Source organism: Paenibacillus sp. R14(2021) (assembly GCF_019431355.1).
Taxonomy (GTDB): Bacteria; Bacillota; Bacilli; order Paenibacillales; family Paenibacillaceae; genus Paenibacillus_Z.
The window spans coordinates 5,602,549-5,659,864 of record NZ_CP080269.1 but is presented as its reverse complement, the minus strand read 5'-3'; the positions used below and the strand labels follow the sequence as shown (position 1 = coordinate 5,659,864).

At 53.8% G+C, this 57,316-nt stretch carries 56 protein-coding genes (2 of these 56 running past the window's edge); 19 read left to right on the top strand and 37 right to left on the bottom strand.

Going from position 1 to position 57,316, the window contains the following annotated elements; translation table 11 throughout:
* The 6 genes from KXU80_RS26245 to citZ form a co-directional block, all read right to left on the bottom strand.
* Positions 1-435 carry the 5' portion of a sugar kinase gene (locus KXU80_RS26245; protein WP_219836024.1) on the bottom strand. 525 nt of this gene lie to the left of the window's left edge, so the window shows 435 of its 960 coding nt (coding positions 1-435); its start codon is at positions 433-435; the stop codon falls past the left edge of the window.
* Between the two features lie 36 nt (positions 436-471).
* Entirely contained in the window at positions 472-897 is a 426-nt protein-coding gene (locus KXU80_RS26240; RefSeq protein WP_219836023.1) for a hypothetical protein, read from the bottom strand.
* A 72-nt stretch (positions 898-969) separates the two neighbouring features.
* Positions 970-3,210, bottom strand: coding sequence for a DNA helicase RecQ (recQ, locus tag KXU80_RS26235; protein ID WP_219836022.1), 2,241 nt, complete (start codon positions 3,208-3,210; stop codon positions 970-972).
* A gap of 91 nt (positions 3,211-3,301) precedes the next feature.
* Positions 3,302-4,243 carry a malate dehydrogenase gene (gene mdh / locus KXU80_RS26230; RefSeq protein WP_219836021.1) on the bottom strand — a complete coding sequence of 314 codons (942 nt, stop codon included), beginning with the start codon at positions 4,241-4,243 and terminating at the stop codon, positions 3,302-3,304.
* Positions 4,244-4,369: 126 nt separating this feature from the next.
* Complete coding sequence (gene icd / locus KXU80_RS26225) at positions 4,370-5,662, bottom strand: NADP-dependent isocitrate dehydrogenase (protein ID WP_219836020.1); 1,293 nt, start codon at positions 5,660-5,662, stop codon at positions 4,370-4,372.
* Positions 5,663-5,826: 164 nt separating this feature from the next.
* Complete coding sequence (citZ, locus tag KXU80_RS26220; protein WP_219836019.1) at positions 5,827-6,939, bottom strand: citrate synthase; 1,113 nt, start codon at positions 6,937-6,939, stop codon at positions 5,827-5,829.
* A gap of 327 nt (positions 6,940-7,266) precedes the next feature.
* Between citZ and KXU80_RS26215 the strand changes: the two genes are divergently transcribed.
* Positions 7,267-8,796 (top strand): Ppx/GppA phosphatase family protein, encoded by a 1,530-nt coding sequence (locus tag KXU80_RS26215; protein ID WP_219836018.1) that lies wholly within the window; start codon positions 7,267-7,269, stop codon positions 8,794-8,796.
* An 11-nt stretch (positions 8,797-8,807) separates the two neighbouring features.
* Here the strand turns inward: KXU80_RS26215 and ppk1 are convergent, their stop codons facing one another.
* Entirely contained in the window at positions 8,808-10,868 is a 2,061-nt protein-coding gene (ppk1, locus tag KXU80_RS26210; RefSeq protein ID WP_219836017.1) for a polyphosphate kinase 1, read from the bottom strand.
* A gap of 197 nt (positions 10,869-11,065) precedes the next feature.
* On the opposite strand from ppk1, the gene ytvI reads away from it, so the two are divergent.
* The gene (gene ytvI, locus KXU80_RS26205; protein WP_219836016.1) at positions 11,066-12,181 is read left to right on the top strand and encodes a sporulation integral membrane protein YtvI; all 1,116 of its coding nucleotides are present in this window, start codon (positions 11,066-11,068) and stop codon (positions 12,179-12,181) included.
* A gap of 68 nt (positions 12,182-12,249) precedes the next feature.
* Here ytvI and KXU80_RS26200 read toward each other — a convergent pair whose 3' ends face one another.
* The 9 genes from KXU80_RS26200 to KXU80_RS26160 form a co-directional block, all read right to left on the bottom strand.
* Positions 12,250-12,642, bottom strand: a complete 393-nt coding sequence (locus KXU80_RS26200) for an FxsA family protein (RefSeq protein WP_219836015.1) — start codon at positions 12,640-12,642, stop codon at positions 12,250-12,252.
* Positions 12,643-13,155, bottom strand: coding sequence for an acyl-CoA thioesterase (locus KXU80_RS26195; RefSeq protein WP_219836014.1), 513 nt, complete (start codon positions 13,153-13,155; stop codon positions 12,643-12,645).
* Between the two features lie 80 nt (positions 13,156-13,235).
* Entirely contained in the window at positions 13,236-14,990 is a 1,755-nt protein-coding gene (pyk, locus tag KXU80_RS26190) for a pyruvate kinase (RefSeq protein ID WP_219836013.1), read from the bottom strand.
* Between the two features lie 41 nt (positions 14,991-15,031).
* Positions 15,032-16,036, bottom strand: coding sequence for an acetyl-CoA carboxylase carboxyltransferase subunit alpha (locus KXU80_RS26185; RefSeq protein ID WP_219836012.1), 1,005 nt, complete (start codon positions 16,034-16,036; stop codon positions 15,032-15,034).
* Positions 16,026-16,898, bottom strand: coding sequence for an acetyl-CoA carboxylase, carboxyltransferase subunit beta (gene accD, locus KXU80_RS26180; RefSeq protein WP_219836011.1), 873 nt, complete (start codon positions 16,896-16,898; stop codon positions 16,026-16,028). Before accD ends, KXU80_RS26185 begins: the two co-directional genes overlap by 11 nt.
* A gap of 123 nt (positions 16,899-17,021) precedes the next feature.
* Positions 17,022-17,216: a glutamate decarboxylase gene (locus tag KXU80_RS26175; protein WP_219836010.1), complete on the bottom strand. Its 195-nt coding sequence runs from the start codon at positions 17,214-17,216 to the stop codon at positions 17,022-17,024.
* Between the two features lie 161 nt (positions 17,217-17,377).
* On the bottom strand, positions 17,378-17,887 hold the full coding sequence (locus KXU80_RS26170; RefSeq protein ID WP_219836009.1) for a phosphatidylglycerophosphatase A family protein: 510 nt from the start codon (positions 17,885-17,887) through the stop codon (positions 17,378-17,380).
* Between the two features lie 3 nt (positions 17,888-17,890).
* Positions 17,891-18,070, bottom strand: a complete 180-nt coding sequence (locus KXU80_RS26165) for a hypothetical protein (protein WP_219836008.1) — start codon at positions 18,068-18,070, stop codon at positions 17,891-17,893.
* Positions 18,071-18,178: 108 nt separating this feature from the next.
* On the bottom strand, positions 18,179-21,961 hold the full coding sequence (locus KXU80_RS26160; protein WP_219836007.1) for a DNA polymerase III subunit alpha: 3,783 nt from the start codon (positions 21,959-21,961) through the stop codon (positions 18,179-18,181).
* A 141-nt stretch (positions 21,962-22,102) separates the two neighbouring features.
* Between KXU80_RS26160 and KXU80_RS26155 the strand changes: the two genes are divergently transcribed.
* From KXU80_RS26155 to KXU80_RS26145, 3 genes are all read left to right on the top strand, one after another.
* Positions 22,103-22,429 (top strand): YtrH family sporulation protein, encoded by a 327-nt coding sequence (locus KXU80_RS26155; protein ID WP_219836006.1) that lies wholly within the window; start codon positions 22,103-22,105, stop codon positions 22,427-22,429.
* 3 nt (positions 22,430-22,432) lie between these two features.
* Complete coding sequence (locus tag KXU80_RS26150; RefSeq protein ID WP_219836005.1) at positions 22,433-22,945, top strand: sporulation membrane protein YtrI; 513 nt, start codon at positions 22,433-22,435, stop codon at positions 22,943-22,945.
* A 91-nt stretch (positions 22,946-23,036) separates the two neighbouring features.
* On the top strand, positions 23,037-23,333 hold the full coding sequence (locus KXU80_RS26145) for a YtpI family protein (RefSeq protein ID WP_219836004.1): 297 nt from the start codon (positions 23,037-23,039) through the stop codon (positions 23,331-23,333).
* On the opposite strand, the gene KXU80_RS26140 is transcribed toward KXU80_RS26145, so the two are convergent.
* Entirely contained in the window at positions 23,330-24,676 is a 1,347-nt protein-coding gene (locus KXU80_RS26140) for a DRTGG domain-containing protein (RefSeq protein ID WP_219836003.1), read from the bottom strand. The genes KXU80_RS26145 and KXU80_RS26140 overlap by 4 nt on opposite strands.
* Positions 24,677-24,926: 250 nt before the next feature.
* Here KXU80_RS26140 and KXU80_RS26135 point away from each other — a divergent pair, with 250 nt between their 5' ends.
* The 6 genes from KXU80_RS26135 (at position 24,927) to KXU80_RS26110 (ending at position 31,810) form a co-directional block, all read left to right on the top strand.
* On the top strand, positions 24,927-26,294 hold the full coding sequence (locus KXU80_RS26135; protein WP_219836002.1) for a YheC/YheD family endospore coat-associated protein: 1,368 nt from the start codon (positions 24,927-24,929) through the stop codon (positions 26,292-26,294).
* 20 nt (positions 26,295-26,314) lie between these two features.
* On the top strand, positions 26,315-27,499 hold the full coding sequence (locus tag KXU80_RS26130) for a YheC/YheD family endospore coat-associated protein (RefSeq protein WP_219836001.1): 1,185 nt from the start codon (positions 26,315-26,317) through the stop codon (positions 27,497-27,499).
* Positions 27,496-28,872 (top strand): YheC/YheD family endospore coat-associated protein, encoded by a 1,377-nt coding sequence (locus KXU80_RS26125; RefSeq protein ID WP_219836000.1) that lies wholly within the window; start codon positions 27,496-27,498, stop codon positions 28,870-28,872. Before KXU80_RS26130 ends, KXU80_RS26125 begins: the two co-directional genes overlap by 4 nt.
* Positions 28,872-30,017, top strand: coding sequence for a YheC/YheD family endospore coat-associated protein (locus KXU80_RS26120; RefSeq protein ID WP_219835999.1), 1,146 nt, complete (start codon positions 28,872-28,874; stop codon positions 30,015-30,017). The genes KXU80_RS26125 and KXU80_RS26120 overlap by 1 nt, the downstream gene beginning before the upstream one ends.
* A 16-nt stretch (positions 30,018-30,033) precedes the next feature.
* Positions 30,034-30,483 carry a GNAT family N-acetyltransferase gene (locus tag KXU80_RS26115; protein WP_219835998.1) on the top strand — a complete coding sequence of 150 codons (450 nt, stop codon included), beginning with the start codon at positions 30,034-30,036 and terminating at the stop codon, positions 30,481-30,483.
* A gap of 157 nt (positions 30,484-30,640) precedes the next feature.
* Entirely contained in the window at positions 30,641-31,810 is a 1,170-nt protein-coding gene (locus KXU80_RS26110) for a YheC/YheD family endospore coat-associated protein (RefSeq protein ID WP_219835997.1), read from the top strand.
* Between the two features lie 36 nt (positions 31,811-31,846).
* On the opposite strand, the gene KXU80_RS26105 is transcribed toward KXU80_RS26110, so the two are convergent.
* The 12 genes from KXU80_RS26105 to moaA all read right to left on the bottom strand — a co-directional run bounded on the left by KXU80_RS26105 (position 31,847) and on the right by moaA (position 43,126).
* The gene (locus tag KXU80_RS26105; protein WP_219835996.1) at positions 31,847-32,530 is read right to left on the bottom strand and encodes an HAD family hydrolase; all 684 of its coding nucleotides are present in this window, start codon (positions 32,528-32,530) and stop codon (positions 31,847-31,849) included.
* A 73-nt stretch (positions 32,531-32,603) separates the two neighbouring features.
* The gene (locus KXU80_RS26100) at positions 32,604-33,689 is read right to left on the bottom strand and encodes a phosphodiester glycosidase family protein (protein ID WP_219839258.1); all 1,086 of its coding nucleotides are present in this window, start codon (positions 33,687-33,689) and stop codon (positions 32,604-32,606) included.
* A gap of 322 nt (positions 33,690-34,011) precedes the next feature.
* Positions 34,012-34,581: a manganese catalase family protein gene (locus KXU80_RS26095; protein WP_219835995.1), complete on the bottom strand. Its 570-nt coding sequence runs from the start codon at positions 34,579-34,581 to the stop codon at positions 34,012-34,014.
* A 27-nt stretch (positions 34,582-34,608) separates the two neighbouring features.
* Complete coding sequence (locus tag KXU80_RS26090) at positions 34,609-34,872, bottom strand: spore coat protein CotJB (protein WP_219835994.1); 264 nt, start codon at positions 34,870-34,872, stop codon at positions 34,609-34,611.
* Positions 34,865-35,101, bottom strand: coding sequence for a spore coat associated protein CotJA (locus KXU80_RS26085; RefSeq protein ID WP_219835993.1), 237 nt, complete (start codon positions 35,099-35,101; stop codon positions 34,865-34,867). The genes KXU80_RS26090 and KXU80_RS26085 overlap by 8 nt, the downstream gene beginning before the upstream one ends.
* 179 nt (positions 35,102-35,280) lie before the next feature.
* A complete protein-coding gene (locus KXU80_RS26080; protein WP_219835992.1) occupies positions 35,281-36,627 on the bottom strand; it encodes a hemolysin family protein in 1,347 nt (448 codons plus the stop codon).
* A gap of 45 nt (positions 36,628-36,672) precedes the next feature.
* Positions 36,673-37,788 (bottom strand): radical SAM/CxCxxxxC motif protein YfkAB, encoded by a 1,116-nt coding sequence (gene yfkAB, locus KXU80_RS26075; protein ID WP_258171159.1) that lies wholly within the window; start codon positions 37,786-37,788, stop codon positions 36,673-36,675.
* A gap of 166 nt (positions 37,789-37,954) precedes the next feature.
* The gene (locus KXU80_RS26070; protein WP_219835990.1) at positions 37,955-39,070 is read right to left on the bottom strand and encodes an HD-GYP domain-containing protein; all 1,116 of its coding nucleotides are present in this window, start codon (positions 39,068-39,070) and stop codon (positions 37,955-37,957) included.
* Between the two features lie 135 nt (positions 39,071-39,205).
* Positions 39,206-40,060: an undecaprenyl-diphosphate phosphatase gene (locus KXU80_RS26065; protein ID WP_219835989.1), complete on the bottom strand. Its 855-nt coding sequence runs from the start codon at positions 40,058-40,060 to the stop codon at positions 39,206-39,208.
* A 72-nt stretch (positions 40,061-40,132) separates the two neighbouring features.
* Positions 40,133-41,578, bottom strand: coding sequence for a bifunctional metallophosphatase/5'-nucleotidase (locus tag KXU80_RS26060; RefSeq protein WP_219835988.1), 1,446 nt, complete (start codon positions 41,576-41,578; stop codon positions 40,133-40,135).
* A gap of 23 nt (positions 41,579-41,601) precedes the next feature.
* Positions 41,602-42,078: a molybdopterin-binding protein gene (locus KXU80_RS26055; RefSeq protein WP_219835987.1), complete on the bottom strand. Its 477-nt coding sequence runs from the start codon at positions 42,076-42,078 to the stop codon at positions 41,602-41,604.
* 46 nt (positions 42,079-42,124) lie between these two features.
* Positions 42,125-43,126, bottom strand: coding sequence for a GTP 3',8-cyclase MoaA (moaA, locus tag KXU80_RS26050; protein ID WP_219835986.1), 1,002 nt, complete (start codon positions 43,124-43,126; stop codon positions 42,125-42,127).
* 111 nt (positions 43,127-43,237) lie between these two features.
* Between moaA and KXU80_RS26045 the strand changes: the two genes are divergently transcribed.
* A complete protein-coding gene (locus tag KXU80_RS26045) occupies positions 43,238-43,975 on the top strand; it encodes a molybdenum cofactor biosynthesis protein (RefSeq protein WP_219835985.1) in 738 nt (245 codons plus the stop codon).
* Between the two features lie 143 nt (positions 43,976-44,118).
* Positions 44,119-45,174 (top strand): HD-GYP domain-containing protein, encoded by a 1,056-nt coding sequence (locus KXU80_RS26040; protein ID WP_219835984.1) that lies wholly within the window; start codon positions 44,119-44,121, stop codon positions 45,172-45,174.
* Between the two features lie 104 nt (positions 45,175-45,278).
* On the opposite strand, the gene sufB is transcribed toward KXU80_RS26040, so the two are convergent.
* From sufB to KXU80_RS26010, 6 genes are all read right to left on the bottom strand, one after another.
* Positions 45,279-46,676, bottom strand: coding sequence for a Fe-S cluster assembly protein SufB (gene sufB, locus KXU80_RS26035; RefSeq protein ID WP_219835983.1), 1,398 nt, complete (start codon positions 46,674-46,676; stop codon positions 45,279-45,281).
* Positions 46,677-46,710: 34 nt separating this feature from the next.
* Positions 46,711-47,139, bottom strand: a complete 429-nt coding sequence (sufU, locus tag KXU80_RS26030) for a Fe-S cluster assembly sulfur transfer protein SufU (RefSeq protein WP_219835982.1) — start codon at positions 47,137-47,139, stop codon at positions 46,711-46,713.
* On the bottom strand, positions 47,126-48,352 hold the full coding sequence (locus tag KXU80_RS26025) for a cysteine desulfurase (protein ID WP_219835981.1): 1,227 nt from the start codon (positions 48,350-48,352) through the stop codon (positions 47,126-47,128). The genes sufU and KXU80_RS26025 overlap by 14 nt, the downstream gene beginning before the upstream one ends.
* Positions 48,349-49,656: a Fe-S cluster assembly protein SufD gene (sufD, locus tag KXU80_RS26020; protein WP_219835980.1), complete on the bottom strand. Its 1,308-nt coding sequence runs from the start codon at positions 49,654-49,656 to the stop codon at positions 48,349-48,351. The genes KXU80_RS26025 and sufD overlap by 4 nt, the downstream gene beginning before the upstream one ends.
* A gap of 20 nt (positions 49,657-49,676) precedes the next feature.
* Entirely contained in the window at positions 49,677-50,456 is a 780-nt protein-coding gene (gene sufC, locus KXU80_RS26015) for a Fe-S cluster assembly ATPase SufC (RefSeq protein ID WP_219835979.1), read from the bottom strand.
* A 156-nt stretch (positions 50,457-50,612) separates the two neighbouring features.
* Positions 50,613-51,200, bottom strand: a complete 588-nt coding sequence (locus KXU80_RS26010; protein WP_219835978.1) for a DUF1802 family protein — start codon at positions 51,198-51,200, stop codon at positions 50,613-50,615.
* Positions 51,201-51,356: 156 nt separating this feature from the next.
* On the opposite strand from KXU80_RS26010, the gene mtnK reads away from it, so the two are divergent.
* The gene (gene mtnK, locus KXU80_RS26005) at positions 51,357-52,577 is read left to right on the top strand and encodes an S-methyl-5-thioribose kinase (RefSeq protein WP_219839257.1); all 1,221 of its coding nucleotides are present in this window, start codon (positions 51,357-51,359) and stop codon (positions 52,575-52,577) included.
* Between the two features lie 21 nt (positions 52,578-52,598).
* The gene (gene mtnA / locus KXU80_RS26000; protein WP_219835977.1) at positions 52,599-53,654 is read left to right on the top strand and encodes an S-methyl-5-thioribose-1-phosphate isomerase; all 1,056 of its coding nucleotides are present in this window, start codon (positions 52,599-52,601) and stop codon (positions 53,652-53,654) included.
* A gap of 75 nt (positions 53,655-53,729) precedes the next feature.
* Here the strand turns inward: mtnA and KXU80_RS25995 are convergent, their stop codons facing one another.
* A complete protein-coding gene (locus KXU80_RS25995) occupies positions 53,730-54,035 on the bottom strand; it encodes a YunC family protein (RefSeq protein WP_219835976.1) in 306 nt (101 codons plus the stop codon).
* Positions 54,036-54,226: 191 nt separating this feature from the next.
* On the opposite strand from KXU80_RS25995, the gene KXU80_RS25990 reads away from it, so the two are divergent.
* Positions 54,227-54,733, top strand: a complete 507-nt coding sequence (locus KXU80_RS25990; RefSeq protein WP_219835975.1) for a hypothetical protein — start codon at positions 54,227-54,229, stop codon at positions 54,731-54,733.
* An 84-nt stretch (positions 54,734-54,817) separates the two neighbouring features.
* Here KXU80_RS25990 and KXU80_RS25985 read toward each other — a convergent pair whose 3' ends face one another.
* Positions 54,818-55,201: a DUF423 domain-containing protein gene (locus KXU80_RS25985; protein ID WP_219835974.1), complete on the bottom strand. Its 384-nt coding sequence runs from the start codon at positions 55,199-55,201 to the stop codon at positions 54,818-54,820.
* 81 nt (positions 55,202-55,282) lie between these two features.
* Here KXU80_RS25985 and KXU80_RS25980 point away from each other — a divergent pair, with 81 nt between their 5' ends.
* The 3 genes from KXU80_RS25980 to KXU80_RS25970 all read left to right on the top strand — a co-directional run.
* Positions 55,283-55,747, top strand: coding sequence for a hypothetical protein (locus KXU80_RS25980; protein WP_219835973.1), 465 nt, complete (start codon positions 55,283-55,285; stop codon positions 55,745-55,747).
* 190 nt (positions 55,748-55,937) lie between these two features.
* Positions 55,938-57,170, top strand: coding sequence for a DUF2157 domain-containing protein (locus KXU80_RS25975; protein ID WP_219835972.1), 1,233 nt, complete (start codon positions 55,938-55,940; stop codon positions 57,168-57,170).
* A protein-coding gene (locus KXU80_RS25970; RefSeq protein WP_219835971.1) for a GDYXXLXY domain-containing protein crosses the window boundary here: on the top strand, positions 57,163-57,316 show its beginning. Its footprint extends 377 nt past the window's final position; only the first 154 of its 531 coding nucleotides appear in the window; it begins with the start codon at positions 57,163-57,165; its stop codon lies off the right edge, out of view. Before KXU80_RS25975 ends, KXU80_RS25970 begins: the two co-directional genes overlap by 8 nt.

Genomic DNA, 57,316 nt, shown 5'->3' with positions numbered 1-57,316 from the left:
CTCACTAAGAGCCGGCGTGATGCCCGTAATGTGCAGTATTTTGCAGCCGCGTATGTAGTCCAGATCGAGATCCGCAGGCGTCATTCGGCTCGCGGCCGAATGCTTGCGGTAATAATGAACGGCCAGCTTGCCGGCAATCCGCTCCCGGAACATCATGCCCGTCGCCGCTTCTGGGACTAGTCTCGCACGCGATACATCCACGCCTTCGCCGCGGACCCGCTTCAGAATGAAGCGGCCGAACGGATCGTCTCCCAGCGCGCCGAACCAGCCAACCGAGCAGCCGAGCCTTGCCGCGCCAATGGCTACATTGCTCTCTGCGCCGCCGAAGCTTTGCTCCAGCGTCGAGGCATTTTCAATACTCCGATATTCCTCCTGCGGCATAAACAATGCCATCGTTTCCCCGAAGGTAAGCAATTCCGGTGATTGCGTCGTCAACCGTTACCCCTCCAAACCATCTTGATCGGCAAGCACTTATTTATACATCGGATATTTCATGAAGTAGATAACGACCAGATACACGATTAGAAGAATAATGCTGAACATGCGTACTTTGGCAATTTGCGACGATGCGCTCTGTCCGCTTTGAATCGACACCGCGATTTGTTTAAGCGGCTTCGTAATGATACCGCCAAGCGCAGCGATGATAAGGAACAAAATAACGACAATGATCATCCAAGCGACTTTATAATCGCTTTGCGACATCATGTAGCCGCCTGTAATCAGCTGCAGGACCAGGAAATATTGCGCAATCCGATTCGCCGAGACCAAGCCTTCCGCAAGCCCGGCCTGTCCGCCGCCGTCAAGCTTGGACGCACGTCTGACCAGCACGGGCAGAACGAGATAAAACCCGACGCCGGCTGCGCCGATTACGTGCAGAAACACCATAAATTGAGACATTAAACTTCCTCCTCAGGTAACTATCATCCTTATAAGTATACTAAAATCAACGTTGCAATACAAAGTAAACGCCTATTCACCCGCAGGCGACAATCCGTGCTTGACCATGACCGCTTTAATGGCAAAATAATCAACCTCGGCCGGAAGCGCTTCTTTGATCGGCTTCAGCTTCCCAGCGCCAAGCTCCTTGATCGTATCCACGATACGCCCTTCAAGCGCTGCGGGGATAAACGCATCCCATGGCAGCTCTTCCCCTTCTTCGCCGCAGCGCAGCAGATGGTTCTCAATCGTAACGCGGCTCATTCCGCGAAGCGCCGCAATGTCGGAGATGGACTGTCCTTCGCTGAATAAGGTCAGCGTCTGCATATGGCTGGACAAGCCTTCAAGCGGGGAAAGCGCGCTGGCAGCCGCAGCAGCAGCGGCCGCTTCCAGTTCGTTCGTTTGCTCGGAGCCGCTGAAGCCTGCTCCAGATGGTAGAGCCGCAGCTGATGATGCATCGCCTCCAGACACGCTTCCAGCCTGACCCTTGAATTGCCGCACGATCGCGATAACGTCATGGCCGTACTTGCTGATTTTGGCTGCGCCTATCCCCTTGACGTTTAAGAGCTGATCCGGGCTGACGGGCTGCCTGTCAGCAATCTCGCGAAGCGCTGCATCGAAGAACAGCATGAACGGCGGCACCTTCTCCCGTGCAGCCGCCTCCCGGCGCCATTCGCGAAGCGCTTCGAACAAGGGCGAATTAACGGCCGATACCGCCGCCCCTGCCGTCTCTCTGCGCTTGGCCGATGCGCTCTGCCTGCGCAGCACGGTCACGCTGCCTTCCAATACAGGCAGCGCATCCGCCGTAAGCGATACGGTCGGGTACTCGCCTTCGCTTATGCGCAGATAGCCTTCCGCAACGAGCCAGTAGAGCAGATCCGTTATATCGCGTTCCGTCCATTGCCGCAGCAGCCCATGCGTCGATAACCGGTCAAAGCCGAATTCGACAATGCGTTTCTCCCGCGACCCCTTTAACACCTTCGCAGCCATGGAGATGCCGAATCTGCCCTTCAGTCGACCCACGCAGGATAACGCTTTGCGCGCATCCTCCGTCGTGTCTACCAATGCGCTTACATCAAGACAATTGCTGCATTTGCCGCATTCCGGCACATCTGCTTCGCCGAAATATTTGACGATGTACTGCAGTAGGCATTTCTCCGTTCGGCTATAATGCATCATCGTGTAGAGCTTGTTCAATTGGACCGTCTTGCGTTCTGGATCTCCCGTGCTCCTGTCGATGAGAAAACGCTGCACCTGCACATCCTGCGGTTCGAACAGCAGGACGCATTCGCTTTCCTCGCCATCGCGCCCCGCGCGCCCGGCTTCCTGATAATACGACTCTACGTCGCCTGGCATCTGCCAATGAATGACATAGCGGACGTTGGGCTTGTCGATGCCCATGCCGAAGGCGTTTGTCGCCACCATCACGCGGTTCTCGTCGAACCGAAACCGCTCCTGCGCATCTGCTCGTTCCTCGTCGTTCAGGCCGCCATGGTATTTGCCTACCGAAACGCCAAGTCGGGACAAGTCCTCGCAAACCTCTTCCGCTTCCTTACGCGTAGCGGTGTAGACGATACCCGATTGATCCGGCCGCTGCTGGACAAAATCGCGGAGGAATTTGCGCTTGTCCGTACCTGTAACGACGGACAGCGTCAAATTCGTTCGCGCGAAGCCTGTTACGAAAATATTCGGCACGCGCAGCCCCAGCATATGCGCGATGTCCTCGGAAACCTCTGGCGTTGCCGTAGCCGTAAAGGCCGCGACGGGCGGCCGGTTGTCAAGACGGCCGATCCAGCCTGCCAGCTGGCGGTAGCTTGGCCTGAAATCATGGCCCCACTGGGAAACACAGTGCGCTTCGTCGATTGCGATAAGCGGGATATGCATCTGCGCGGACAACGATTCAAACATGCCGCTGTCCAGCCGCTCCGGCGCGACGTACAGCAGCTTGTAGGCGCCTTGGGACGTTTGTCTGACGACGTCCCGGTAAGCTGCCGCATCCAGCGAGCTGTTCAAATATGCGGCTGACACGCCCAGCCGGTTCAGCGCATCCACCTGATCCTTCATGAGGGAAATCAGCGGCGAAACGACGATCGTCGTGCCGGGCAGCAGCATCGCAGGGAGCTGGTAACAAATTGATTTGCCCCCGCCAGTCGGCAGAATCGCGAGCGTGTCCTTACCGGACAGCAGGCCATCTATAATATCGCTCTGCCCTTTACGGAAGCTGTCGTAGCCGTATACCTGCTTTAACGTTTGCAGCGCTTCATTGTGGTGCATGCAGCACACTCCTTTATTTGAAAACATGAAGACCCTGACGGATATTCTGTCAGGGTCTCATGTGCTTCATGAGCTAAGTTAGGCTTATGAATCAGCCGTTTACGACTGCGATCACGCCACGAACGGAGTTCGCGGATTTCTCTAGCGCCGCCTTCTCATCGTCCGTCAGCTCAAGCTCGAATACCTTCTCGATGCCGTCACCGCCGAGAATAGCAGGCACGCCCATGAACAAATTATTGTAGCCGTATTCGCCCTGTAAGAGCGCGATTACCGGCGTAATGCGTTTTTTGTCTTTCAGAATCGCTTCGGTCATTTGAACAAGCGACGCAGCAGGCGCATAATACGCACTGCCATTGCCGAGCAGGTTCACGATTTCCCCGCCGCCGACGCGCGTGCGTTGAACGATCGCTTCGATTCGCTCCGCCGATATGAGCTTCTCGATGGGAATGCCGCCGACATTCGAGTACCGGACGAGCGGAACCATGTCGTCGCCGTGACCGCCGAGCACGAAGCCGCGAACGTCTTCTACGGATACGTTAAGCTCCTCGGCGATGAACGTACAGTACCGGGCCGTGTCGAGCACGCCGGATTGGCCGATGACGCGGTTCTTCGGAAAGCCAAGCGCGTTGTAGGCAACATACGTCATCGCATCAACCGGATTCGATAATATGATGACATACGCGTCCGGGCTTGTTGCTTTGATATTTTCGCATACGGATCTTACAATGCCTGCGTTGGTGTTGACCAAATCGTCACGGCTCATGCCCGGTTTGCGGGCAATGCCCGCCGTGATGATAACGACTTGGGAGTCTTTCGTTTCCGCATAGTCGGAAGTACCGGTAATCTTGGCGTCGATGCCTTGCACGGGCGTCGATTCCATCATATCGAGCGCTTTGCCTTTAGTCGGGTTCTCTAATTGGGGGATATCAACTAATACTACATTGCCAAGCTCTTTTTGCGCAAGCATTAAAGCCGTAGTAGCGCCTGTAAAGCCAGCGCCGACAACCGTAATTTTATTCCGTTTAATCGCCATCTCAGAAAGCCTCCTAAAGGTTGTTGACCGCTTAGCGGCCGCGAATCATTGGCATCGAACGCAGGGATAACAAAGGGCAAAGCCCCCTAAAAATCCGCTTCGGAGGGATTTAGGGGGGCTTATGGGCTACAGATTATTGATGATTTCGTCAGCAAATGCCGAACATTTCACTTCAGTAGCGCCTTCCATCAGACGTGCGAAGTCATACGTAACGGTTTTGTTATTGATTGCCGTTTCCAGACCTTTATAGATGGAATCAGCAGCTTCCTGCCAGCCCAGGTGCTCAAGCAGCATGACGCCGGAGAGAATAACCGAGCCCGGATTAACGACGTCCAGATCCGCGTATTTCGGAGCTGTACCGTGCGTTGCTTCGAAAATTGCATGTCCAGTCAAGTAGTTAATGTTCGCTCCTGGAGCGATACCAATACCGCCGACTTGCGCAGCCAGTGCATCAGACAGGTAATCACCGTTCAGGTTAAGTGTTGCGATCACGTCGAAATCCGTTGGACGTGTAAGTACTTGCTGCAGCGCGATATCCGCGATTGCGTCTTTCACGATCAGCTTGCCAGCAGCTTCAGCTTCTTTTTGCGCTTTGTTAGCAGCGTCCGTGCCTTCTGCTTCTTTAATGCGGTCGTATTGACCCCATGTGAAGGTTTGATCCGCGAACTCTTGCTCAGCGACTTCATAGCCCCAGTTCTTGAATGCACCTTCTGTGAATTTCATGATGTTGCCCTTATGAACGAGCGTCAGCGATTTACGGCCGTGTTTCAGTGCGTATTCAATTGCAGCGCGCGCAAGACGTTTCGAGCCTTCTGCTGAAACCGGCTTGATGCCGATACCCGAAGTTTCTGGGAAACGAATTTTGTTAACGCCCATTTCGTTCTGCAGGAAGGAGATTACTTTTTTAACGGCTTCAGAGCCTTCTTGGTACTCGATGCCCGCATAGATATCTTCTGTATTTTCACGGAAAATAACCATGTTTACGAGCTCTGGACGTTTAACCGGGGAAGGCACACCGTCGAAATAACGAACAGGACGCAGGCAGACATACAGATCTAGCTCTTGGCGAAGCGCAACGTTCAGGGAACGGATACCGCCGCCGATCGGCGTAGTCAATGGTCCTTTGATCGCAACGATATATTCGCGGATTGCTGTCAGCGTATCAGCTGGCAGCCATTCACCGTAATTGTTGAATGCTTTCTCGCCGGCGAAAACTTCGTACCAAGCGATTTTCTTCTCGCCGCCGTATGCTTTCTCTACAGCTGCGTCAAGCACGCGTTTGGACGCTTTCCAGATGTCGCGGCCTGTGCCGTCGCCTTCGATGAACGGAATGATTGGATTATTCGGCACTTGAAGGACGCCGTTGTCGATTGTGATTTTGTCGCCTTCAGTAGGCAGAGCGAATTTTTCGAGTTGCATGGTATAAATTCCTCCTAAAATGGTTGTGGGGTCAATAATATTGTTTATCGGTATACATGACTTGACGGGAGCCGAGCGTGCAGCTTAGATGACAGCCGCGCGTCAACACCCCGTCAGAGGCAAGTAGAACCTAGAAGCCTAATTGTATGTTTCGTTCGCTCTTCTTAACGCTGAGCGATCGGCGTTACCTTCTGATCGACTGGTCCTGTGTACTCGGCACGCGGACGGATCAGGCGGTTGTTTTCATATTGCTCCAGGATATGCGCGGTCCATCCCGATGCACGGCTGATCGCGAAGATCGGCGTGAACAGATCGCGGGGAATGCCAAGCGTTGTATACACGGAAGCGGAATAGAAATCGACATTCGGCTTCAGCCCTTTTTGGCCGGTTACCAGCTCTTCGATTTTGACGGACATTTCGTAAAGCTCCATGCTGCCAGTCAGCTTGCCAAGCTCGCGGGACATTTTTTGCAGGTGCTTCGCTCGCGGGTCGCCGTTTTTGTAAACGCGGTGGCCAAAGCCCATGATTTTGTCCTTGTTCGCAAGCTTCGCGTTGATGTAGGACTCCACGTTGGCAAACGAGCCGATTTCTTCGAGCATAACCATAACGGCTTCGTTCGCACCGCCGTGAAGAGGACCTTTCAACGCACCGATCGCAGATGTGATGCCGGAGTAAATATCCGACAGCGTTGCTACCGTGACGCGGGCTGCGAAGGTCGATGCGTTCAATTCGTGGTCGGCATGCAGCACGAGTGCTTGATCCAATGCTTTAACCGCAACTTGCTCAGGCTCTTGTCCTGTCAGCATGTACAAGAAATTGTAGGCGATGGAGACGCCGCTCTTCGGGGCGACCGGCTCTTTGCCTTCGCGGATTCGTGCAAACGCCGCAACCAGTGTCGGGATTTGCGCTTGAATTTTGATGGCCTTCGTAATGTTGGCCTCATGCGACATGTCATTCGCTTGCGCATCGTAGAGCGCAAGGCTGGAAACAGCCGTACGCAGCGCAGCCATCGAATTTGTATTCTTAGGGAAAAGCTTCAGCGCATCCAGTACCCCTGCAGGTACAGCAGCGTATTCGCCCAGTTTATTAAGCAATTCGTTCAGTTCGGATTGGTTCGGAAGCTTGCCGTACCAGAGCAGGTAGGCCACTTCTTCAAAAGAAGCGTTCTCTGCCAAATCGTCAATATCGATGCCGCGATACGTCAGAACGCCGTCGATGATGGAGCTGATCGAGGATGTCGTTGCGACAATACCTTCTAGACCTTTGGTTGCTGTCATGTTTCTCTCTCCTTTTGACACCTTTGTTTTTATAGCTTTATGGAGCAGCAGATAACAATAATTGGATTCGAGTTCCGTATCGTCGCTTTAATCATATCGGATTTCAATCCGGAAGTGAACAAAATAAGACATAAAAATGCTTTATCGGCACCATAAAGGTTTTTTCTGCTTTTGAAAACCGGCCGTTTCCGGGTTATCCTTCAAAGATTTTTCCCAATTTCCCGTCATAATACCCCTGAGAAACAATGCTTTGTTGCCAGGCCATTCAAATGGTAAAATGTGCGGTAGCATGTGAAATCTGCATTATTCCCGTAAGGAGGCTCACCCATGACGGAACAGCGCATCGGCATTATCGATATCGGCTCGAACTCCATCCGCCTCGTCGTGTACGAACGGACCGCCGCCGGCGCCAACCGCGTCATCGACGGCAGCAAACGGGCCGCCCGATTAAGCGAACATTTGGACGACGTTGGCGCCTTAAAAGACGAAACCATAAAAGAATTAGTTGAAATGATTAATCATTTCCGCCTTATCTGCGCGCATCACCGTGCAGGTCAGATCAGAGCCGTCGCTACGGCGGCTGTCCGCAATGCAGCTAACCGCACGTATGTGCTGCAGTGCATCGAATCGGAAACCGGCTTGCCGATCGAGCTCATCAGCGGCGAAGAAGAAGCCAGCTACGGATTTCTCGGCATGATCAACACGATGGCCGTCGAGAACGGCTTCCTCATCGATATCGGTGGCGGCAGCACCGAGGTGTCGTTATTTAAAAACCGCATGCTCGTCCAGTCGGTCTCCTTCCCGTTCGGCTGCGTCAGCCTCACCCGTCAGTTTGCCCGCGGCGGAATGCTGCCGGATCAGCATCTGAAAGAGCTGGAGCAGCATATCGCGGATGCCGTTCAGAAGGAACCGTGGCTCAAATGGTCACCCGGGCTGCCGCTCGTCGGCGTAGGCGGCACGATCCGCGCGATGGGCAAGATCCATCAATCGCTCGTCAAGTATCCGTTCGAAAGCACCCACAACTACCCTATTTCCGGAGAAACCGCGGACGAGCTGTTCGAACAGCTCCGGAAGCTGCCGGTCGAGAAGCGCAAAAACTTCCCGGGCCTTTCCAAGGACCGTGTCGACATCATTGTGCCCGGCATAGCCGTTCTTCGGGCCATCTACCGCGTACTCCATGCAACCCATTATATCATTTGCGGCGCCGGACTTCGAGACGGTCTGTTCTTCTCCACCCGTTTCCCCGATAAGCCAAGGCTGGATAACGTGGTCATGTACAGCGTCAACAATTTAGCCGCGCTCCATCCCGAGGCACCTATGCATCATACTTCGCAGGTCAATCGGGTCGTTCTTCAGCTGTCCGATCTGCTGCTGCCTAAGCTGCAGTCCAGAGACCGAGCCCTGCTCTTCATGGATATCGCCTCGACGCTTCACCGGATCGGTGCCAGCATCGATTATTACGACTACAAGAAGCACACGTTCTATCTCATGATCAATTCGCGTATCAACGGCCTGTCCCATCGTGAGCTGCTCATTTGTTCTGCGGTCGCTTCGTATAAAAGCAAAAACCGCAGCAAACAGGTCGTATCTGCCTTCAAGCCGCTGCTGAATGACGATGACATTGTCATGATCAGCAAGCTCGGTACGCTGCTTCAGCTGGCCATTGCCCTTGACCGCAGCGAAACGCAGGCCATCGGCAGGCTGGATGCCGAGCTAGCGGAAGGCAAGCTCCACCTGCGGGCCGCAAGAGCAGACGGCATGCTGGCGGTGGAGCGCAAGGAAGTCGACGCGCTGGCCAGTGATTTCAAGAAGCTTTGGGGATTCGAGCCGATCTTGCATTCACCGGATCATCATTAAGAAAGCCGCCGTCAACTCTTCCATTTCCGGATATTCGTCGCTTGAAATTGGCTTCGCAGCGGCTGCAGCTCATTGTGAACCGGTTCATAGTTTCCGCTGGACTGCAGCTCGCGCGCCTTCTCGTTATCGTTCAAGTTAAGCTTCAGCACATTCATGAGCGTTCCGCGCAGGCGCGCATCGAATACCGGACACATCAGCTCGATCCGACGGGTCAAATTCCGCGTCATCCAGTCCGCGCTGGACAGGTACACTTCCTCTTCTCCCCCGTTATGGAAATAAATAATCCGGGAATGTTCTAAGAAACGGTCCACGATGCTGATGACTCTAATATTCTCGCTTAAGCCCGGAACGCCCGGGCGCAAGCAGCAGACGCCGCGCACGATCAGCTCAATCCGAACGCCCGCCTTCGAAGCCTCGTACAGCTTGTCGATCATCTCCTGATTTGACAGGCTGTTCATTTTGGCGATGATATGCGCCGGCTTCCCTTCCGCAGCATGTGCTTTCTCCCGCTCAATCAACCCGAACAGCTTCTGTCTTAGGTCCGTCGGCGCAACGCCGAATGCTTTCCATTCGTAAGGAGACGAGTACCCTGTCACCTCGTTGAATAATGCCGACGCGTCGGCACCGATGACAGGATGCGACGTAAACAATCCGATGTCGGTATACAGCTTAGCCGTACTGTCGTTGTAATTGCCAGTGCCCACATGCACATACCGGCGCAGCATGCCCTGTTCCCGGCGAACCACAAGCGTAATTTTGGCATGGGTTTTAAGACCTACAAGCCCGTACACGACATGGCAGCCCGCCTTCTCGAGCTGGCGTGCCCAAGCAATGTTGCGCTCTTCGTCAAACCGCGCTTTCAGCTCTACGACGACCGTCACTTGTTTGCCTGCTTCCGCTGCCATGGCAAGCGCTTGAACGAGGGCCGATTGACCACTGACCCGATACAGCGTCATTTTGATTGCGAGCACATTAGGATCATTTGCTGCATCCATAACGAAATCAGTTACTGCCTCGAAGGATTCATAGGGATGATACAAGAGCACATCCTCCTGTCGGAGGACCGCGAACATGTCTTCTTCCCGCTCGAACTCAAGCGGATAGACAGGCTCGATACGCTCGTAGCGCAAATTTTCGTAACCGTCGAGAGAACCTGCGAAACGCATGAGGAAGCTGAGATCAAGGGGGCCGTCGATTTCGAACAAGTTCTCCCCCTGCTCCAGCTCTTCCTTCAGCATTTGCAACGAATAGGGGTGCATGCCCTTACCGTATTCAAGACGAACAGGAAGCCCCCAGCGCCGGCGGCGCAGCTCCTTCTCAATCTCCTCGAGCAAGTCCTCGGCGCCCTCTTCATTGAGCGTCAAGTCGGCATTTCGCGTTAAACGAAACGGATCCACCGATATCGTCGTATAGCCATTAAATAACGTATTGATATGCCGCTCGATCAGATCCTCAAGAAGCACGAACTCATGCTTCTTGCTATTGACCCGCCCCGGCACCGGAACGAACCGCTGCAGGATGGAAGGCACCTGCACGATGGCGAAGAACGGCTCTTCCTCTATCTCGTGCTGCTCGCCCCGTCCCAGAAGTACCGACAAATAAAGCTCTTTCGTATGCAGCAGCGGAAACGGCCGGCTCTGGTCGACCGCCATCGGGGTCAAAACTGAGAAAACAATCGTATGGAAATATTCATCAACCGCTTTAAGCTGCTGCGGATTCAATTCATCGATACTCCGGAAGCAAATCCCTTCCCGGGACAAGCCCCGCAATACTTCGCGGTAGGTCCGGTATTGGTCGGAGACCATTTGAACGGTTCGCTTCATCAGCCGCTTCCATAGACCAGCAGGCGTGTAGCCCGTAAAATCCTTCTTGGTGTAGCCCGCCTTCATCTGATCCTGAATGCCCGCAACGCGAACACTCATGAATTCATCCAGATTGCTGGACACGATGGCAAGAAACTTCGCGCGCTCCAGCAGCGGATTACCGGGATCCTGTGCTTCTTCCAGCACTCTGCGATTGAACTCGACCCAGCTCAAGTCGCGGTTTACGTATGGGGACAGTAATTTATTCATCGGTCTGGGATCCTCCTGATTGTCGTATATGCCAATTATGTAGGTATAATGTTTGTTTCATATTAAAGGTTTGTAAACACATCGTAAACGGCGTCGACTCAATACTTATTTTTTGGTAAAAGCCATACTCCCTATGCTACAATTATACAATAAGTATGAGGAGTAATCGGCCGCTTAGAACATGGAGGAGTGACTGTATGGATCGTGTCATTTGGAAACGAGTTTGGCGTGCCTTGCTCGTGCTCGCTCTGCTGGCAGCGTTCGTGCTGGCCGTCATTTTCGTTACCCCGCTCGTATACCCTTTTCTGCTCGGCTGGCTGCTGGCCTATGCGATTAATCCTATTGTCAATCTTCTTCACCATAAATTAAAAATCCCACGCTGGATTAGTGTATCTTTCAGTTTGCTTCTATTCGTCGCTGCGATGCTTACGATTGTATCCGCGCTCGTGACGCGCATCGTGGTGGAGATCATCACGCTGTCCAAATCGCTCACCAGCAATATCGATTGGTGGCGTGATCAGTTCGAACTGATCGTCGCGAAACCCGAAATTCAGGATCTCATCGTGAAGCTGACTTCCTTCTATCAGGATAATCCCAATTATCAGGAGACGATCAACTCTCGGATTTCTGATACCGCTGACTTGGTCACGACGACGAGTACCAATATTATAACCTATTTTCTCAACGGGATCGTCAGCATCATCACATCCTTGCCGAACGTTGCTACTATTTCGGTCGTCGTGCTGCTCGCTGCGTTCTTCATCGGTAAAGACTGGAACCTGCACCTGAGGCGATTGACGAATTGGTTCCCGACTCAAATCAGGCAGTCCGTCTCGGCCGTTTGGCTCGATCTTAAGAAAGCGCTGTTCGGTTATTTACGCGCGCAGTTCATCATGATTTCGATTACGGCTGTCGTCGTAACTGTCGGGCTTTTAATCATTGGTGTACATTATGCCGTGACGATCGGAATGCTGATCGGTCTGGTGGATTTGCTCCCTTATCTGGGAGTTGGCGCAGCCATGATCCCATGGATTCTATACACGTTCATCTACGGCAATGTCACGCTCGGCATCGAGCTCTCCATTCTGTACGGCGTCATTCTTGTCGCCCGCCAAACGCTGGAGCCTAAAGTGCTGGCAAGCAGCGTCGGCTTGGATCCGCTCCCTACGCTGATCGCCATGTTCGTAGGCTTGAAGCTGTTTGGCGTTCTAGGCCTCATTATCGGTCCGGTGTCGCTCGTCATTCTATCAGCCATTCAAAAGGCCAACGTCTTCAAGGATCTATACTGGTTCATTGTCCGAGGAACGAAGTGAACGGAAGGATATCGCATCATCTACATAACAAAGACCTGCTGATCGTCCACGGTCAGCAGGTCTTCGCTTTATCTTCTGCGCATTACAAACGATCCATTGCGCAGCTTCTTCTCCAGCCACCTCAGCATCACTACTCTGTAGAAGGGCCGTGTAATCGGCAAAAGGAGCGTAACGCCGACGATGTCGGAGAAGAATCCCGGCATAAGCAGGAGCAGCCCGCCTGCAAGAACGCAAATGCCGTTCAGCATGGCATGCCCTGGGGGTCTACCGCTTTGCAGCTGCGTTTGGACATCAATGTACGCTTTGCGTCCTTCCGACTTGGCCAGCTGAGCGCCAGCAAATCCCGTTAGCAAAATCAATCCGAATGTTGGCCATCCCCCAATGAGATGCCCCATCCGAATAATGCCCCACATTTCCACCGCCGGAATGATAATGATTGCCGCAACCAGCCATTTCAGCATTTAGAATCTCTCCTTCGGGACCGGCAACGCGCCTGTCGCTGCAGATTGTAACAGCTCATACAGCTCCGGAATGGCTTTGTCCAGCCTCGACGGCTTCCAATCCCGGTTGACCCACACATGCCGGGTACCTCCTTTAACAAGCAGCTTCCCTGGCGGCTCCGCACGCTGCCAGAACGTCGGGAAGACTTCTCCTTCTTCGATTAACCGAACCTCAGACCGGAATGACATCCGAATCGGAGAGAAATCTTCTATTGTTGTGCATACAAGCACGCAGTCATCGTAACGCGCAGGCGATACATACTTGCAGTCCAAATCAATAACCGGGAGCAGCATGCCTTGCTTCTCGATCGATGCATACGACATTCCCAGTGCCCGTACAATCTCTGTTCGGCCAATTTCAAACCAATTCACATAATTGCCGTAGAAGACGACGCCCATGCCATCGTTCTCCTGGTATCTCACCCGCAGCGGGTGCAAGTGCCACAGGGTCTTCGAGCCTGCTTCTTCCGTCATTGGTACATCCCCCTTATTTGAACGAAAAGCGACAGCGCCGCAGCGCCATCGCTTCTCTATACGTTGCTCCATGTCAGGAGTTACATCACTTTAGCTTGTCCGGAGTAAATGACGCCCACTTCTGCATAAACCGTTACTTCCGTGCCGTCCTGCAGCAGTTCAAGCGCATTCTGAACGCCAAGAATGACCGGAATGCCAAGGTTCAGCGCAACGATTGCCGCATGGCTTGTGATACCGCCCTGCTCCGTAATGACTGCCGCCGCTTTCTGAATGGCCGGCATATATTCGCGGTCTGTGGAATACGTCACGAGAATGGAGCCTTCCGTCGTTTTGGCAATCGCTTCTTGCGGCGAGCGTGCTACGACGACTTTGCCTGTCGCGCTTTGGCTGCCAATGCCTTGACCTTTAGCGATCATTTCGCCGAGCGTATGAATCTTGATCAGGTTCGTGGAGCCGGAACGGCCAACCGGGACACCAGCCGTAATAATGACCGTATCGCCGAGCTTCACAAGCCCGGAATTGATGCCGCCCTGAACGGCGATATCGAACATTTCATCCGTCGTCTCGGCTGGCGTGCCAAGCACCGGAATAACGCCCCAGATGAGAGCCAGACGGCGCATAACCTGCTCAACCGGCGTAACAGCGATAACCGGCGATTTAGGACGATATTTGGAAACCATCCGTGCGGTATAGCCGCTCTCCGTGGAAGTAATGATCGCACGCGTATTCAACTCAAGCGCCGAATTCGCAACGGCCTGGCTGATCGCTTCCGTGACTGTCGATTGCTGCGCGCTGGCTTGCTTCGTAAAAATCTCGCGGTAGTCCAGCGCGGATTCTGCGCGAACCGCGATGCGGGACATCGTTTGCACCGATTCTACCGGGTATTTACCCGCCGCAGTCTCGCCGGAGAGCATGATCGCATCCGTACCGTCGAAGATCGCGTTCGCAACGTCGCTTGCTTCTGCGCGTGTCGGGCGCGGGTTGCGCTGCATGGAATCCAGCATTTGCGTTGCCGTAATGACGGGCTTGCCCACGCGGTTACATTTTTGAATCATTTGCTTCTGAACGAGCGGTACTTCTTCTGCCGGGATTTCAACACCCAAGTCGCCCCGCGCAACCATGAGGCCGTCGGAAACTTCAAGAATTTCGTCGAGGTTATCTACACCCTGCTGGTTCTCGATCTTCGAAATAATTTGAATATGGCTGGCGTTATGTTTCTCCAGCAGTTCGCGAATTTCAAGCACGTCCGTTGCTTTACGAACGAACGAAGCAGCGATGAAGTCGACGCCTTGCTGGATACCGAATACGATATCGCCGGCGTCTTTCTCGGTAATGCCTGGAAGCGAAATATGCACGCCGGGAACGTTAACGCCTTTCTTGCTCTTAATGGGGCCGCTGTTGACGATACGGCATTTGATTTCCGTGCCGCTTACTTCTTCAACTGTCAGTCCGATCAGACCGTCATCAATGAGAATCGTAGAGCCCACTTGTACGTCTGCAGGCAGGTTGGAGTAAGTAACCGGAATGCGGTCGCGATCACCCAAAATTTCTTCCGTCGTCAGCGTGATCGTTTCGCCTTGGTTCAGCTCGATCGGCTCTTCTTTCAGCTTGCCGAGGCGGATCTCAGGACCTTTCGTATCCAGCAGGATTGCAACGGTTTTACCCAGCTCCCGACACGCTTGACGAATGTTCTTGATGCGGTTGCCGTGCTCTTCAAAATCACCGTGCGAGAAGTTAAGGCGAGCTACGTTCATGCCCGCGTTGATCAACTTCTTCGTGTTTTCCAGCGACTCGCTGGACGGTCCAATCGTACATACAATTTTAGTTTTGCGCATGAGTAATTTCCCAACCTCCGTGGTTACGTTCACATTTATAGTTATACTTGTGCAGATTCAGTTTCTTGAATCGGTTCGTTTACAGCCGGCTCAGGAGAGCGGTACGCGCCGACCTTGCGGAATTTATTGTAGCGGTCCACGACGAGCTCGTCTGCGGACATGCCGGACAATTCGTCCAGATGGCGCAGCAGCGCTTCCTTGATCAGCTCGGACTGCACCGCCAAATCACGGTGCGCGCCTCCCTGAGGCTCCTCGATGATTTCCTCAATAATACCGAAGCCGAGCAAATCGTTTGCCGTAATTTTCATCACTGCGGCTGCTTCGTCCGCGCGGCCTGCATCTTTCCACAGTATGGAAGCTGCACCGTTCGGAGAAATAGCCGAATATATCGCATTTTCCAGCATAAGAACGCGGTTGCCTACACCTAGTGCAAGTGCGCCGCCGCTGCCGCCTTCGCCAATGACCACACAAATAATGGGCACGCCGAGCAGTGCCATTTCGCGCAAATTACGCGCAATCGCCTCCGATTGACCGCGTTCCTCCGCCGTATTGCCGGGATATGCGCCCTTCGTATCAATAAACGTCACGATCGGACGACCAAACTTGTTTGCCTGCTGCATCAATCGAAGCGCCTTGCGGAATCCTTCCGGATGAGGGCTCCCGAAGAAACGGGCAATGTTATCCTTCGTGTCTTTCCCCCGCTGATGGCCGATAACCGTCACCGGTACACCATTTAACTTCGCCAAACCGCCTACGATCGCCAGATCGTCCGCGAACAGACGATCACCGTGAAGCTCGATGAAATCAGTAAAGATCGTCCCTATGTAATCCAGAGACGTAGGGCGGCCATGATGGCGCGCCAAATGCATTTTCTGTGCAGGCGTCAGCTCATTGTATAGATCTTCCTGCAGCTGTTTACAGCGTTCCTCCAAAAGGGAAATTTCATCGCTGAAATCGATGCCCGATTCTTGGCCGAACTTCTTCAATTCTTCGATCTTCTTTTGCAGCTCGTTCAGCGGCTTCTCAAACGGCAGCTCACCCGCCATTGATAATTTCCCCCTTTACCGAATGCATATCAAGCAATTTCGTGAGCATGGACTTCATCTCTTTGCGATGCACGACTTTATCCAGCTGGCCGTGCTGCAGGTTGAATTCTGCCGTTTGGAAATTGTCCGGCAGCTTCTGGCGAATCGTCTGCTCGATAACGACGCGGCCGGCAAAACCGACAAGCGCGCCGGGCTCGGCCAAATTGAAGTCGCCGAGCATTGCAAAGCTGGCGGATACGCCGCCTGTCGTTGGATCAGTCATAACGGAAATATAAAGCCCGCCGCCGCCTTGGAATCTTGCAAGGGCAGCGCTTGTTTTCGCCATCTGCATCAAGCTTAGAATACTCTCTTGCATCCGAGCGCCGCTTGAGGTCGAGAAAATAATAAGCGGCAGCTTCTTCTCATGGGCTTGTTCGATCGCGCGCGTAATTTTCTCGCCGACGACAGATCCCATGCTGCCCGCAAAGAAATCAAAGCTCATGAAAGCGGCAACGACCGGCAGGCCGCCGATCGTCCCCTCTCCCGTAATAACCGCATCTGTCAAGCCGGAGCTCTTCTTCTGCGCTTCCACTTTGCCGGCGTAACCTGGAAATCCAAGCGGATCTTCCGAGGAAAGCTCGGCGTCGAATTCCGTCAAACGGCCTTCATCGAGCGTAATCGCGATCCGTTCCCAGGCGCTGAGACGGAAATGATGTCCGCAGCTCGGGCAAACCTTGAGATTCTTTTCGACTTCTTTGCTAAATTGGATATTGCCGCACTTCGGGCATTTGGACATCAAGCCTTCCGGAATCTCCGGCTTCGTACGCGGCTGGCCCGAAGGAATCGTGGCATATTTTTTTTTATGGAATAAGTCCTTGAACACGAGTGACACCTCTTTGGGGGCGCATATAGTTGGGAACGCATTTCGTTTATTCGTTTCTTTTTTGCGCATGGGAACGCATACCGTTTATTCGTTACTTTATTTGCGCTTGGAAACGCAGTTGAATCAACGTTGCGAATGTAAAATGTTGTTTAACACTTCCTGCACTTCCTCCAGTTCGCCTGATGGGACCAATATTTCGTATTGCTGCTTCGAAACGTTTATCGGTCGAATCTTCACGAGAAACCCTTCTTGGGTTAGCCGGTTTTTAATGCTCTCCGCAATTTTTGCCGTAGGCGCGATATAGATAACCGTCCACATGAAGGAACCTCCTGAGCGTTGGTAAAAAAGATCATCTTATCGCATGGTTGACCATGGCCGCACTATAAACTCACGTTATCTGGGCATATGATGTCATAATGATACCATATCTTTAGATTCCCTCGCAACGCCGCACACCATGGCGCTCTACTGGAAGCATCCTATTCCTGGAATTCGCTAGCAATATCCGCCGCCTCATAGCGATTCGCTTTCGGATCCTGATGGGCAATCCGAGCAGATGCAGCCGCTGCCAGCCCAGCGACTAGATCATCGAGAAAGACATGAACATGCTTGCCCTTCTCGTTCAGCTTGCGAATAATGCCCGGCTTAACTTTATCGAGATAGCCGAAGCTGGTAAGTCCGATCATCCCGTATACGTTCGTGATCCCTAGCGCGAGCGTCTCATCCACGCCGTAAAGTGATTCATCCGCTTCCATAATGGACTGCAGCGGATCCGGGAGCAGCTTCTGCTCCGCGAGCTCATCCAGCGCAATGCCAGTAAATAGCACATACTGCACCTCGCGCTTGCTGAGCACATGCAGGACGCTCTCTTCACATTCTTGGTAAGTGAGGTCCGGATTATAGGGGCGTTGCAGCGAAAAAACGATATCCGCCACATCGCTTATCGAAACCCCGCGTCTATTCAGCCAATTCTCCATCTTCGACGACATTATTCATCCCCCCGCATCAGCTTGTACGAATCGGACGGTCCTCGCGGACAGCCATCTCCGGTAACCAGCCTCCCGCACAAGCGGCGAAAATACGAAACTGTCAGGATGAAACTTGCGCTTTCCATAGGAAGCCGCATAGGTTTCATCCGCTAGAAATAGAAGAAAAGCACGAATCAGCTCCATGCCTTCCCATACTTCTTGTTAGATTAGCTCCGTGTCTCCTAAATGTATGCGGAGGTTTCCAAACATGTGCATCCTGGCCGAACTGCAGGTCATTTTCATAAAAGGTTATTATTTGACGATCGCCGAGCCCCTGCCGAAGATCGCTTCAATCTGCAGCAGCAGCGGCTGCGAAGGCTTCACCCGGAAGGCTTCGCTCAGCACGACCGTCCGGCCTTCGCGTTCGTAGAACAGCACGGTTTCTAACGGACCCGTGCTCCCCGTCAGCAGTGCCTTCAGTTTCTCCAAGGCTGCGGAATCCTCGCGGCCTGCGGCGATCTTAACGTAGAGCCGCTGGATGCGCTTGGCCGGCGAAGCGGCAGGCTTCGCTGCCGCCATGGCACCCGGCGCGGCTTGGCCAGCGGCACGGCTCCGCTGCGCGGCGGACTGGCCGCTCGCTGCAGAGGCTCTGCCCGCGCGGCCCTCCGGCGGCGTGCTGGCCGCAGCGCCGGTAGGCTTCGGCGCACCACCGGCCGCCGAAGCCTCGGCCTTGCCGCCGCCAGCTGCGGGCGCTGCGCCACCGGCAGCCCTGCTCGCCGCAGCCGGCGGCGCAGACCTGCCGCCTCCGGCGCTGTCACGCGCGGCGCGCGTATGTGCCTGCCATAGCAGCCGCTGCACCTTCGCCGCCAAATCCTTCGGCACGGCGCCGCCCGTCATGCCGCCGCTGCCGAGGGCAATCACATCCTCGATCAGCAGCTTGTAATCTTCGTCCTGATGCTGCACGTTCACAAGCATAATGATCAGCTGCCCAGGCTCCAGCAGCTGTTCGTGCCGCTTCCAAATCGTTGGAAAAGCGACCGCTTCTACGCGCATGATCCGGTCCTCGATTTCGAGAAAAGCCATTGCCTGGCCTTTGCGCGTCGTAAAGGGCTTCTGCGAAACCACCATCGCCGCCGTGACGGCAAACGAGCCCTCAGGCACTTCCGCAAGATCAACAAGCCGGTCCAGCGCCAAGCCCTCGAGCTCAGCCTCGTAATCGTCCAGCGGGTGACCGGACAAATACATGCCGAGCAGCTCCCGCTCCAGCGCAAGCAGCTGGCCCGTTGTAAATGGACGGACCTCCGGCAGCTCCACGTCCCAGTTCTGCACCTCATCGAAACCGAACAGCTCGATCTGCAGCTCCTCCCGTTCCTTGCGCCATTTCAACGCCGCTTCCACCGTTTCGTCAAGCACGGCAATGAGCTGCGCCCGGTGCGCGCCGAGCGAATCGCAGGCGCCTGCTTGAATGAGCGATTCCAGCACCCGCTTGTTCACGACACGCAGATCGACGCGGCGGCACAAATCGAGCAGGCTCTCGAATGGACGAACCGCCCGTTCCTTGAGCAGCGAATCGATAGCCTGCGTGCCGACGTTCTTGATGGAAGCAAGTCCGAAGCGGACCGCGCCGTTTACCGGCGTGAACGTTACGCTGCTCTCGTTCACATCCGGAGCCAGCACCTCAATGCCCATGCGGCGGCATTCATCCACGTATTCGGCCGTCTTCCGCTGATTGCCCGTAACGGAAGCCAGCATGGACGCCATGAACGGCACGGGATGATTGGCCTTCAGCCAGGCCGTCTGAAAAGCCAGCACGCCGTAGGCAGCGGCATGCGCGCGCGGAAAGCCATAATCCGCGAACCGAACGATCATATCATAGACCGTATTGGCGTCCGCCTCTACATACCCCTGCGCCAAGCTGCCGCTGACGAAATGTGCGCGCTGTTCGTCCAGCACCTCGCGCTTCTTCTTCGATACCGCGCGGCGCAGCAGATCGGCCTCTCCGAGCGAGAAGCCCGCCATGGACGAAGCGATCTGCATGATTTGTTCCTGGTAGACGATAATCCCGTACGTATCCGCCAGAATCGGCTCAAGCGACGCATGCGGATACTCCACTTCAACGACGCCGTGCTTGCCCGCGATATACTTCGGAATGAATTCCATTGGACCTGGACGATACAGCGCGAGTACCGACACGATGTCCTCGAACTGCGTCGGCTTCAAATCTCGCAGCACGCGCCGAACGCCTGCGGACTCCAGCTGGAAGATCCCCGTCGTTTCGCCGCGCGTCAGCATCGCGTACGTCGCCGGATCATTATCTGGAATATATCGAAAATCTACCGTAATGCCGTATTGGCGCTTCACCCAGTCGAGCGCCCGCTCCAGAATGGACAGCGTTCGCAAGCCGAGAAAATCCATCTTCAGCAGGCCGACCGCTTCCAGATTCTCCATGGAATACTGCGTCAACGCCGTTCCTTCGCCGCCTGCCTGCAGCGGCACGTAATTCGTCAAAGGCTCGCCGGAAATGACTACGCCGGCCGCATGAGTCGAAGCGTGCCGCGGCATGCCTTCTACCTTCAGCGCCATGCGCAGCAGATCGGCCGTCTTCGGCTGCCGCTCCGACGCTTCGCGCAGATCGGAGCTGATCCGCAGCGCCTCCTCGAGCGAAATGCCAAGCTGGTTCGGGATGAGCTTCGCCGCGCGGTCCACCTCAGCGAACGGAACCGCCATGGCTCGGCCGACGTCGCGAACGGCGGCTTTCGCTGCCATCGTGCCGAACGTGATGATTTGGGCGACATGCTCATCGCCGTATTTCGCTGAGACATAGCTGATAACCTCGTCCCGGCGCTCATCGTTGAAGTCAATATCGATATCGGGCATCGTAATCCGCTCAGGGTTCAGAAACCGCTCGAACAGCAGCTTGTATTTGAGCGGATCGACGTCCGTAATGTTCAGCGTGTAGGCAACGAGGCTGCCTGCCGAGGAGCCCCGCCCCGGCCCCGTTCGAATGCCCTGCTCATGCGCAAACCGGATGAAATCCCATACGATCAGGAAATAATCGCTGAAGCCCATATTTTCGATGACGGACAGCTCGTAACGAAGACGGTCCACCGCGCGCTGCCGCACCGCTTCATCCGTCGTCCACGCCGGATCTCCGGCATAGCGGGATTCAAGGCCTTCCGTGCAGAGCGCCTCCAAATAGACCGATGAAGTCATGCCGGCCGGAATGGGATGGAACGACGGCAGCAGCGCGCGCCCGAACGTAAGCTCAAGCGCGCATTTGCCGGCGATTTCACCGCTGCGGCGCACGGCGTCCGGCGCTTGCCGGAACTGCAGCGCCATCTCCTCTGCGCTCTTCAAATACATCTGATCCGTCAGCATTTGGAGGCGGTCGTCGTCCTCCACCGTCTTACCCGTGCCGATGCAGATCAGCACGTCCTGCACCGCCGCGTCGGAAGGCTGCAAATAATGCACGTCATTCGTAGCGACAGTCGGAATGCCGGTTGCTTCCGCCAGCGCGAGCGTCGCCTGCAGCACTTTTTTCTGCTCCAGCATGCCGTGATCCTGAAGCTCCAAGTAGAAATCCTCGCCGAAGATCGATTCATAACGCCTTGCGGATCGAAGCGCCTCATCATGCCGGTCGTGCAGCAAATGCTGCGCAATCTCGCTGCCGAGGCAAGAGCTGAGACAGATCAGTCCTTCCGCATGCTGCCTAAGCACCTCGAAATCGATTCGCGGTTTATAGTGAAAGCCCTCTAAGTGGCCGATTGAGCTCAATTTCATTAAATTGCGATACCCCGTCTCGTTCTTCGCGAGCAGGATCAGGTGATAGATCGGATTATCCTTGCGCGCGCCCTTGTCGAAGCGCGAGCCTGTCGTCAAATAAACCTCGCAGCCGATAATCGGCTTGATTCCGCGCGCCAGGCAGGCTTTATAAAAGGGAACCGTGCCGTACATGACGCCGTGGTCCGTCAGAGCTAGCGCCTTCATGCCCTGCGATGCCGCAGCTTCCACCAAATCCTTAATTCGGGCAGCCCCGTCCAAGAGGCTGAATTCGCTATGAACGTGTAAATGGACAAACTCGTGTTCGCCGCTCATCGCTATTCCTTCTTTCTATCGTAACGCGCATCATTTCTATCATTTTATCATATTGCCGCCCTGCCCGCCCATAGAATGGATTATGGGGCGGACGAGCATGGGCTCGATTCCTCCCTAAACAAGCGAAGGGAGCAAGCAATCATGGAATCCTTCTTGTCTAAAGCAACCATCGATTTCTTCATTGCCTTCGGCGTCGTATTCGGCGGCTCCATGCTGGCCGGCATGGGGGCCGTCTTCGTGCTGACTGCGCCCGCAGCGGTTATGGTGGATACCGCATTGCGATTAAAAATATGGGCGCTCGTCGCGGCGGTCGGCGGTACGATCGATCCCATGCGAGCCATTGAGAGCAATATGATGGAAGGTCATTTATCGCTTGTCGTGGTGCAAATCGCCTATATTCTCTGCGCATTCCTCGGGGCGCATATGGGAACGGAGCTTATTCGCTGGCTGTGCAGAGGGGCGGTCTAGCCCATGCGCGTACCTCCTTTTGAGCGCTATGCCCGGTTCACGCAGGCCGTCGCCTTCTTGGTGCTTGGGAGCATTCTCGGCGCGATGGCCTACCATGCCGTCTTCTTCATGAATTTCGATGCGCTGCGCAACACCAATACAGAGCTGGAGGATAAATTGATTGATTACGAGGACCGGATCGAGAAGCTGAATCAGTTCAAGAACCAGCACACGGTCGTGAAGAGCATTTTGCCGATCATGCTGGATAAGAGCGAAAGCAGCAGCGTGAACATCCTGGACGAACAGACCAAACTGCTGCTGAAGACGCAGCTCAAGAAGGATCTCTCCGTGTTTCTCGGCACGAGCATTTATAAAATCAATTCAAACGCCGAGCTTGCCAGATTGCTGCTGGATCGTAAAATTTATACCGTTGAGGGCAATAAGGAGTATACCGTGGAAATTCATACGATGCTGGTTGTGGATAACGTGCTTCAGGTGTGGTTTGTTGCCACGCCCCATGTAAGGCAGACTAATTGACGGAGCCCCTTCCATTTCGCTTACAGCCCCGATTCGTGGTACAATAAGGCAAAATTTGAAGCTTGTCGCTTAAAGGAGCTGCACGTACGTCATGGTTAACGCTTTGCACTGGGCTATCGTCATTATCATTTGCTTCACTTCGCTGCTGTCGGTTTATTTCAGCTTCCAATCCCGCCGCACGTCGGACAACCGCAGACGCGGCATTCTGGGTGCGCGCATGAACATGAGCATGGGCGTCATGCTGATTTTCATCGCCTTGTTCATGATGCTCGCCTACACCGGATCCACGGTCAAAGTAATCATCGGCGCGCTCATTATCGTCATCGGCTTGTTCAACCTGTTCGCCGGTCTTCGCAACCACAGCATTTACCGCTCGATGAGAGGTTAATACGGATCAATCAGCTGCGCCGTAAGCAGCGCCTTGGCTGCCGTGCCGCCAGGGTCCTTCAGTTCGATTTCGAGCTTGGCGCTCTTGCGGCTCATTTCCAATAGGCTCGGCATAATGACAACCTCGCTCTCCAGCTGAATCGGGCGTACGAAATAGGTCGTCATGCTTTCGATGACATAATCCCGCTTCCCAAGCTCCCGGATCAATCCCCTGGCCGCCTGCGTCATCAAGGTGATGAGCACCCCTTCGGATATCGTGCCGAATGTCCCCGACATCTGCGGCGTTATCCTTCCTTCGTACAGAAAACTCTCGCCATACCCTGCATCCTTCTTCGCAAAGCCCGCGCTGATCAAATCGTCGAACGTCTCCCCGGATTCCTTCTGTTTGCCGGCATAACGCATTGCTTCCAGCGCTTCGCTTCGGCTGACCGCCGCAAGCAGCTTCCGGTTCTTATCGACGATGGGCAGCAAATCGATGCCTTCTGCGGCCATCGTATGCGCGGCGGATGCAATCGGAATATTAGGCGCTGCCGTAATCGGGCTTCGCGTCATCAGCTTATCGACAAGCTGCGAATCCGCGGCGCCTTCGGCGTCCTTCGCCGTCATCATGCCGACGACGCGCCCGCGCTCGTCCAGCACCGGGAACCGCGTCCCGCCTACCCTGGCGGCCAGCTGCACGTAATTGCCTTTCGTCTCGCCGAGCCGCATCGTCTCTACGGGCCGGCTGTAGGTGACGATATCCTCGACGAGCATGATTTTCTGCCGAATCAGGCGGTCGAACATCGCGCGGTTGATCATGGACGCGACGGTGTACGTATCATGCTTGGAGGAGATAATGGGCAGCCCGAGCTCGTCCGCCAAGTGTTTGATGTCCTCGCTGGTTCCGAATCCCCCGGTAATCAGAACGCCTGCTCCCTGCTCCAACGCGCAGCGGTGCGCGCCCTGCCTATTACCAACGATGAGCAGGCTCCCCGCATCGATATAACGGACCATCGCGTCCAGCTCCATCGCGCCGATAACGAACTTGTGCAGTGTCTTCTCAAGGCCAGCCGCCCCTCCGAACAGCTCGCCCTGCACGATGTCGACCACCTCGCCGAACGTCAGCCGGTCAAGCGATTCCCGGTTTCGCCGCTGAATCCGGACCGTGCCGATGCGCTCCTTCGTGCTGACAAGACCGGTCGACTCCGCTTCCTTGATCGCTTTGTATGCCGTGCCTTCGCTCACTTCCAGCTCCTCCGCCATGGTGCGGACGGACAGCTTCGTCCCGATCTCGAGCTGCTGAATGTACGCCATCAGACGCTCGTGTTTCGTTTGCGCTTCAAGTCCTTTTCCTTCGGATGCCATGGCGGTTCCCCCCTTGTCCTCATTCGCATGCTTGCCTCATTCTTGTTCTATTCTAGCAGAAAGCCGCCCTCCAAGCATGCTTTCTTAGCGCGCCCAACTTAAGCAGGAAAGCGTTTTTTTCATCAAAAGGGGCTCTGTCCGCTAATCACCAAGGGATAGATGTCCTCATATGATGAACTAATTCGTGTGAAATTCCTATGGACCCCTAGCCAACACGTCATCATCCTCCAGTTTGGAAGGAGATCCGTCGATGCTGAAATCGAAAGTCGCCGTTCAAGTGATCAGCCCGGGCATCCTGCCGGATGATGCTATCATGCTCGGTGACGCTTACTTGAGACAATGGAAGATCCCGCAAGGCCAGCCGGTGACGCTTAAATTCGGGGCGCTGCGCCAATACGTGAAGGTCGTTCCGGTTGAACGGTTTGACGGCATGCGCATCGGACAGAGCTTAGCCAGAAAAATGGGACTTCTCGCAAGCACAAGTCTTCGGATTCGTTACCGGTCCGAATCGGCCACCCTGTCGCTCGGACCGCTGATTGGCGTGCTGATCAGCCGGGATGATCCCGAACAGCGCGACCGCCCGTTCGGCTCGATTACGATGTTTTGCAAAGAGCTCGTGGACGCCTGCGCAGCGCAAGGCGCGCATGTCTACTTCTTCACGCCCGAGCATCTGAAGGGCAATCACAATGTTATCGAAGGCTGGGTATACGCGGAAGGCTGGCGTAAAATTCCCGTTCCCTCCCCGGATGTCGTCAACAATCGGCTGACTTCGCGTAAACTGGAGAATCGCCCGAATGTGCAGCAGTACATCCACGAAGTGAAGGTACAGTATAAAAGCGCCGTCTTCAACGAGAAGTTTCTCGATAAAGCGGAAGTGTTCGAAGCACTGGCGAAGGACCCTTCGCTGGTGAGGTATTTGCCGGAGTCGCATGTGCTGCGGAGCTTCCCGATGCTGAAGAATATGTGCAATAAATACCACACGGTCTTCCTGAAGCCCGTCCGCGGAAGTCTTGGCAAAGGCATCATCCGGATCACGCGGCATGACAGCGATTCCTATTCCGCGCAGTACGCGACTGTCGGCGGCACGCGAAGGCAGCATTTCAGCAGCATGCTGAAGCTGTACGGCGCGATTTCCGGCAAGATGAAAACCGTTCGCTACCAAATTCAGCAAGGGCTGCAGCTCATCGACATTGTTGGCCGGCCCGTCGACTTCAGGGCGCTGGTGCAGAAGAACGAAACCGGCAAATGGGTCTTGACCTCCATCGTCGCGCGTACGGCCGGCAGCCACCATTTCGTCTCCAACTTAGCTCGCGGCGGGACGCTCAGCACTGTTCGCGAAGCCGTAGGCAAGTCGAATCTCACCGGCGCGAACAGCCATGACGCCCCAGGTAAGCTGCAGCGCGCCGCGCTCGACATCGCTCAAGGCATCGATACGTTTATTCCCGCTCATTTTGGCGAGCTGGGCATTGATTTGGCGCTGGATACGCATGGCCGCGTCTGGTTATTAGAAGTAAATTCCAAACCGTCCAAGAACGATAATACACCGTTACAAGATGGCAAAATCCGACCGTCCGTCCGCAACATGATTCGCTATGCTCGGCATTTAGCCGAATTTTAACGCTAAAGGAGAAAACGGTGATGGCTGAACACGCACAATCCGGTATCCTCGGCATTATGATCAGCGAACGGCCGGCGAATCATGAAGACGGAAGCAGCCAGCTCCCCCTCCTCATGCCGGAAGATGAGTTTTGCCGCCGATTATCCGCTTACGGAGAGACGATCGGCTTATTCGTGTATTTGTTTTGCGCCTCCCGCATCGCCACCGCCTCTGAACGCGCATTGAGCGGATACCGGCTGGAGGACGGTGAATGGCGGCTTGGCAGCTATCCCCTCCCGGATCTTGTCTACGACCGCTGTCTGCCTGTATCCGCCGAACAGTCTCGGCACGTCGGCGAAGCGCTGCAGCGGCTCAAGCAGCGCAAGCGATATCTGCTGCTGAACGGCTCGCTTCCCGGCAAGCTGCATGTGTACAGAGCGCTTCGTAACGAATCGTCGCTCCACAGGTGGCTGCCCGCGACTTGGCTGTACGAAGGTCCCGATCAGCTCTCGAAGCTGCTGCGGCAGCACCCCGAAGGATTGTTTCTGAAGCCCTCCGCCGGCATGCACGGTAAGGGAGCGCTTCGCTTGCTGAAAACCGGCGACGGCTGGCAGATCGACGGCAGAGACCGGCGCAATCAGAAGCTGTCGTATCGCGCTCCGGATTGGGCCGCACTCTGCCGGTGGCTGCGCACCTTCACATCCGATGCGCCTTATATCGTGCAGCCTTGCCTGAAGCTGATTGACGACGAGGGGAGATCCTTCGACGTGCGGGCGCTCATTCAGAAGAACCGGCGCGGACTATGGACGTATACCGGCGCAGCTGTCCGCCGCGGCGAGCCAGGCAGTATTACGGCCAATTTGCACGGCGGCGGCACCGCCATCCCAGCCATGGAAGCACTGGAAGCACGTTTCGGCGAAGCAGCCGCGGAGAAGCTGCTGGAACGGATTCGCCTCATCAGCGAGCGTTCCGCTATTTGTTTAGAGCATCATTTCGGCCGGTTGGCTGAACTCGGCATTGATTTCGGCATTGAACCCCGCGGCCGGATCTGGCTGCTGGAAGCAAACGCGAAGCCCGGTCGTCAGTCGTTCCGCTGCAACGAGCAGCTAGCGCATACAGCCGCTGCCCGCCCGCTCGATTATGCGCTGCTGCTGGCGTTGCGCGGGCAGCCGATTTTCCCATTCAACCGAATTCAAAGGAGATACATCCAGGAGGTTCATCCATGAGTTTGACATCTTGTCATGTACACTTCTCACCCTCAAGTGAACGCATCGTCCATCTGTCGGGCTCACTCCTTCGTTCCCTTAAGCTGTCCGGCAAGAAGACGCTGCAGCTGAAATTTGGTCAAGAAACGATCACCGCCGCCGTGAAGCCCATCGATCGGCAGGGCCATCACCTCTACCTCTCCGCTGGCATTCGCCAATCCATTCGGATTCCGAAAGCAGGCAGCATTTCGTTTGTGCAAGGATCGGATAACGAAGTCCAGCTCGGACCGCTCATCGGCATTCTAACGGACGGCAGCAGCAAGACCGACTCGCCCTTCGGTTCCCGTTCCGGCTATATCCGCCAGCTCATCCGCATGGGGGAGCGCAAAGCCTACATGTTCGCCTTTACGCCCCGGGATGTGAACTGGACGAAAGAGACGATCAACGGTTATTTCATCAATAGCGCAGGCAGCTGGTATCGCAAGGTCGTCCCGCTTCCCGATGTCGTCTACAATCGCCTGCCGAGCCGCTACGCGGAGACAACGTCTTCGATTATCGGCATGCGGGAGCGGTTCATCCGTAAGGGCGTTCCGTTCTTCAACTGGAGCTTCTTCAACAAATCCGATGTTTACAAACTGCTGGATCAAGACATCGAGGCGCTGGAGCATCTACCGGAATCCGTCAACAATCCGCGGCCGGAGAAAATCAAGGAAATGCTGGAGAAGCATCAATTCATCTATTACAAGCCGACGGCCGGCAGCCTCGGCATCGGCATCTATCGCCTGACGTACCATCCAAAACGCGGTTATTTCGCCAGATACCGACGCGGGAACACAAACGTATTGCTGCGCTTCACGAATTTCAACAGCCTAATGCGCATGCTGGAGACGCGCCACGGCAACGGTTTGGGGCGCTATGTCAGCCAGCAGGGCGTACGCTTGATCGAAATCGATGGATGTCCCATCGACTTCCGCTTTCATATGCACAAGAACGGAAGCAATCAATGGGTGCCGGTCGGCATCGGTGCAAAGAAAGCGGGACGCGGCAGCGTAACGACGCATATCAAGAACGGCGGTTCGCTGCTGACGCCAGAACAGGCGCTCAGCCGGACCTTCGGCGACAAAGCGGATGAGATGCTCGCCAAAGCAAAGGCCGTCTCGATCAAGCTCTCGCAGGCGATCGAACGAAACTTTCCGCATACGCTTGGCGAGCTTGGCCTTGATATCGGCATAGATAAAGACGGGGAAGTCTGGATGTTCGAGGCTAATGCTAAACCAGGCCGCTCCATCTTCAGCCATCCTTCGCTGCGGGCGCAGGGACGCGATTCCATGACGCATATTCTGGAGCACTGCCTGTATCTGAGTAAGTTCAAGGAGCAGGGAGGCGACGACTGATGGCGCTCGTCATTCATGAGGACACAGCGGCCGATGCCGCTCAGATCGGGGGCAAACAGCCGGTTCTGGCCATTCTTACGGTCGATGACGATACCCAGCTGTTCCGCGGCAACCGCAGCAATTTTGCCGATATCATCTCCACGGGCAGGGAAAGCGGCTTTATTGTCTATGTCTTAACGGTCAAAAAGCTGAAGCTTAACCGCAAGACGCTGGACGGCTTCACCTTCGAGGCCGCCTCGGAAAATTGGGTGCAGCGGAAATTCCCGTTCCCCGATCTCATCTACAACCGCATTCCGCTTCGCGAGGATGAGCTGCAGCCGGAAGTCAGGCGCAAAATCGCCGCGTGCATGAAGCATCCCGGCGTGCAGATCTTCAATCCGAAGTTCTTTAATAAATGGAGTTTATTCAAGTGGCTCCGCCAGTCCAAGACGACGAAGCCCTATATTCCGGAAACGCGTCGAATGCTTACGGTGAGCGGTCTCGGCAAAATGATGCTGCAGCATAAATTTCTCTACCTCAAGCCGGTGAGCGGCAAAGCCGGCAAAGGAATCATGACGATTCAGCTCCAGCCCGAGAAGCCGCTCCCTTACCGGCTCAAGATTCAAGGCAACAAAGGCAGTACGACGTACAACTGCGGCTCGATCGGCAAGCTCTGGACCCGGATCAAGAAGGAAAGCAGCGGCGAGCGTTACATTGCACAGCAGGGCATTCAGCTGGCCGCCTTGAACGAACGGTCCTTCGACCTGCGGACGCTCGTGCAGAAGAACAGGCGCGGCCAGTGGGATATTTCCGGCATCGGCGCACGGCTGGCAGGTTCGATGAGCATTACGACCCATGTACCGCGCGGTGGAAGCGTTGAAGATCCCGAGAAACTGCTTGTCAGCGTATTTGGCCAAGACGAAGCTAATAAACTGCTTAATAAGACCCGAACGACCGCACTTATCATCGCACGGCAAATCGAACGCGGCTCCGGGCGCAGCCTGGCTGAAATGTCGCTGGATCTCGGCATCGATCAAGATGGAAACATCTGGTTTTTCGAAGCAAACGCCAAGCCGATGAAGTTCGACGAGCCGGATATTCGCCAGCGCTCGCTGGAGCGGATATTTCAATACAGCAGCTATTTGATAAAGATGAAGGGTCATTAGCGAGGAGTGAATGTCCATGCAGGTAAAGCTGCTGTCGCCGTCTGATTGGACGGCTGCCAAAGATAAAATCACCCGGTTTCTGTACCGATATGGTGACAGCCGCCTTACCCATGCGGGACTGGTCGCGCTGCGGGAGCTGCCCCCTGCCAAGCTGGCCGGCGGCAGCCGCTCCGGCGATGCCTCCGCAGCCGTCGCCGTTGCGATTCAAGGCGGCAAGCTTGCCGCAGTCGCATTCGGGGATGAAGGCGGCGAACGCGCCTGCTTCGTCGTCGTCTCACCGGACTTCCGCGGCCAAGGCTTCGGCAGCATCCTGCTTAAAGCGCTGCATAAGCGCATGGGCAAGCTGACCTGTTCCGTCGCTTCCGACAATACTTCCAGCATGAACATGTGCTTCCGAGCGGGCATGAAAGCCGTCAGTCTGCATACCGGCCCTACCGGCAAGCCGACCCTTCGATTCGAAAGTTAGAGCTTACGATGCGAGTTTTGCTAATCTTGCCGGAATTTCCGGCTGCGAGATATATTCGCAAAACTTTTGGAGCATATGCTTACGATGCGAGTTTTGCTAATCTTGCCGGAATTTCCGGCTGCGAGATATATTCGCAAAACTTTTAGGAGGAGACACTATGGGACAGCCGGTTCTCGGCATCCTAACCCTGTATCTCAATGATAACGGTCTGTTGGAGGAGAAACCGATTTATGCGAGCATGACAGCCGCAGGAAAAAATCTCGGTTTGGAGGTCTTCGTCTTCACCCCGGCGGACGTGAATTATTCGCTAAATCGCATTCATGCCCATATGTACGATCTTGCTTCGAAAACCTGGAGCCGCAAATGGCGTTCCTTCCCGCATATGATCTACGATCGCTGCCGGATTCAGCGCAGTCACCGTTTTGTTCAGCTGAGTCATTTTCGCAAGAAATACGGCCATTTGACCTTCTTGAACCGAGTGCTGCGCAATAAATGGACGGTCTACAACACGATGCGCAAGGAGGAGAAGTTCCGCGCCCATCTGCCTTTGACGCGCATGTACGAGGGACAGGGCGACTTGACAGCGCTCATCCGCAAATTCCCACTCGTGTACTTGAAACCGATCAACGGCACAGGCGGGAGAGGCATTCTCCGCATCGAGAAGGAACAAAGCGGCACCTACCTTATTCAAGGTCGCGATCAGTCGAGGCGCATCGTCAAGCCGCAGCGCGTGGCGATCGCAGGTATTCACGGCCGGCTGGCCAAATGGAATTTGAAAGGCAATCGGTACTTGGTGCAGCAGGGCATTCAGCTGAAGCTGCCGAACGGACGCGTGCACGATTATCGGATGCTCGTTCAGAAGAACGGCAGCGGCGAATGGGAAGTGACTGGCTGTGCTGGCCGTATCGGGGCAAACGGCAGCATTACGTCGAATTTGCATGGCGGCGGCCAGGCGATTAAGATGAAAGCCCTGATGGAAGAGTGGATTAGAAACGAGGACGCGACCCAGTCCGTCAAACAAAAGGCGGAAGAGCTCGGCGTTGAAATCGCAGCCTTTCTGGAACGTTCTTACGGCCGGCTCTGCGAGCTGGCGCTGGATCTAGCGATCGATCGCAAAGGGAATATATGGCTGCTGGAGGTTAATCCGAAGCCATCGCGAGAGGTCTTCATTCAAGCTGGTGAGCGGGAAACGTACAGGCGCGCCATTGTGAAGCCGCTGGAATATGCGGTATGGCTGTATGAACAGAAGTCCAAACGGAGAGAGAAGGCGAAGGCAGCCACAGTAGAACGGCAGACGATGGATAACTGGGTGATTCCCGACATGTGAACGACTACATGCCGGGATTTCTTCTATTACGCGTGTTTACGCGCGCTGCGGAAGCTCCTGCAGCTCGCGGAAATCCGAGATGAGCGCATCAGCGCCATTCAGCTCTTCCTTGCGCCCATAGACGGCGTAAGCGCAGCCGACCACCTGAAGGCCGTTCTTCTTGCCTGCTTCCACATCGGAAGACCGATCTCCGATCATCCAAGCCGAAGTTATGCCGTGGTCCTTGAGCAGGCGCTCCACAAGGTGAACCTTGGACAACGTACCGTACTCCCCTGCGCTGTACAAGCCTTCGAACAGCGGCGCGATACCGCGGTACCTGGCGACTTCTTTCACGTAGCTTTCCAATCCATTGCTTGCCACGAAGAGCTTGAACCCCTCGGTCTTAAGCGCTTGGAGCGTTTCCGCAACATGCGGATACAGTGTTCCTTCGCCGTTCTCTAAGCCTTCCAGTTCATATTGAAGCATGAGCTCGTCCGCCCGTTTGCGAGCCGCCTCTGAGGCGTCCGGCATGACCTTGCGCCAAATATCCTCAAGCACCATGCCTAAACAGGCCAGCAGCTTTTCCACCGGCGGCGTCGGCTCGACATACAGACCCTCTTGCTTCAACGTTTCGAAAATCCGTGCATGCACGCCGATCAACAGCGTATCCGTCTCGAACAATGTGCCGTCCATATCGAAAATCATGGCCTCCGGCCGCGGCAATGTGCCTTTGCTGCTCATGCTGCAAACCCCTTTTCTACACGTAATGCCCTTAATCATACTGGAAAAGAAGTCTGACACGCAACATAAGGCGCTACCATTTGCCGGGATCGATATCGCCGGGCTTCAAGCCCGCCCAGACGTTCTGAATCTCCGCAAGCTCCGGATGCTCGAAGACGAGGAACGCCGACGGCAGGTAACGTCCTTCGCTGCTCTTGGTCGACGGTTTATTCAGCACTTGGCCGTCTTTCACGAGCACTGTCGACGAGCCGCCGTCCAAATTCGCCGCGATGACCGCGCCATGCTCCAGCATGATTTGCTGCACGTCATATAAGTTCGCTCCGATGCTGTGTCCCGGCTGCCTTCCGTCGATGACGACAAACAAAATAGCGCCGTCCTCCCGCTGTCCCATCGCCGTTCGCGGAGCAATCCCCCAACCGTCCGCAGCATCCTTGATCAGTCCTTTGCCGTTGACGATGATCCGCGGCTGAAACGTGACCGCTTCCTTCACGCCGAGCGCCTTCAACTCATCCAGCGAATAGCGGCCGGCGACCATTTTGCCGTTGTCGTCCAGGCCCACCACCTGCGTCGATTTTGACTTGCCAAGGTCATCGTAGAACAATTCCCCCCCGGACATGACGATGCCAATGGGTTGAAACCCGTTGCCCTGCCAATTGGGGTCGGCAAAACCGCCGCCGTTCACGCCGGCAATGGCGCCTGTACGCTCCGCCATGCTGAGCACCCGTTCGCCCCGCCCCTTCTTCTCCGGCACGCCGATGCGGATTTTGGTCGGATCATTGACGGTCATGACATACCCGCTGTAGCCGTGCCCGGAAATCTCCTCGATCTCGACAAGTGGTTTCTTCTCGGTAAGCGCGGTCTCGGCTTCATGGTTCGTTCCTGCAGCCGGGGCTTGTGCGGGAACCGAGTCCGGATGAATCTCGTGCGTATCGCGCTCTTCACCCATTTCGTTGAACTGCTGCTGATAAGCTTGCACGCGCGTCTCCATCGCATGCTGGCCGATAATATATTTAGCCCAGCTTCTATGCTGTGTCGTTATGAGCGTGTCCGCCATCAAATAGCGGAGATTCGTTCCTGAAGGCGTCAAGAACAGCCAGACTGTTCCGACCCCGCCGAGCAGCAGCGTGACGGTAATCAACCCCGTAAAGAAACGCATCATGCGCCTTTTTTTGCCCGGACGCTCCGGACCGATTCCTTGCTTCACTTGGGAGCGAATCGTAACCCCCGCGATATCCGTAGTCACCTTTGATGGCATACTTCACCTTCGCCTTCCTTTCCTCATGAAAAGCCGAATACCTAGTAAACGCGAGGTGTTTCCCGAAAGTTTCACTCTCTCCCATAATCCGACAAAACTAGTGCGGGTTCGGCAGTTACTGACTGCCATGACAGCCATGCGGCTGCTATGCAAGCGCAAAAATAAGCGTAAAAAAGCCGGTGCCGCTGAATCCGGCTGCCGGCTTGGCATGCATCAACTTACTCCATTAATAGACCTTCTTCGTGTCGCGGTCCGCTTTCACCATTTCAACAGCTTCCTTGAAGCGCATGGCATGGACAATTTCCCGCTCACGGAGAAATTTAAGACCGTCCTGCAAATCCACGTCATCCGTCATATCGATAATCCATTGATACGTCGTGCGGGCTTTCTCCTCCGCTGCGATATCCTCGTAGAGATCCGCCAGCGGATCTCCCTTCGTCGCAATGTAGGCCGCTGTCCACGGCACACCCGCGGCATTCTGATAGAACATGCCGTTATCATGATTCACGAAGTTCGGCCCAAGTCCCGCTTCCTCTAACTGCCTTGGCGTAGCATCCTTCGTCAGCTTGTAAATCATCGTGGCGATCATCTCGAGATGCGCGAACTCTTCGGTTCCGATGTCCGTCAGCAGACCGATCACTTTGTCCGGAATGCTGTAGCGCTGATTTAAGTATCGTAACGCGGCCGATAGCTCGCCGTCGGCACCGCCGTACTGCTCCACCAGGTAGCGCGCTACCCTTGGATCGCATTTGCTCACCCGCACGGGATATTGCAATTTTTTCTCATAAATCCACATTTGGCCTACCGCCTCCCCGTCAGTCGTTTATACCTGCCACGGCCAAGGGGTTTCGACCCACTGCCACGGGTATTTGGAATAACTGTGTCCAAATTGAAGAAGCGGCCCGTACTGCATCTCAAACTGATGCGCGCACTGCTTACGCTGCTGGGCAAGCTGGTTGAACTGCTGCAGTGCCTGCAGATCATTCGGATGCGTATCCAAATAAAGGGTTAATTCCACCAGGGCAAAATCCAGCTGTTGCAGCTCCAGCAATTGACGGTAATACTGTTCATCCAGCTTCTTATTCATTTTGCTCCGGCCCCCTCATGTTACATCTCGACTCATAGGGTCCGTACAGCGCCGGCCACAGCGTTCCGAGCTTCAGCGCATCGGCCAGTGGAAATTGGGGCAAATTCATCGGTTGATAGGGGATAAATTGATTCGGCGGCACATAATAAGTTTTCACGTACTTAGGCGGGCATGGGTCAAACGGACCTACAAAAGGATACCAATCACGCGTCGGCTTGGTAACGTTCAACGGTCTTCCCCCTCCTGGTTAAGAATGGTTACACACAACTCCCTCCTATACCTATGAATTCCCTTGCGGAATTTTGCTTGGACCAAGAAGAAATAAATATGATTTCCCGGGGAATAGAACGGAGCTTGTATGCCGTATCCCACACAAAAGGCCTGCGTCGATCGACGCAGGCCTTTCGTTTAAACCTCTTGCTCCATGACTGCTTCTTCCTCATCTTCCTGCTTCGCTTTGTAAATAAATACACGCAGCACACGAAGACGTTCGCTCTCTGCCACTTCAAACACGTAGCCTTCGATTTCGACTTTCTTGCCTTTAACCGGATTGCCCTCCAGCTTCGTAAAAAGCCAGCCGCCGATCGTATCGACGTCATCATCTTCAATGTCGAGGTTGAACATGTCATTGATTTCTTCAATCAGCATGCGGCCCTCCACAGACGTAACGTCCCCTTTGACGATAATTTCCGGCTGATCGTTATCGAATTCATCATGGATCTCACCAACGATCTCCTCAAGAATCAGCTCTGTCGTCAGCATCCCTGCCGTTCCGCCGTATTCATCCACGACAATGGCAAGCTGTGAGTGCTTACGCTGCATCATCTTCAGGACATGGCTGATTTCCATCGATTCCGGCACGTTCAGAATCGGACGGAGAAACTTGATTATGGAATGATCCTCATCCGGATCTGCCGTCAGCAGGTCCGTAATATGTACGAAACCGATTAGTTGGTCTTTATCATCTACACAGACCGGATAACGCGTATGTTTGGAAGCGTAAACGATTTTCATGTTTTCTTCATACGTTAGATTGGCGTACAAACAGTCCATATCCGTTCGCGGCAGCATGACTTCTCTTGCAAGGCGGTCGGAGAATTCAAAGATGTTATCGAACAGCTTCAGCTCGTCTTTATCGATAATACCGCTCTTGGCGCTCTGATCCATCAGAATTCGAATTTCTTCCTCCGTATGCGCGGAATCATGCTCACTGGCCGGCTCGACGCCGAATATGCGAAGCAATCGGTTTGCCGAACCGTTGAGGAGCCAGATCGCCGGGAAAAAAATCCGGTAGAAATAAAGCAGCGGCATGGACAGCCATAAGGAAGTGCCTTCTGATTTCTGTATCGCAAGCGATTTCGGAGCAAGTTCCCCAAGCACGATATGCAGAAACGTTATGACCAGAAAGCCGATGGCTACGGAAATGGTCTCCACGAATGGGCCGTCTCCGATGCCGAACTGATGGAAAATCGGTTCCACGATCAATTCCGATATGGCCGGCTCCCCCACCCAGCCTAAGCCCAGCGAAGCTAACGTAATTCCAAACTGAGTTGCAGATAAATAAGCATCCAGCCGATCATTCACTTTAATGGCGTATTTCGCTCGCTTATGGCCTTCGTTGGCAAGCTGCGTCAAGCGAGATTGCCTTACTTTAACAAGCGAGAATTCTGCGGCGACGAACACGCCGTTTAGCAGCACGAGGATAAGGACTAAACAAAGATTCCAAAAAATGCGACCAGCTTCGAATTCATGCAAAAGGTTATTCCGCTCCTCCCGGCGGCATGGTACGCCGCTTATCACTTACAGGATTGCCTTGCGCTTACTGAAATCCGCATCTTGATAATACATATCCTTCACCAGCAGATTAGGTCCGCAGCACCCCGCGGCTGGACAGTGGCAGTCTACGCTGCGCGCAAGCGGATGCTTGAGCCAGCTGTCGAACAGTTCATCCAGTCGGTTATCCCGGATATTGCCGAAAGCCGGCACATCGGAAAAATCGGTAACGAATACATCGCCTGTGAATACATTCACATTGAGCCGGTTGCGTCCGTCCGGATCGTTGCGCACGGTTACGAGCGGCTCGTTCGCAAGCCGCGCCAATAAATGGCGGTCTTCTTCATTGGTGTTACAGCTGTAGAAAGGGAGCGTACCGAACAGCATCCATATGGACGGATCGCGGTGATCCAGTAAATCGGTTACCGCGCTGCGCATATCCGCAATCGTTATCGCCGGTAAGTCAGCTGCGAACGCACTTGGATACATCGGGTGAACTTCGTGACGCCTGCATCCCATCTCAACAATCAGCTGGTGAATTTCCGGCATTTTGCGATGCGTGCGATAGTTGATCATGGACTCCGCGGATACGAACAAACCGCCTGCGCTCAGCCTCCTGGCATTATCCAGCATCCGCTCGTACATGCGTGCAGCCGTTTCCATGGGAACGGGGTGTCCGCTCTTAGCGAAGCCGATGTCATGAAAGTCATTGGCATTGCTGTAGTTAAACGAGATATGCATAACGTCCAGATAAGGCGCTATCTCCTCGTAACGGGTGTAATCCAGCGTAATATTGGAATTTATTTGCGAAGATATCCCCCGGCTGCGGGCATACTTCAGCAGCGGAATCATATACGATTTGACCGTACGGGCGGAGAAAGTTGGTTCTCCTCCGGTGATGCTGATGGTCTTTAAATGCTCCACCTCATCCAGCTTGCGCAGCAGCAAATCCAGCGGAAGCTTCTCCGGCTCGAGCATCACCAGCGTATCTCCGACAGCGCAGTGCTCACAGCGCATATTGCATAAATTGGACAGCGTCATCTCTACACTTGTCAATCGATGACGGCCATGTTCACGTAAGGAATGAATGGGATCCCACGGGTCCGTGGATGGTGAAAATAATAACGGTAATGCTTTTTGCATGGTCTTCAACACCTGACTTTTCATAATTACCCGGCACTCCAGAACGGTTTTCTCTTATTGTAATGTTCAAGGACGCTTGATGCAAACCACCTGCGTAAACCGTAAAAAGGAGCCTGTTCGGCTCCTGGAATCTAGGTATAGTTACGGTATGTGTAAATATAGGAGCTTATGATCCTGAAGCCTCTGGAAATGACGATTCCTCGTTAACACTGATGATCATGGCGGTTAACTGCGTAGACAGATCGATTTCATACGGCACCTTGAGATCTTCGCCGTATTCATTCGTCAGCACCCGTACAACCGGACGATGCGGGCAGGAAGAATTGATATCAACCACGACGCCGCTGACGCCGGATTGCAGCTTCACGGTAATCCCGAGCGGATAAATGGCGACTTTATCGCGGAACAGCTGCAGCATCCGCTGCTCATACTGCGTGCCGGTCCCTGTGTAGAGCGACTCTACGGCTTCGTGGGGCAGCATTGGATTACGGTAAATGCGCGTAGTCGTCATTGCATCGTAAGAATCCACAAGCCCGATCCATTTGGCATACTCATGAATTTCATCGCCCTTAATGCCGCGCGGATAGCCGCTTCCATCCAGCCTCTCATGATGCTGGTAAGCGCAGTGCGCAGCCAGAAGCGGAATATTCGGCTCGTCCTTGAGCAAATAGTAGCCGCGTTCAGCGTGACGTTTCATCTCTTCGTATTCTTCACGCGTTAAAGAATCCGATTTTTTAAGAATATTGGAACTGATTTGAGTTTTCCCGATATCATGCAGCACAGCGCCTAGGCCTAAAGTCATTAGTTCATCTCGAGAATAGCCGTTAGCAATTCCGAGCACGGTCGTATACACCGATACATTCAGGGAATGTGAGAACAAGTAGTCATCTACGATCCCCATGTTCATCAGCATAACCATCGCGTCCTTCTGATCCGTTAGATCATCGATGACCATACTCATGATTTGTCGAAATGATTTGCCGATATAAGGATACGTTACGCCAGTCTTCCTTTTCGGCTTGTCCATTAAGCTTCGGAAATTCGAACGGATCTCCACGAGCGCGCGATGCCGAGTCTCTTCGCTTATCAAGTCTGGGACTTTTAGATCAGCCGTTCTGGGGTCCTGAATATAAACGTAATGAATACCGCATTCATAGAGCCGGTTAATGAGCTTTGTATTTAATTCGACATCCTCCGCTAGCAGGACAAGGCCTTCTTCGGAATATATTTTTTTCGCCAACCTCATACCTGTCTGGCACATTTGTACCGGCAATAATCGCATTCAATCGACCCCTGCCTTGCTTCTATTTTCCTAGATGAATTTGGATATCGTAATCCTCGTAATGTTAATGTAAGGGATTTAAGGAAAAAGAGCAATAATAGATTCGGCAAATATCGACAAAATGGTTAATTTTTCTTATCTCATTACGAAAATCCAGAACAACGCGGCCAGCGCGAACCGATAAATGGCAAAATGGGTTAATTTTACTTTTTGGATGAACCGGAGGAACAGCACGATTACGAGCCATGCCACGACGAAGGAAACGACGAAGCCTACGATGAAAAACATCAAGTTGTCGCCCGTAATATATTTATAGTTATCCAGCATTTCATAACCGGAAGCCACGCACATAATCGGTATAGCCATTAGAAACGAGAAGTCCGCTGCTGCCTTGTAGCTTGTCCCTGTCAGCATCCCGCCCGCAATCGTAGATCCAGAGCGAGAGAATCCAGGCCATAGCGATAAACATTGAAGGAGACCAATCGCGAAGGCTTGCCGGTAAGAAATATCGTCCATCGTCTCGGATACCGTACGAATGCGGCCGGATTTGGAGAGTCGTTCTGCAACAATCATATAAATACCGCCGACGACAAGAGAGAACAAGACGGGTGTCTGGTTAAAGCCCTCTCCCTTAATGATGTCCTTGAGCACGTAAGCTAAGAGCATGGCGGGCACAATGCCAAGCGCCACATGGATCAGGTTAAGCTTCTTCTTTCTCGCAGACGAACGGCTGCCAGGCGCAATAGTGCCGAGCGACTGTGTTTGGCGCGATAGGCCGAATAAATCCGCAATACGCTGACGGTAAATAAGGGCCATCGCCAAAATGGCGCCGAGCTGAATAATAATTTCGAACGTTACGATCGCTTGATCATCCGAAGCGATGCCAAGCAGTTTGTTGGTCAATATCATATGCCCTGACGAAGAGACAGGCAAAAACTCCGTCAGTCCTTCCACAATGCCTAAAATAATCGCGTGAATGATGTCTCCCATTTGAACCTCCTAAAAATAGCAGCGCTGCTTCTATGGTCACGATGTCGACGCGGATTCCCCTTTCATAAAGGGTCAATCCATGCGCAGCCACCGTTTTCTGCGGCTGTCTTGAATGGCTTCGCTGTTACGCAGCTCGCGTTCCAGCACATCTCGAATAAACTCTGGTAAAAAATAGGAGATTTCTGTTCCATCTTTGATTTTCTCATACCCGACACCAAACGTAAACATGTCGATCGTCCCAACTGTGTAGCTTCTGCTGTCCTGCAGCGGCAGGCCGTTTACCGTAACAGCAGTAATCTGCTCATTCGGCTTCCGGTTCGGATCATACTGAATGTCCAGGCCATCCACAGCCAGCGTGCCAAGCACAAGACCGCGAAAGCCGAAGCCGCGAATCGGCTTATCGATATAATCACGCTGCAGCGCTTGTTCTAGGCTCCGGCGGATCACTGCGCCGGTCAGCTTCATCCGGCATGGATTGATCGGCGACGGGCACAGGGCATGAAGATCACCTGCCGTAACCGCACCTTCTCCAAGGCCGTCGAGAAGCTGCCCCGTATTGACGATGCCAATCTCTGCCCCTGTCCAACGCCGAAGACCGGCGGCAAGCAGGTTGCTAAGCGGCGACTCCTGCTCCGGTCTGGCGGGCAATGGCGCATCCAGCACGGTAATCACCCGGCTAAGCCGGCTCCTGCCTGATTCCAGGAAGCTTCCGATAATTGCTGCCGCTTCCTCGTCTTCGCGCAATTCAGCCGTCGGTATGCATACCGCCTGAAAGGAAGGCCGGTTCGTTTGGGCATCCAGCCGAATCTCCACGCGACCTATGTATTCACCGAATTTGCCGGTTGCGCAGATGCAGGTTCCGCCGATCATTTCAGGCTCTTCAAGCAGATGATGCGTGTGACCGCCCAAGATCAGATCGATGCCTGGTATTTCCTGCGCCATCCGCCGATCTAGCGGCAAGCCCAGATGCGACATGATAACGACGATGTCTGCTTCTGAACGGATGAGATCTACCTGCTCCGCAACCGCTTTAAGCGGATCACCTGCTTCCCATCCCAGCAGCCTGTAAAATTCAGCAAAGGCTGCCGTCACGCCAATGATACCTATGCGGAGCCCTGCTTTTTCAATCATCGCGTACGGCCGCATCCAAGTTGGCCGCTGACCATCCGACATTTGAACGATGTTCGCGCAAACCGTTTGAAACTGGGCATGCTCACGGAACCCTGCATCCAGCTGCTCCGGCGTAAACGTCAATCCTTCGTTATTGCCGAGCGTTACGGCATCGTAACCTGCAGCATTCATTAATGCAATATTGACCAAGCCGTCACTCGCTTCGGTTTCTACTCGCATGCGATCCATGTGATCGCCGATATCCAAGGTCAGCACGCGGCTCTTTCCATACATGCGTCTGGTGTCTTCCATGTAAGCCGCCATCTTGGCCGTCTGCTCCAGTCTGCTGTGAATATCATTGCTGTGCAGCAGCACAATGTCCGGTACGTCGTTTGTTGTTTCTATCATGCTTGCCTCCCGGTTGCAAGGGATTAACGCCTCAGCCGCATATCGTCAGGTGAGAAGGTTTGCTTAAAGCCATAGGAAACCTCGCCCCTCCGTCCCTCCTCCAGCAAGAAACGGAACACGACAACGCTCTTTACATTTAAGCATTCGCTCGATCCGTTAGGGACATACAGACGAATAGGTCCGCCTTTTGGAAGCGGACCCCCGTCCATTGCGAACTGGATCGCCGCATGCTCGAGCTGTTCCCAAGGTATGAGCGCTTCGAAAGCGTCCGCCGCCTCCACCTTCAAATGCGTGGGCATCGGTTGATTGCCGTCAATGCCAAGCTGTATGCGCCAATTGGCAAACCAATCGCCAAAGTCGAACGCTTCCCCAGCACCGCCTTCAATTCGATCGGACAATGGAAAGAAGCGGCCAGCCAATCGCGCCATGTCCGCGGGTGCATACATAATCGGCTGAAATCCGATATACGCAATGGAAACTGTATCAGAACGCTGCGCCATATCTCAATCCCTCACTATTCCCATGTGTTTCAGGCTATAAAGCTTGCTACCCGCCAATCTGAGACATCCTCCTGGCAGTCGGCTCGTGAGATTGATCTTCGTTCGCCAGTTTGGCAGCCATCTCGTGGTTAAGCGGTTTGATATCCATGGCACGCATGAAAATCTCATGCATGCTGTCTGGATTGCCGAGAGCAGGCTTCACGCTCAGCTCATCGACCCAATAAAGGCAGGGCTTGATGCTTCCGTCCGCCGTCAAACGGAGCCGGTTGCACCTCTGGCAAAAATGATCGCTGATCGGATGAATAAGTCCGAAAGAGCCAATACCACCTTTGATCCGGTAATCTTCCGATGGACCATTACCAAGCACGTCGCTTAACGGTTCCACCTCAAGCTTGTTCTCCGCCGCGATTTCCAGCACGCGCGTCAAAGGTAAATAATGATTGCGCCAATTGTCGTCGGCATGGCCAATTGGCATGTATTCAATAAAACGAACATGAAGCGGCTGCTTGGCCGCCATGTCCAGAAACGCCGCTATTTCGTCCTCGTTGACGCCTTTAAGCAGAACACAGTTCAGCTTAATTGGAGCAAATCCGACTTTCGCTGCAGCCTCAATGCCTTGAAGAACGCGTTTCAAATCTCCTCTTCTGGCTATGAAACGAAACCGGGATGCATCGAGCGTATCCAGGCTGATATTGACGCGGTTCAATCCAGCCGCACGAAGTGCCTCCGCTTGATCGGCAAGCAGCACGCCGTTCGTCGTGAGCGAAATATCTCTAATGCCCGGAATGGCGGCAAGCCGGCGAATAAGCCCGTCTAAGCCGGGCCTTACCAGCGGTTCCCCTCCGGTTAAGCGAAGCTTCGATATGCCAAGGCCTGCGCCAACGCGCACGACTTCCTCGATTTGATCATAGGTGAGCAAATTCTCAGACGGCTCAAATTGCACGCCTTCCTCCGGCATGCAATAAAGGCAACGCAGATTGCAGCGGTCAGTAACGGAAATGCGCAAATAATCATGAACGCGTCCGAAGCGATCCGTTAACGCTGTCATAGCCCGCACTCCCTTTCAATTCTTTCTGTCTCTCCCTTAGCATAACATTTTTGCATTCATTATGGTATGCTAAAGGGAACATCAACATTACGATATGAGAGGTTTACGGACATGATTGTGAAGTGGAACATTCAGCTGTTTGCAGGTTTGGCGGAGCGGTTCGGTCAGCCTATTATCAGCATTGAACTATCGATAGAAGAGCTTACCGCGCAGCAATTAAAACAAGAGCTGACAGCGATCTACCCGTTTCATGCAGCGTTGATCGACGCTGCTTTCGTGGCCTGCAATCAAGCGTATGCGCCGAGTGCCCAACTGCTGCGCGCAAGCGATGAGCTGGCGCTTCTTCCGCCTGTCTCCGGCGGAGAGGACGCTTCTTCTCCTGCGGAGCAACCGCATTCGATGCCAAAAATACGCTATCATATTACCGAAGAAGCACTGTCAGTAGATACCGTTACCGCGCAAGTTATCGTACCCAATAGCGGTGCGGCGCTCACGTTTACGGGAACCACGAGAGAGTGGACCCAGGGCCAGCGTACGGTACGGCTGGAATACGAAGCCTATGTGCCCATGGCTGTCAAAACGTTAGAGCAAATTGGCGGCGAAATCGCTGAGCGGTGGCCCGGCGCCGAGAGTGCCATCTGGCACCGAATCGGGGTCGTCGATATTGCCGAAATCAGTGTCGTTATCGCGGTGTCGGCTCCGCATCGCGATGCCTGCTACGAAGCCAGCCGCTACGCGATCGAACGCTTGAAGCAGATTGTTCCGATTTGGAAGCGTGAAATTTGGGAGGACGGGTCTGAGTGGAAAGGCCATCAGCAAGGGCCTTGGAATCCCGTTGCAGCGCAATAAACCAAATTGCTTTAACACTTTAACCCGCAGATGCCGATAGGATAGATAGGACCCCCAGCAGCTACTCTTATTGCCATTTTTACATTTTATTGCTACCATAGACATATTGCTGCCTATATTATTTAGTCATTCAGAGGTGAATTATGCGGATACATGTGACGGAGCTTAAAGAGGGAGATAAATTAAGCAACGATACGTTCAATTCCTATGGGCTGCATGTACTATCCAAAGGTACTGACCTTCAAGCAAGAGAGATTTCTAAACTGTTTCAGCATCAAATCGAGTACGTCGACATTGATGCTAGAGAACTGAGCGATATAACGATTCGGACGATTGAATCCGGTCTGAATCCCAAATGGCTTCCGACCGTCGAGCCGATCTACCAGGAAGCCGTGAACGGCTACGAGCAGCTGTTTCTCGAAGCACTCCAAAGCGGTAAAATCGTCGAAGAAGACGTCGCTCAAGCCTTCGAGCCTTTAGTTGATAATTTCAAAATGGAACGCGACGTCGTCTCCATGCTCCTGCTCCTAAACACCAAAGACGATTACACCTATCAGCATTCCGTTCAAGTGGGCATGCTGTCTTATTACCTAGCCTCGTGGCTCGATTATCCCGAGGAAGAAGCTGTCAAAATCGGACAAGCCGGGTTTCTGCATGATATCGGCAAATGTAAAATCCACGATGATATCCTGAATAAACCTTCGAAGCTGTCCGATGAAGAATTCGAGATCATCAAGAACCATACGAAATTCGGGCATCAGATTATAACCGATTCGTTCGGCGAATCGTTAGCGGCCATCGTGGCGCTGCAGCATCATGAACGTATGGACGGCTCCGGCTACCCCAATCGGTTGACTGGCGAAGAGATGCATCCCGTATCGAAGATTATTTCCGTCGCCGACGTATACAGCGCAATGATTTCCTCCAGGGTTTATCAGAAAAAACGTGATTTGCTGTTCGTATTGAAGGAATTATATCGAATGAGCTTCACCGAGCTTGACCCTACGACGACGCATACGTTCATCAAACATATGATTCCGAATTTTATCGGCAAGCAAGTCGAACTTGAGAGCGGCGAAACCGGAACGATTATCATGACGCATCCGTCTGAGTTCTTCCGGCCGCTTATTCGCATTAACGAACAATTTATTGATTTAACGATCGACCGAAGCTTGGAAGTTAAGCATGTGTTCATGTAACTGAACCATCTTCCATCCAAAAAACTCCGAAACCTCGCTTTGAATCAAAGCCGGTTCCGGAGTTTTTTGATTACATCTATGTCTTGCTTCTAGTCCTGCATGAGTTAGCCGATCGAACCTTCCATCTCAAACTTGATGAGACGATTCATTTCGACTGCATACTCCATCGGCAGCTCTTTCGTGAACGGCTCAATGAAGCCCATTACGATCATTTGCGTCGCTTCCGCTTCCGTCAGGCCGCGGCTCATGAGGTAGAACAGTTGGTCCTCGGACACTTTGGATACTGTCGCTTCATGCTCGAGCGTGATGTTGTCGTTCATGATTTCATTGTATGGAATCGTGTCGGACGTCGACTGATTATCCAGGATGAGCGTATCGCATTTAATATTCGCTTTGGAGCCCTCGGAATTACGGCCGAAGGATGCCAAGCCGCGGTAAGTTACTTTACCGCCGTGCTTGCTGATCGATTTGGAAACGATCGTCGACGTTGTGTCTGGTGCAAGATGGGTCATCTTGGCGCCTGCATCCTGATGCTGGCCTTTGCCCGCAACGGCGATGGAAAGCACCATGCCTTTAGCGCCGCGGCCACGCAGCACGACAGCCGGATATTTCATCGTCAGCTTGGAGCCGATGTTGCCGTCGACCCACTCCATCGTCGCGTTCTCGTCTGCAACCGCACGTTTCGTAACGAGGTTGTAGATGTTCGGCGCCCAGTTCTGGATCGTCGTATAGCGGCAGCGTGCATTCTTGAGCACAAGGATTTCTACGACCGCGCTGTGAAGCGAGTTCGTGCTGTAGATCGGAGCGGTACAGCCTTCAACATAATGCACGAAGCTGTCTTCGTCGGCAACGATCAGCGTACGCTCGAATTGTCCCATGTTTTCGGAGTTGATCCGGAAATAGGCCTGCAGTGGAATTTCGCATTTCACGCCTTTTGGAACATAGATGAAGCTGCCGCCGGACCATACCGCGCTGTTCAATGCCGCGAATTTGTTATCGGTCGGAGGAATGATCGTACCGAAGTATTGCTTGAAGAGCTCTGGATATTCGCGAAGCGCCGTATCCGTATCCGTGAAGATAACGCCCTGTTTCTCCAGGTCTTCCTGCATGCTATGGTAAACGACCTCGGACTCGTACTGCGCGGATACGCCGGCTAGGAACTTCTGCTCCGCTTCCGGAATACCGAGCTTATCGAACGTTTCCTTAATTTCCGTAGGAACCTCTTCCCACGTCTTGCCTTGCTTCTCGGACGGGCGGACGTAGTACTGGATATCGTCGAAATCCAAATCGTCCATGTTGCCGCCCCATTTTGGCATCGGCATTTTGTTAAACTGCTCCAGTGCTTTCAAACGGAACTCCAGCATCCATTCCGGCTCGCCTTTAATTTCCGAAATCGTGCGTACAACTTCCGGCGTCAGACCTTTTCCGGATTGGAATATTGCTTTATGCTCGTCGCGAAAGCCATACTTATATTCTTCTAAGTCAGGCATATGTTTAGCCATCGTAAAAGCCTCCTACCATTAGCGCCGAGGCGCTTTATTGTTGCTGCTGATGCTCGATCCCTTTGCGAAGCGCATTCCACGACAGGGTCGCGCACTTGATCCGTGCAGGGAATTTCGTTACGCCCGAAAGTGCCTCGATATCTTCAAGCTCTTCGAACTCCGATTCTTCACCCTTAATGAACGACGAAAACTTCTCGGCAAGCGCAAGCGCTTCTTCCGTTGTTTTGCCCTTGACCGCCTCCGTCATCATGGAAGCAGACGACATGCTGATCGAGCAGCCTTCGCCCGTGAACTTCGCTTGCTTGACGATGCCGTCCTCCACTTGAAGCTGAAGCGTAATTCGGTCACCGCAAGTCGGGTTGTTCAGGTTGACGGTCAAAGAATCTTCATCCAGAGAGCCGCGGTTGCGCGGATTCTTGTAGTGATCCATGATCACTCTGCGGTATAAATCATCCAATTCCATAACCGAAGAACTCCTTTGTCTGCTGGAGGCCGTCGATCAGACGATCAACGTCCTCTTCGGTATTGTATAGATAAAAGCTTGCTCTAGCTGTGGAAGAAACATTCAAGTACCGCATAAGCGGCTGACAGCAGTGATGTCCGGCACGAACGGCAATGCCCTTCGTATCCAGTACGGTAGCCACGTCATGGGGATGAACGTCGTTCAGGTTGAACGTCACGAGTCCGACCCGGTTCTGAACCGGGCCGAAGATCGAAATGCCTTCAACCGTGCTGAGCCGGTCATACGCATAAGCGGCGAGCTTGTGCTCATGCTTCTCGATTTCATCGAGACCGATCTCGTTCAAGAAATCGATGGCTGCGCCGAGACCGACTGCGCCGGCGATGATTGGCGTGCCGCCCTCGAACTTCCAAGGCAGCTCCTTCCACGTGGAATCGTAAAGATCCACATGGTCTATCATTTCGCCGCCGTATTCGATGGGCTCCATCGCTTCCAGCAACCCCTTCTTGCCGTACAGGGCGCCGATGCCAGTCGGAGCGCACATCTTGTGGCCCGAGAACGCGTAGAAATCGCAGTCCAAATCCCGCACGTCGACCTTCATGTGCGGCGTGCTCTGCGCGCCGTCCACGACCATCTTGGCACCGTGCTTGTGCGCGATCACCGTAATTTCCTTGATCGGATTAACGACGCCGAGCACGTTCGATACATGCATGATCGAGACGATTTTCGTCCGGTCCGTAATTGTAGCCTCGACATCCTCCAGTTTGATGGAGCCGTCCTTCTGCAAAGGAATATATTTAAGCGTTGCACCTGTCGCTTTCGCAACTTGCTGCCAAGGAATGAGATTCGAGTGATGCTCCATTTGCGTAATCACGATCTCGTCGCCTTCGCCACAGTTCGCTCTCCCATAGCTGGAGGCTACCAGATTAAGCGCCGTCGTGGTTCCCCGCGTAAAAATGATCTCCTGCGTACTGGCTGCGTTTAGAAACTTCGCCGTTTTCTCGCGGGCGCCTTCATAAGCATCCGTCGCGCGCGAGCCGAGGGTATGAACGCCCCGGTGAACGTTCGCATTATCATGTTCGTAATACCGAGAGACGGCATCAATGACGGAACGCGGCTTCTGGGAAGTCGCCGCGCTGTCCAGATAGACGAGCGGATGTCCGTTTATCGTTTGATGCAGGATCGGAAATTGCTCTCTGATCGCTTGCACATTCATCCTTCCAGCTTCCTTTCCAGCAGACGCTGGAGCTGATCTCTGACCGCCTCGACCGGAATTTCCGAAACGACTGGCGCCAAGAAACCGTGAATAATCAAACGCTCCGCATCCTTTTTCGAAATACCGCGGGACATGAGGTAATAGACTTGCTCCGGATTTACTTGTCCAACGCTGGCCGCGTGTCCGGCTTTAACGTCGTCCTCGTCGATCAGAAGAATCGGGTTCGCGTCGCCGCGCGCCTTCGGACTGAGCATCAGCACCTTCTCGGTCTGCTGGCCGTTCGACTTTGTCGCACCTTTCTCGATCTTCGTGATGCCGTTGATGATCGCGGTCGCTTGATCCTTCATGACCGCGCGCGTCACCATGTCGCTCTCCGTGTTGCGTCCGAAATGCACGGCGCCGGTCGTCAAGCTCATTTGCTGCGACTTGGAACCGATACTGATTACTTTCGCGTCGGAAGTCGAGCCCTTGCCTTTCAGCAGCGACTGCGTATCCGACAGCGTGTGTCCGTCATGCAGGTCACCGATGACCCACTCGACGCGACCGTCATTCTCGATAACGGCACGGCGGATCGTCAGGTCGATGACGTTGTCATTCATATGATGAACCGTTGCGTAGCGAACATGCGCGCCAGGCTTTACGATAACTTCGACGATCGATGCCTTTGTGATCGGCTGTGCAGCCTCACCATAAATACTTACCACATTATCGACATAAGTGACTCGGCTGTGATTGTCGGCTACGAGCAGCACGCGCGGCGCGAAAGTCGCCTCCGTGTCGTCGCTGTACAAGAGTGCTTGGAGCGGAAGCTCCACTTCCACGTTCTTCGGAACGTAGAGGAAAACTCCGCCGTTCCATAGCGCCGATTGAAGCGCGGTCAGTTTGTTCTCGTCCTGCGGCACCGCTTGGAATAGATACTGCTGTACGAGGTCGCTATGTTCGCGCGCAGCCGTTTCCAAATCGGTGAAAATCACGCCCTTCGCCGCTAATTCAGGGGAAAGCTGGCGAAGCACGTTTGCGGAATTGCGCTGTACGACGAGCCCAGCGGGCGATTGACCTGTCAGCTCGCGCAGCGTTTCCGGCAGCTCTTCGGCAGACGCGATTGCAGTCTGCGGTTTATGTTGACCGACAGCAGTCAAATTCCAACGGCTGATGCGGATTTTTTCCGGGGTTGGCCATTCCAGCGTTTCCGCCAGCTCGGCGCCCTTCGTTCTTACTCCTTCAAGCCAAGCCGGCTCGCCTTTGCTCTGAGACAATGCAGAAACGGATTGGCGGTTCACCGGAGTTGATAATTGTGTACTCATTTCAATTGCTCCTCCTCCGATTAAACCTGTCCGACCGTTTCGTCCACGATGCCGAGCTCGTCTTTAACCCAATCATAACCTTCGTTTTCCAAACGCTCTGCAAGCTCAGGTCCGCCCGATTTAACGATGCGGCCTTGCATCATAACGTGAACGAAGTCCGGCTTGATATAGTTCAGCAGGCGCTGATAGTGCGTAATGATCAGGAAGCCGCGCTCTTCGGAACGCATGGCGTTGACGCCGTTTGCGACGATTTTGAGCGCATCGATGTCAAGACCGGAATCGATTTCGTCAAGTACGACGATTTTCGGATCGAGCAGCATCATCTGGAGAATTTCGTTCCGTTTCTTCTCGCCGCCGGAGAAGCCTTCGTTCAAGTAGCGGTGCGCGAATTCCGGGTTCATCTCAAGCTCCTTCATCTTACCTTCCATTTGGCGGATGAATTTGATAAGCGAGATTTCCTTACCTTCTTCGCGGCGCGCGTTGATCGCACTGCGAAGGAAGTCGGAATTCGTTACGCCCGAAATTTCGCTCGGATATTGCATGGCAAGGAACAGTCCGGCACGAGCGCGCTCGTCAACGCCCATCTCTAGCAGCGCATCTCCGTTCAGAACAACTTCGCCGTCTGTTACTTCATATTTGGGATGACCCATGAGCGCCGAAGCAAGCGTACTTTTACCCGTTCCGTTCGGTCCCATGATGGCATGAACTTCTCCGCCCTTGATCTCGAGGTTAATGCCCTTTAAAATCTCTTTGCCTTCAATGGCAGCCTTCAAGCCATCGATTTTAAAATGTGTTGCCATGGTAAATGCTCCCTCCAAATTTACATTGTTCCTTTATAGAAACAATTCCTCTTTTATAATCAATCTAAATTGATTCTCATTGATTCTCAATTATATATTAGTATATGTTTCGGCATAAATCAATCAACCTTAGTCCCCATGCGGAAGAAGTGATGACTATTTGCCTATTGCGCGGCGAATCGCTTCTGCTCTGCGGGTAAATTCTTCGTCGCTTAATACGGGTTCCACGGAAATATCGGATGGGAACTCCTCAAGATTCACCCATGATTTACATCCCGTATATGCATCCCGCATCGGGAGCTGAACCGGCTCTGCCAGCTTGCTTACGCGCAGCAGCAGCAAATGCAGCGGCTTGGACCGCTTCCATCTCAATCTCTCCTCCGTAAACGAGTCCGTCCAGATATGATGCTCGGCCAGCAAATCCACCGTTTGCTGATCATGAATTTCAATATCTTCGACGGCTTCTGCGAAAGCTCCAATCTCCACGACAGCCGATTCCGGCTTCCATGTCTCCATGATTTCCCTTAAATCGCCTCTATAGTCTTCCTTCAGCAGCTCAAGCCTTTGATGTTCAAAAGCAGGAAGCAAGAAGAAGCGCGGCGATTGAAGCTGGAAATCCCTTGTTTCCTCTGCGATCCCGCCTTTGCGCAGAATCATGATTTGCTTGCCTTCCGTAAGCGCCTTAACCGCTACGGCCCATTCTTTCAGCGCAATTTTCCCTTTCGTAATGTTCTCGGCGCTCATCGTTTTCCCCCTCGCTCCTCTTCGATTAGAATTATTATAACAAACGAGGTATTCCAACGCGAAATAAAATTCGCTATACTATATATATTTGGGGTTCCATCGAACGCATAGAGGAGCCTGTCAATGACTAACTACAATTCGGAGGTGGACAACTTCATGTCTGCTTATCATCCTTTAGATGAAGCTGAAGCTATCAAAATCGCCCGTTCCCTGAAAGGCATATTCCCACCGGGCGCTGAACTTGTCAGCCGGGAAATCGGCGACGGCAATTTGAATTTGGTCTTCCATATCTCGGACCCCGCTTCGGGCCGCAGCATTATTATGAAGCAGGCTCTCCCTTACGCGAAAGTTGTCGGCGAGTCCTGGCCGCTGACGCTTGACCGTGCACGCATCGAAAGCGAGGCGCTGCTGCTCGAAGGCGAGCTGGCACCGGGGCTTGTCCCCGCCGTCTACCTCTATGATGAAGAGCTTGCGCTCACCATTATGGAAGATTTGAGCGATCATGTCATTATGCGCCAAGGATTGATGAACAACGGACGTTATCCGCTTTTTGCCGGACATATCTCCACGTTCCTCGCCCAAACCTTGTTCTACACAAGCGATCTGGGGCACAATCAGCAGGAGAAGAAACTGCGTGCACGCAGCTTCACGAATCCGGAGCTGTGCAAAATAACGGAGGATCTGATCTTCGATCATCCCTACATGGATGCCGATACGAACAATTTCGACCCCGCAATCCGCGATGAGCTCGAGGCGCTTTGGAAAGACGGCGAGCTTCACCTTGAAGTCGCGATCCTACGGGAGAAGTTTCTGACGCATGCGCAGGCGCTGCTTCACGGCGATTTGCACACGGGCAGTATCTTTATAACGCCGGAATCAACGAAGGTCATTGACCCCGAGTTCGCGTACTTCGGACCGATGGGCTTCGATATCGGCGCCATACTTGCGAACCTGCTGCTTCATTACGCTTCGCGCGAGGGCTGGGACAAGACGGATGCAGAACGAGCGGACTTCCGCGGTTACCTGCTGCAAACGATCACTGACATCTGGACGCAGTTCGAAGCGAAATTCCTTGCGCTCTGGGAGGACCACGGTGTTGACCGCTTGGCCAATTCCGCGCCAGGCTACAAAGCCAATTACCTGCAGCGCCTGCTGCAGGACAGCATCGGCTTTGCCGGGGCCAAAATGGTCCGCCGCGTTGTCGGTCTTGCCCATGTTGCTGATATCGACAAGCTTGAAGATGCCGCCGCCCGCGAACGCGCGCAGCGCCTGGCACTCAGCATCGGCAAATCGCTGCTAAAGCTGAACCGAAGCGCCGTATCCATCAGCCAGCTTATCGATGCCGTACAAACAGCTGCCGAAGCGGATAAGGCTTAATGAAAGGAAATGAAACCAACTATGGAAACTGCTGCTTATAATGGTTTGCAATCTGTGATCTGGAAGGGAATACACCTGGACCTGCTCGACCAGCGGCTGCTGCCCGAAGAAATCGTCTACCTGCCTCTCGTATCCGCACAGGATGTCTGGGAAGCGATTCGCCACTTGAAGGTACGCGGAGCTCCTGCTATCGGCATTGCCGCTGCCTATGGCGTCGTTCTGGGCAGCCGCGACGCGTCCGATAAGCCGGCATGGCTTCAAGCGGTCCAAGCGTCCGCGGCGCATCTAGCCACCTCGCGCCCTACCGCAGTCAATCTGTTCTGGGCGCTTGATCGCATGAATGCCCGCGCTGCCGTGCTCGCTGAAGGCGATTCGGATATTAACGCCTGCCAAGAAGCGCTGCTTCAGGAAGCAATTACGATCCAGAGCGAGGACGAGGAAACGAACCGCATGATCGGCGAGCATTCACTGACGCTCTTCAAGGAAGATATGGGCGTGCTTACGCACTGCAACGCTGGCGGACTTGCCACAGCCAAATACGGCACGGCGCTTGCTCCCTTCTATCTGGCGCAGGAGCAGGGCATGAAGCTGCGTGTGTTCGCGGATGAGACCCGTCCCGTGCTGCAAGGCGCGAGATTGACGGCCTTCGAGCTGCAGCAAGCCGGTGTCGACGTGACGCTGATCTGCGATAACATGGCCGGCATGGTCATGAGCAAAGGCTGGGTCGACGCCGTTATCGTCGGCACGGACCGCGTTGCGGCGAATGGGGATGTCGCCAACAAAATCGGCACCTACAGCGTTGCCGTTCTCGCCAAGGCGCACGGCATCCCGTTCTATGTGGCTTGTCCATTGTCGACCATTGACCTCAACACGCCGAACGGCGATGAGATTCCGATCGAAGAGCGGAACGCAGAGGAAATTACGGAAGGCTTCGGCAAGCGTACGGCTCCTGTCGGCGTGAAGGTCTTCAATCCTGCATTCGACGTAACGCCGAATGAATACGTGACGGCGATTATTACGGAGAAAGGCATCATTCGCCCTCCGTTCGATGTCAACCTCAAAGCCTTGTTCGAATAAATAATACGGCAGCCGCGCTCATGATTATCATGCGCCGGCTGCCTTCTTTTTGCCTCATCCGATCTGAGCTGCAATCTATACCATCAAGAGAAGCGCATCCGCGCCTTTCATGCCTACCGTAATACCGAGCGCTTCCGCTTCACTCGTAATGGATTCAAGCGGCGCTGCCATCAGTTCATCCAGCGTTCTTACGCCGACTGCCCGGCCGGCAATAATGCCGCGATCCTTCAATCGCTCGTTCAGAAGAGCGACATCAAGCGCCCCGCACATGATATAGCCTCGATCCGTCGCAACGGCGAGCAAGGTCGTCTTCGGCAGCAGCACTTCAACCCCGAGCGCCGTACTGCCGTCTGCCAGTATTATTGGAACCATTCGCATCATCCGAAACACCTCCTCCCACAATGAACCGCTCCGACATGCTCGAATGCAAATTCTTATTCACTATATGCGGGCCGGCATTGCGAAGTGTTGGCAGATTCGACAGTCTAAAGCAAATAAGCGACATTAGGACTACATTTCTTAGTCCTTAAGTGATATGATGGATGTACTTTAAGAAGTCATGGAGTGGCGAAATGAACAAAGCGAATAAGGAAAATAGTCAACCAACCGCCCACTTGTTTACTGTCGATATTCTTATAGAGAACGACACCAACCCAAGAGCTATGGAGCAGCTGCTCCGAGTGCTGAACGAGGCTGGTTTTGCCGACTTCCGGATAAAGTCCGGAATAGAGATGGGCCGTATTATCGAATCACTAGAAGATAACGCTTTCATTTGCGAAAAGCCTGTGAACCATGAACCAGCGCGCTTTCAACAGCCGGACAAGCAGCCCTCTGAACCCGCTGCCTCCCCGCCGGCCGGTCATGCCGTGGATCTCACTTTCATTACGGATCGCATTAAAATGTTCATCGCAGAAAACCGGCTGACCCGGCTGACGGTAAACAAAGGCTTTGGAGTTAAGCTGAATATTCCTTGCCGTATCATTAATTTGGACGAAACGACTCAAATCCTGACCGTCTACCATGTGGACGAGAAGCAGGTCTATGCATTTACCCTATACGAAATCGACGATTTCGTATAACAGGCATGATATAGCTGGCTTCGCATATCAATAGAGGCTCCAGAATCCTTCAAGCACGCTTGCGGATTCTGGAGCCTCTTGCAATTAGTTGTTGTTCTTCGCCTTCCAAATCGAATACGCGGCAAGCGCCCATGCTACGATAAACGCGAGCCCGCCGAACGGGGTAATAATGCCAAGATGCTTAATCCCGGACAAGCTTAGCGCGTACAAACTGCCCGAAAACAAGAAAATGCCCAGATGCATCAGACGCGCCGCCCAGCGGATGCTGCCTTCTTTGCCAACCCGGTCTGCGGCAAGCGCGATAAGCAGAAGTCCGATGGCATGATACATATGGTACCTGACACCCGTTTCAAAAACGTTCAGCATCTCTGCCGTTAATTTGTCCTTAAGTCCATGAGCGCCGAACGCGCCTAATGCCACGGCCAGCAAGGCATGAATCGCGCCGTATGCGCCATATTTGTTAAACATCTCTTATCCATCCTTTCCAATGACTGTAAAATGCGTTAGAATGTACGGTAGCAAACGAACCATAAAAAGGGGATGATAGCTATGAGCGAGCAACAGACGATCGAAAATGAGTTTTCGCAGCAGCACCATTACAATCTCGAACCGTTCCGCGAAGAGGAACCGAAGAAAACCCATACGAAATTGGGCATCACAGCATTTATTCTTGGACTCGTCAGCATAATCGTTTTTATCATCGCTATCGTCGTCGCAACATCATTTATTATGAACCACATTCCGTCTGACGGCAACTCTAACTCCTTTCGTCTTCAACTTGAGGACGAATGGAATGATACGGCTGCAATCATGCCGATCCTAATTGCCGGCGTGCTTATGATCGGCTCCTGCGCGGTCAGCATCACCGGCCTGATACTTGGCATTATCGGCATCTGTTCCAGAAACAAACGCAAGACGTTCTCGATCCTTGGCATCGTGCTGAATGCACTGCTTCCCATCGGATTTATCGGCTTGCTTATACTTGGACTCGCCCTTGGCAGCGGGTCTGTGTAATACGGTAAAAATCGAAGAGACTGCGCAGCCGCAGTCTCTTTTCTTATGTCTCGATGCAGAATTTCATTCATAGGTGACTCTCCAAATAGCAGCCCCGTCACACCTGCCCGGTACTATGAAAAGTTGGTACTAGGTGCAGCCGTCAGAATGGCTATACTTGAGAGTAAGAACGCAGAAAGAGGTGCAGCAAATGAGCAGAAAATGGCTGCAGCAGGAAGGTCCGGAATGGACACGTAAAGGCATCATCTCGCAAGATCAGCTTGGGCAGCTCCTTGCTTATTATCCCGAGAGGAAACGGGCGGCCGGGTTAATTCCGCTGCTCGGCAGCATGCTTGTCGGTCTCGGTATTCTTAGTTTCATCGCCGCCAATTGGGGCGATATTTCACAGCTGATGCGGCTCATCCTGATCGGCATCATGATTGCCGGTTTCTATGCAGCAGGCGAAACGTTCCGCCGCAAAAATCACGAGAAGCTAGGCATCGGTCTGATCGGCCTTGGACTGCTCTCGTTTGGCGCGGGCATTATTCTCGTGGGTCAAATGTTCCATCTGCAGGCTTACGACATTACTTCGTTCACCGTATGGGGCTGCGCGGGCCTGGTCCTCACGTATTTGGTGCCGAGCCGTTATCTCTTTCTAATCACGCTGCTGATCTTCACTTGCTCGCAGTGGTATAACGCGACGGAATTCAACGATTTCAGCTTCGTATCCTTCGGCCTCATGACGATCGGCCTCGGATTCTATTGGCTGCGGCGCCAAGATACGCTTCTCGCATGGCTGCTTGCGGCCAGCTTCACGATTCAATGCCTCCTTCTTGTGAACGTCATGGAATGGTCATTCACATGGTTCTTCATTCCCGTCTGGCTGCTGTACGCCGTATTCGACTGGTCGAAGGCACGCAGATCCATCTATCCGTTTCAAGCGATTCCGCTGATTGCTTCCTTCCTGCACAGCCTGTTTATCGTCTTGTTCTGGCATGATGGCAGCGACTCTACGTTTCTGAAGAATCTGGCTGCCGAGCCGCTGTGGTTCAGCCTGGCGCTTGCCGCACTGTTTCTCTTGTCTCTGCTTGGCAAAGCCCGCTCTAACCGGCTGATGTCGAGTCCGGATTGGCTGCTAGCCATTCCGTTCTTCTACCTGCCGCATGGCGCTGATGCCGCGTATCTGCTGGCACTGTTCGTCTTCTCGCTGTACCTGCTCTGGCGCGGCTATGCCGAGGAATGGCCTGTCAAAATCAATCTCGGCACATTGTTGTTCCTGACCAGCACGATGTCCGCATACGGTAAGCTGGCATGGGATTTCATGGACAAATCGATCTTCTTCATCCTGGGCGGCGTCATTCTCCTTGCCCTAGGATGGTTCTTGAACCGTCGAAAGAAACAATTCCTTGCGGAGATCAAAGAGGAGGACGACCCTCATGCGTAAATCGGAATTAAGGCCGCGGCGCGGCAGCTGGCTCGGTATCCTCGTCGCACTGCAGCTGCTTTTTCTCGCCGGTATCGTTTTGTTCCATTATTCCGCGCTCTGGGTAGGCAAAGATATTCGCTTGCAAACGGTCCCCGTCGACCCGC

What these genes read in the sequence shown, in the direction of transcription:
- KXU80_RS26240 (WP_219836023.1), bottom strand. Translation starts at nt 897, where the DNA reads ATGTCTCAATTTATGGTGTTTCTGCACGTAATCGGCGCAGCCGGCGTC.
- recQ (WP_219836022.1), bottom strand. Translation starts at nt 3,210, where the DNA reads ATGCACCACAATGAAGCGCTGCAAACGTTAAAGCAGGTATACGGCTAC.
- mdh (WP_219836021.1), bottom strand. Translation starts at nt 4,243, where the DNA reads ATGGCGATTAAACGGAATAAAATTACGGTTGTCGGCGCTGGCTTTACA.
- icd (WP_219836020.1), bottom strand. Translation starts at nt 5,662, where the DNA reads ATGCAACTCGAAAAATTCGCTCTGCCTACTGAAGGCGACAAAATCACA.
- citZ (WP_219836019.1), bottom strand. Translation starts at nt 6,939, where the DNA reads ATGACAGCAACCAAAGGTCTAGAAGGTATTGTCGCAACGACATCCTCG.
- KXU80_RS26215 (WP_219836018.1), top strand. Translation starts at nt 7,267, where the DNA reads ATGACGGAACAGCGCATCGGCATTATCGATATCGGCTCGAACTCCATC.
- ppk1 (WP_219836017.1), bottom strand. Translation starts at nt 10,868, where the DNA reads ATGAATAAATTACTGTCCCCATACGTAAACCGCGACTTGAGCTGGGTC.
- ytvI (WP_219836016.1), top strand. Translation starts at nt 11,066, where the DNA reads ATGGATCGTGTCATTTGGAAACGAGTTTGGCGTGCCTTGCTCGTGCTC.
- KXU80_RS26200 (WP_219836015.1), bottom strand. Translation starts at nt 12,642, where the DNA reads ATGCTGAAATGGCTGGTTGCGGCAATCATTATCATTCCGGCGGTGGAA.
- KXU80_RS26195 (WP_219836014.1), bottom strand. Translation starts at nt 13,155, where the DNA reads ATGACGGAAGAAGCAGGCTCGAAGACCCTGTGGCACTTGCACCCGCTG.
- pyk (WP_219836013.1), bottom strand. Translation starts at nt 14,990, where the DNA reads ATGCGCAAAACTAAAATTGTATGTACGATTGGACCGTCCAGCGAGTCG.
- KXU80_RS26185 (WP_219836012.1), bottom strand. Translation starts at nt 16,036, where the DNA reads ATGGCGGGTGAGCTGCCGTTTGAGAAGCCGCTGAACGAGCTGCAAAAG.
- KXU80_RS26175 (WP_219836010.1), bottom strand. Translation starts at nt 17,216, where the DNA reads ATGTGGACGGTTATCTATATCGCGCCTACGGCAAAAATTGCGGAGAGC.
- KXU80_RS26170 (WP_219836009.1), bottom strand. Translation starts at nt 17,887, where the DNA reads ATGTCGTCGAAGATGGAGAATTGGCTGAATAGACGCGGGGTTTCGATA.
- KXU80_RS26165 (WP_219836008.1), bottom strand. Translation starts at nt 18,070, where the DNA reads ATGGAGCTGATTCGTGCTTTTCTTCTATTTCTAGCGGATGAAACCTAT.
- KXU80_RS26160 (WP_219836007.1), bottom strand. Translation starts at nt 21,961, where the DNA reads ATGAGCGGCGAACACGAGTTTGTCCATTTACACGTTCATAGCGAATTC.
- KXU80_RS26155 (WP_219836006.1), top strand. Translation starts at nt 22,103, where the DNA reads ATGGAATCCTTCTTGTCTAAAGCAACCATCGATTTCTTCATTGCCTTC.
- KXU80_RS26150 (WP_219836005.1), top strand. Translation starts at nt 22,433, where the DNA reads ATGCGCGTACCTCCTTTTGAGCGCTATGCCCGGTTCACGCAGGCCGTC.
- KXU80_RS26145 (WP_219836004.1), top strand. Translation starts at nt 23,037, where the DNA reads ATGGTTAACGCTTTGCACTGGGCTATCGTCATTATCATTTGCTTCACT.
- KXU80_RS26140 (WP_219836003.1), bottom strand. Translation starts at nt 24,676, where the DNA reads ATGGCATCCGAAGGAAAAGGACTTGAAGCGCAAACGAAACACGAGCGT.
- KXU80_RS26135 (WP_219836002.1), top strand. Translation starts at nt 24,927, where the DNA reads ATGCTGAAATCGAAAGTCGCCGTTCAAGTGATCAGCCCGGGCATCCTG.
- KXU80_RS26130 (WP_219836001.1), top strand. Translation starts at nt 26,315, where the DNA reads ATGGCTGAACACGCACAATCCGGTATCCTCGGCATTATGATCAGCGAA.
- KXU80_RS26125 (WP_219836000.1), top strand. Translation starts at nt 27,496, where the DNA reads ATGAGTTTGACATCTTGTCATGTACACTTCTCACCCTCAAGTGAACGC.
- KXU80_RS26120 (WP_219835999.1), top strand. Translation starts at nt 28,872, where the DNA reads ATGGCGCTCGTCATTCATGAGGACACAGCGGCCGATGCCGCTCAGATC.
- KXU80_RS26115 (WP_219835998.1), top strand. Translation starts at nt 30,034, where the DNA reads ATGCAGGTAAAGCTGCTGTCGCCGTCTGATTGGACGGCTGCCAAAGAT.
- KXU80_RS26110 (WP_219835997.1), top strand. Translation starts at nt 30,641, where the DNA reads ATGGGACAGCCGGTTCTCGGCATCCTAACCCTGTATCTCAATGATAAC.
- KXU80_RS26105 (WP_219835996.1), bottom strand. Translation starts at nt 32,530, where the DNA reads ATGAGCAGCAAAGGCACATTGCCGCGGCCGGAGGCCATGATTTTCGAT.
- KXU80_RS26100 (WP_219839258.1), bottom strand. Translation starts at nt 33,689, where the DNA reads ATGATGCGTTTCTTTACGGGGTTGATTACCGTCACGCTGCTGCTCGGC.
- KXU80_RS26095 (WP_219835995.1), bottom strand. Translation starts at nt 34,581, where the DNA reads ATGTGGATTTATGAGAAAAAATTGCAATATCCCGTGCGGGTGAGCAAA.
- KXU80_RS26090 (WP_219835994.1), bottom strand. Translation starts at nt 34,872, where the DNA reads ATGAATAAGAAGCTGGATGAACAGTATTACCGTCAATTGCTGGAGCTG.
- yfkAB (WP_258171159.1), bottom strand. Translation starts at nt 37,788, where the DNA reads ATGCAAAAAGCATTACCGTTATTATTTTCACCATCCACGGACCCGTGG.
- KXU80_RS26070 (WP_219835990.1), bottom strand. Translation starts at nt 39,070, where the DNA reads ATGCGATTATTGCCGGTACAAATGTGCCAGACAGGTATGAGGTTGGCG.
- KXU80_RS26065 (WP_219835989.1), bottom strand. Translation starts at nt 40,060, where the DNA reads ATGGGAGACATCATTCACGCGATTATTTTAGGCATTGTGGAAGGACTG.
- KXU80_RS26060 (WP_219835988.1), bottom strand. Translation starts at nt 41,578, where the DNA reads ATGATAGAAACAACAAACGACGTACCGGACATTGTGCTGCTGCACAGC.
- KXU80_RS26055 (WP_219835987.1), bottom strand. Translation starts at nt 42,078, where the DNA reads ATGGCGCAGCGTTCTGATACAGTTTCCATTGCGTATATCGGATTTCAG.
- moaA (WP_219835986.1), bottom strand. Translation starts at nt 43,126, where the DNA reads ATGACAGCGTTAACGGATCGCTTCGGACGCGTTCATGATTATTTGCGC.
- KXU80_RS26045 (WP_219835985.1), top strand. Translation starts at nt 43,238, where the DNA reads ATGATTGTGAAGTGGAACATTCAGCTGTTTGCAGGTTTGGCGGAGCGG.
- KXU80_RS26040 (WP_219835984.1), top strand. Translation starts at nt 44,119, where the DNA reads ATGCGGATACATGTGACGGAGCTTAAAGAGGGAGATAAATTAAGCAAC.
- sufB (WP_219835983.1), bottom strand. Translation starts at nt 46,676, where the DNA reads ATGGCTAAACATATGCCTGACTTAGAAGAATATAAGTATGGCTTTCGC.
- sufU (WP_219835982.1), bottom strand. Translation starts at nt 47,139, where the DNA reads ATGGAATTGGATGATTTATACCGCAGAGTGATCATGGATCACTACAAG.
- KXU80_RS26025 (WP_219835981.1), bottom strand. Translation starts at nt 48,352, where the DNA reads ATGAATGTGCAAGCGATCAGAGAGCAATTTCCGATCCTGCATCAAACG.
- sufD (WP_219835980.1), bottom strand. Translation starts at nt 49,656, where the DNA reads ATGAGTACACAATTATCAACTCCGGTGAACCGCCAATCCGTTTCTGCA.
- sufC (WP_219835979.1), bottom strand. Translation starts at nt 50,456, where the DNA reads ATGGCAACACATTTTAAAATCGATGGCTTGAAGGCTGCCATTGAAGGC.
- KXU80_RS26010 (WP_219835978.1), bottom strand. Translation starts at nt 51,200, where the DNA reads ATGAGCGCCGAGAACATTACGAAAGGGAAAATTGCGCTGAAAGAATGG.
- mtnK (WP_219839257.1), top strand. Translation starts at nt 51,357, where the DNA reads ATGTCTGCTTATCATCCTTTAGATGAAGCTGAAGCTATCAAAATCGCC.
- mtnA (WP_219835977.1), top strand. Translation starts at nt 52,599, where the DNA reads ATGGAAACTGCTGCTTATAATGGTTTGCAATCTGTGATCTGGAAGGGA.
- KXU80_RS25995 (WP_219835976.1), bottom strand. Translation starts at nt 54,035, where the DNA reads ATGATGCGAATGGTTCCAATAATACTGGCAGACGGCAGTACGGCGCTC.
- KXU80_RS25990 (WP_219835975.1), top strand. Translation starts at nt 54,227, where the DNA reads ATGAACAAAGCGAATAAGGAAAATAGTCAACCAACCGCCCACTTGTTT.
- KXU80_RS25985 (WP_219835974.1), bottom strand. Translation starts at nt 55,201, where the DNA reads ATGTTTAACAAATATGGCGCATACGGCGCGATTCATGCCTTGCTGGCC.
- KXU80_RS25980 (WP_219835973.1), top strand. Translation starts at nt 55,283, where the DNA reads ATGAGCGAGCAACAGACGATCGAAAATGAGTTTTCGCAGCAGCACCAT.
- KXU80_RS25975 (WP_219835972.1), top strand. Translation starts at nt 55,938, where the DNA reads ATGAGCAGAAAATGGCTGCAGCAGGAAGGTCCGGAATGGACACGTAAA.